Below are 57,671 nucleotides of genomic sequence, written 5' to 3' on the forward strand. Positions count from 1 at the left end.
TTGAGATTTCATTACTCAAAATCGCACCTACAGAACGGTCTGTATTTTTAATTTTAAAGGTTACTCTTGTTTTTTCTTTTCTGTAAATAGACGGAATCGCTTCTTTGATGATGTCAAAATCCAATACGTTTTCAAGTTGGTGATCTTGTGTAGTTGTATTGTGATTTGGCTCTGTTTTCGCTTTTTCCGGTTTGTATAGAATTGGTGATAAGTCTAAACCATTTGCTTTGTAATGTTTGATGGCTTTGTTCACATTTAATTTTTGTGACTGACCCACCATTTCTTTTAAGGTTCTGAAACCTAACTGCGCCATGATTTCTCTTAACTCCTCAGCAATAAAATACATGAAGTTGATTACGTGCTCCGGAGTTCCTTTGAAATTTTTTCTCAATTCAGGATCCTGAGTTGCAATACCAACAGGACAAGTATTTAAGTGACAAGCTCTCATCATGATACATCCGGAAGCTACAAGCGGAGCCGTTGCAAAACCAAATTCTTCAGCTCCTAATAAAGCAGCGATGGCAACGTCACGACCTGTTTTTAACTGTCCGTCACACTCTAAAACTACACGGCTTCTTAAATCGTTTAAGATCAAAGTTTGCTGCGCTTCAGCTAAACCAAGTTCCCACGGAATACCTGTGTGTTGTAAAGAAGTTAATGGTGCAGCTCCTGTTCCTCCGTCGTAACCAGAAATTAGGATCACGTCAGCTTTTGCTTTGGCAACACCGGCAGCGATGGTTCCAACTCCAACTTCAGAAACTAATTTTACGTTAACACGTGCTTCACGGTTTGCATTTTTCAAATCGTAAATCAACTGAGATAAATCTTCAATTGAGTAAATATCGTGGTGAGGAGGAGGCGAAATCAAACCTACATAAGGAGTAGAGTTTCTGGTTTCGGCAATCCAAGGCACCACTTTTTCTCCAGGTAATTGTCCACCTTCACCAGGTTTTGCTCCCTGAGCCATTTTAATCTGGATTTCTTTAGCGTTTGTCAAATAGTTGATCGAAACACCAAAACGTCCTGAGGCTACTTGTTTAATTGCACTGTTTCTGGAATCTCCGTTGATTTCTTTCTGGAAACGTCTTGGATCTTCTCCACCTTCTCCAGAATTACTTTTTCCGCCAATTCTGTTCATGGCAATCGCTAGGTTCTCGTGCGCTTCCTGACTGATAGAACCGTAAGACATAGCTCCGGTTTTGAATTTCTTTACAATTTCTGTCCAAGGTTCTACTTCATCAATAGAAATAGGGTCAAGATTGTTGAATTCAAATAAACCTCTAATGGTCATTAAGTTTGAGCTTTGCTCATTAACGGCATTTGAGTATTCTTTATAACTTTCAGGGCTGTTTAAACGAACTGCCTGTTGTAATTTAGAAATAGTGGTTGGGTTAAACATGTGTTTTTCACCGCCACGTCTCCATCTGTAAATACCTCCAATTTCAAGAGAAAGCAAACTTGCTACTTTTGAATTTGGGAAAGCTTTTTGGAAACGTTTTTTAACCTCTTTTTCAACTTCCATTAAACCAATTCCTTCGATTCTCGATGGTGTGTAAGGGAAATATTTAGAGGTAAATGTTTTGTTTAAACCTAAAATCTCGAAAATCTGGGCAGCTCTGTAAGAATGTAATGTAGAGATACCAATTTTGTTCATGATTTTAACGATACCTTTTGCAATCGCTTTGTTGTAATTTACAACGGCATAATCTGCTTTTACTCCGGTAATGAAACCTTGCGCTACCTGATCGTGAATGATTTCATTTACCATGTATGGATTGATAGCACTTGCACCGTATCCAAACAATAAAGCAAAATGATGCGGTTCACGTGGTTCAGCCGATTCGATTATGATTCCGAATTTAGAACGAACCTGTAAAATATTCAAAGAATGGTGAATATAAGAACAAGCCAATAACATTGGGATTGGAGCTAATTGTTCGCTAACCCCTCTGTCTGATAAGATGATAATATTGCATCCCTCAGAAACAGCTTTGTAAGTTGCCTGAACGCATTTTTCAAGCGCACGCTCTAAACCGTTAACTCCTTTTTCTATTTTATATAAAGTAGAAATTGTAGCTGATTTGAAATCGGCGTGATCAATGTTTCTGATTTTATCCAAATCCTCATTAGAAATAACCGGATTTTGGATTTTTAATTTTTTACATTGCTTAGATTCAATTTCAAAAATATTGAAATCGCCTCCAATAGCTAAACTGATATCAGTAATAATTTCTTCACGAATACCATCCAAAGGCGGGTTGGTAACCTGAGCAAACAATTGTTTGAAATAGTTGTACAATAACTGAGGCTGATCTGATAACACTGCCAATGGTGTATCGTTACCCATAGAACTAATGGCTTCAGCTCCCTGACCTCCCATTGGGTTGATGATTGTTTTTAAATCTTCAATCGTATAACCAAATAACTTTTGTCTGGTTACGAAATCTAATTTTTCAACCGGAGTAGGGTTATTAGTGTATGGAACTTTCGCTAATGGTAATAAGTTTTCGTCAATCCATTGCTGGTAAGGACGTTTTGTAACGATTGCTTTTTTAACTTCTTCGTCTTCAATAATACGACCTTCGTTCATATCAACCAGAAACATTTTTCCTGGCTCTAAACGACCGTGCTGAATTACATCTTCCGGATCGATATCTAATACACCAATCTCAGATGACATGATTACGAATCCGCTTTTCGTTAAAGTATAACGAGAAGGACGCAATCCGTTTCTGTCCAGTAAAGCTCCAATTACGTTACCATCTGTAAACGGAATAGAAGCCGGACCGTCCCAAGGCTCCATGATACAAGCGTTGAATTCGTAGAAGGCTCTTTTTTCAGGAGACATGGTCTGGTGTTTTTCCCAGGCTTCAGGAACAACCATCATCATTGCTTCCGGTAATGAACGACCTGTCATTAATAAAAGTTCTACTACCATATCCATAGAAGCAGAATCTGATTTTCCTTCTAAGATAATTGGGAATAGTTTTTTGATATCATCGCCAAAAACTTTGCTTTGCATAAGTTCTTCACGAGCACGCATACGGCTTACGTTTCCACGAAGTGTGTTGATCTCACCATTATGACACATGTATCTAAACGGTTGAGCTAAATCCCATGACGGGAATGTATTGGTAGAGAAACGCTGGTGCACTAACGCCAGACGAGTCACTAAATCGGGATCTTTTAAATCAATATAATAGCGGCTGATGTCTTCCGGCATCAACAGACCTTTATATATTATAGTAGTAGTCGATAAACTAGTAAAATAAAACATATGACTTTCTGAGGTTTTAGATCCTCTTACGGCATGTTCTGCAATTTTTCTAGCTGCAAAAAGTTTTGCATTAAATTCTTGTTCAGTTAAATCCTGACCGTTTTTGCTAACAAAAACCTGTTTAACTGTTGGTTCTTTTTCTGCGGCAATTTGCCCTAAATTTTCCACTTCAACAGGCACATCTCTCCAACCCAGGATCTTTAAATTTTGATCTTTAATGGTTGCTTCAAATGCATTCATACAAAAAGATACCTGGTTTTTGCTTTTTGGTAAAAAAACCATTCCTACTGCATACTCACGCGTTTCAGGGATTTCAAAGTCACATACTTTCTTAAAGAAATCATGAGGGATGTCAAACAAAATCCCTGCTCCGTCTCCAGTTCTTCCATCAGAACTAACGGCACCACGATGTTCCAATTTAATTAAGATGTCTAATGCTTTGTGAATAATATCATTTGACTTAATACCATTCAAATTACAAATAAATCCTGCACCACAATTGTCGTGTTCAAATTCAGGCAAATAAAGCCCTTGTTCTTTAACTTTCATTCTTGATATTTTTTCTACAAAAATAAAGATTTCGTTAAACATAATGTAGCGAAATTATATATTCGCTTTCATTTTTGTAGTAATATTAGAAAAAGGGTTCTTAATTGATAATAATATTATATTAACCATTGCGAATTGATAAATTGACAATCCGAACTAAAATATATTAAGAAAAATCGTCGAATGACTAGGAAAACCAGTGAATTTTTTGTTAAATATCAAACGTTTTAGTGGTTTTCAGTTAATATTAACAAATTGTTTAGTTAACTATTTCTTTGCATTGAAAAAGAATAAACGTTTTGGAGATATCTCAATCGTTTTTTAATTGAAAAAGATTTTACTATTAAGTTGAATTTTGCTACTTTTGTCGCACTTTTATTCTGAAATAAATTCAGAACCAGACAAATTCTATATTATGAACATACACGAATATCAAGGAAAAGAAATTTTAGCAAGTTACGGAGTACGCATTCAACGCGGAATTGTGGCTAACAATGCGGTTGAAGCTGTAGCTGCTGCAAAACAATTAACTGCCGAAACTGGTACAGGATGGCATGTAATAAAAGCACAAATTCACGCAGGTGGACGCGGAAAAGGTGGTGGAGTTAAGTTAGCGAAAAACTTGCAACAAGTTGAAGAAATTGCAGAACAAATTATCGGAATGCAATTGATTACTCCTCAGACTCCGGCTGAAGGTAAAAAAGTAAACAAAGTATTAGTAGCAGAAGATGTATACTATCCTGGTGAAAGTGAAACTTCTGAATTTTATGTTTCTGTTTTATTGAATAGAGCTACAGGACGCAATATGATTATGTATTCTACTGAAGGTGGAATGGATATTGAAGAAGTTGCTGAGCACACTCCACACTTAATCTTTACTGAAGAAGTTGATCCGTCTGTTGGATTACAAGGTTTCCAGGCTAGAAGAATTGCTTTCAATTTAGGTCTTTCTGGAAATGCTTTCAAAGAAATGGTTAAATTCATCGATTCATTATACAATGCTTACATTGGTTCTGATGCTTCTATGTTTGAAATCAACCCGGTTTTAAAAACTTCTGATAACAAAATCTTAGCTGTTGATGCTAAAGTTAACATCGACGATAACGCTTTATACAGACAACCTAAATATGCTGAAATGAGAGATATCCGTGAGGAGAATCCAATCGAAGTTGAAGCTAAAGAAGTTGGTCTAAACTATGTTGACCTTGACGGTACTGTAGGATGTATGGTAAACGGAGCTGGTCTTGCAATGGCAACTATGGACTTAATTAAATATGCTGGTTTTGAGCCTGCAAACTTCCTTGACGTAGGAGGAACTGCTGATGCAAAACGTGTTGAAACAGCTTTTAGAATTATCTTAAAAGATCCAAACGTAAAAGCTATCTTAATTAATATCTTTGGTGGTATCGTTCGTTGTGACCGTGTTGCTCAGGGTGTTGTTGATGCTTACAAAAACATGGGTGATGCTATCAATGTGCCAATTATCGTTCGTTTGCAAGGAACAAATGCTGAAATTGCAAAAGAATTAATTGACAATTCAGGTATGCCAATTTTATCAGCTGTTCAATTTCAAGAAGCTGCTGATCAAGTTAAAGCTGCATTATCTTAATAAATAATATTGTAGAGATGCACAGCAGTGCATCTTCTCTTTAATATATAAAAATCCCTTCGATTATTCGGAGGGATTTTTTTTGTGGTCAATTTAATAGTAGGAAGATTTAACCGCAAAGCACGCAAAGTTTTTTTACTCACAAGATTTTATATAAACGCAAAGTTCGCAAAGCTATTTGTTTAAAATAGCCACGAATTAACGAATTTTTATTCTCAAAGATTATAAAAAAATAATTCGTGAATTCGTGGCTAAAAAAACTTTGCGAACTTTGCGGTAAAAATTCGTGCAGTTTGAATCTTTTATTTCAAAACCGTCGCCAGTTCTACAATTTCAAAATCAGGGTTGTGTTCAACAAATTCTCTAATCATTGCGGTATGTCCGGCACCCAATAAAACCATTATTTTATTGTCTTTGCTTTCAGTTAATTTCTGAATTAAAGCATACATATAGAGATTTCTTCTGTACCATTCAGAAACTAAATAAGCGCCCACAAAATCGTTTGTTTTGCCACCTTTAGTAGCTGTTTGAAGATACCAGCCAAGATTCTCCTCATTAGATTTTTGGGTATTGATATCCAAAAGCAATTCTGTTAAAGAATATTTTGCAATTTTTTGATTCTGATCGTTTTCATATTTCTTCATAGTCTCTTCGTTTATTTTGATCAGGTCAAATTGATTGGCTGCTTTCATTCCGTTTACCAAACTGTCATAAGGAAAGTCAGCATGTTGATAGTCAATTCCGTATAATTTTTTATGACCTAATTTTTTAGCAGATCTTAAGGCTACTTGCACTATTTCATCAGCTTTTACACGAAATAAGCTGTCTGAATTTCTAGCATAGAATTTATCAAGTTTATCTTGTTTCTCATAATTCCATTCAACGAAAATTTTATCAGGACCGAACTTTTTAATTTTATTGGTAATGTTTTCCAACTCTTTCTGACTCTTATCAGACATAACATTAAATGTATTTGTTTTGGCTACATCCAGTCCCGGATTTTCAAAATGGAAAGTTCCAAGTAATAATATTTGTTTCTTTTTTGATTGTGCAGAAACAGTATTAAATGCGATTGCAAAAACTAATAATAAGGCGATTTTTTTCATGATGATTTGTTTTAAATTCAGGACAAATGTATCATGCTTTTCAGGGGAAATTTTAGTTTTTTGATGAACACCAAATTTCAAATCACTAACCACATGAAATTACTGTTGAAAAAATTCGTGTATCATTTTAGATCGTTCATCACAGAAAATAGCAGTTTTATATAAATATGGCATTGATATAAACACATAGTTGTATTTTTGAAATAACAACAACATTATTATGAAACCAAAAATTCCTTTTTACTATCATATTCTTCTTTTTCTGGGCTTATCAATTACCTTTTATTTGTGGGATATTGCAGTTAATAATAAAGGACTTAAATTCGTTTTTAGTAGCCTTTATTTTATGTTTAACACTAGTTTTGTGCTTTCTATTTTTGTTGTTTATCTTTTAAATTTTTATATTTTTTGTTACTGGTTTTTAAACAAAAAAAAAATTGTATTATACGTCTTAAGTATTCCGGTGTCTTTATTGATTTTTGCAGGAGTTCGCTATTTTTTTCAGGAAATAGTTATTTTCGAAATTACCGGAATTCATAATTATGCCGAGAAAAGTCGCGAAGTTGCATATTATATTCAGGATAACTTTTTCTTCGGATTGCCATCTATAGCTTTAAGTGTTATGAGTTATTTGTTTTGGCAATTTCAGGAATCCTACAAGCAAAATCAGGAATTGCTTTTAGAAAACAAAAAAGCCGAATTTCAAATGCTGAAAGCACAGGTAAGCCCGCATTTTTTATTTAATACACTGAATTCTTTTTACAGTCAGTTGATTTTAAAAGACGACGAAATGGCTTCAGATGTTTTGGTTCTTTCTGATTTGCTTCGTTATGTCATTACAGAAACAGATAAAGACGAAGCGATTCTTTCTAAAGAAATTCAGTTTATCCAAAACTATATTCATTTACAGAAAAAACGCTTTGAAGATCAGTTGTATCTTGATTTTTCTATTGAAGGAAATTATGATGATGGAAAAATTCTGTCTTCGGCATTGATTCATTTTGTTGAAAATGTATTTAAACACGGAAAACTAAATGATCCTGAAAAGATGGCTAAAATTTTAATTAGAATAAAAGATGATTTTCTGGAAATTTCAACATTCAATCATGTTGTTGAAGGCGAACATTATTCATCGACCGGGATTGGTTTTGACAACCTGACCAAAAGGCTGCAATATACCTATAAAGAGAAATTTGTACTCGAAAAAACAGCAGAAAACAATATCTTTAAAACCTATTTAAAAATACCACTAAAAAAATAACCAATGAGTTTTAAATGTATCATAGTTGATGACGAACCGCCAGCAACACGAATTTTAGAAAACTATATAGGAAAAGTTCATTTTCTTGAAAAAGTGGGCGTTTTTAATGATTCCTTAAAAGCTTTAGAATTTCTGAATACACAAACAGTTGATGTTATCTTTTTGGATATTCAGATGCCGCAGTTAACCGGTTTGCAGATTTCAAGGATTATTTCTAAAGATATAAAGGTAATTTTTACAACGGCTTATCCTGATTTTGCCCTGGAAGGATTTGAGTTAAATGCTATTGATTATTTGTTAAAACCAATTGCTTTTGAACGTTTTTATCAGGCGGTTTCTAAGCTGAATTCTGAGCCAAAAGCGGTTGTTTCAAATCAGAATAATGCACCCGACTTTTTGTTTATTAAAACGGATGGAAAGAATAAATTTCAGAAGATTTTTTTGAGTGATATTCTTTATGTCGAAAGTCTTCAGAACTATGTTTGTATTCATACTTCAAAACAACAAATCATCACACATTCTTCATTAAAAAGTATAAAAGAATCGCTGTCCGAAAATGAGTTTATTCAGATCCATAAATCGTATGTTGTTTCTCTAAAACATATCGAATCGACAGATAATTTTTCTGTTTTTACAAGTGGAAAAGAACTCCCGATTGGTGCAACTTTTAAAGATGCTTTCTTTGAAAAAATAGAAGAGAACAAAATTTAACTGCAAATTTATCTGTTCAAAATAATAGCCACGAATTCACGAATTTTTATTCTCAAAGATTATGAGAAATGATTCGTGAATTCGTGGCTAATAAAAACTTTATGAACTCTGTATAAATCTTTGCGGTTAAATCATTTCTTATTTTTCCCGTTTTTGAAAACTACTTTTTCTACAATAACTGGTTTTCCATTTCCTTTTGGAAATGATTTCTTTTTAGGTTTTCCAGCTGATGAACCTGACTTTGATGGACTTTGATCACCTCTTGCTTTTTCTGAATCCTTTGGACTTGCTTTAAATTCAGGTCTTTCTTTAGTATTTTCTTTCTTTGGAATCTCTGCTTTATGCTTGGCTAAAACATCGGTTGGATTTTTTGGATTTTCTTTTGTTCCTCTTAAATGAATCACTAATCCGTTTAGGAAGTTACGCAAAACCTGATCGCCACATTCCATATAATTTGGATGATCTTCGGCTCTGAAAAAAGCACCCAATTCTGATTTTGAAATTCTGAAATCTACCAATTCTAAAATTTCAACTATTTGGTCGTCACGCAACATCAAAGCCACGCGAAGTTTTTTAAGTATATCGTTATTTGTCATCGTTTATTTTTTACAAAGGTACGGTTTATTTTTTAGCCACGAATTCACGAATTATTTCTCATAATCTTTGAGAATAAAAATAATTTGTGAATTGCTTCGCCTGTTCGCTATCGCTCGGATTATGACTAATTTTTATTTAAAACGTCAACTAATTTATCCAAATCTTCTTTTAAATGATTGGCAGTAACCACAATTCGATTTAAAGGTTCGGCATCTTTGGTGTATTTGAAACTCGCAATAATAATCTTTTCCTGTTTTAGTTTTTCAACTAATTCATTGGATAATAAATAAATCAGAGGATAGCTTTTGTCAAATTTGACATTCCCATTTTTAATTAAAACCGAATCGATATAGCTCAAATTATCCAGTAATTTTTGATGTTGTGCTTTATAAATTGCTGCGGCATCAGAAAGCGTTTGTACAAAAGCCGGATTCATTCCTGCTGCACTGGTAAAAGTTTCAAGTTCTTTTATTGCTGCAATGAATTGAGAATCTGCAGCAATAACACCACCTGTTAATCCAAAAGCTTTGCCAAGAGACGAAACTAAAATTTTTCTTTTGATCGGAAATGAAATAGAAGAATAAATTCCAGAACCGTTTTTGCCTGTAATTCCTAACGAATGCGATTCATCAATCACTAATGTGATTTCTTTGCTCTTTGAAATTTTTTCTAAAAACGATAAATCGGCAGGTTTTGTTTCAAATGAAGGAACACCATCTGTAAGGATTGTTATTTTTTCAGTTTCAGAATTTAATAGGCGACTGTTTAAATTTCCGTTTAAGAATATTGGAAAACTATTTTCAGTTTGAATAGCATTATGCGTATCATTCAAATGAAAAAAACAATCAGTCTGTTTTTTCATTAAATCAATAACCAGTTTTCCAGCCAGCATTCCGGAGGAAACCGTAACGGTACTTTCTGAACCTATATGAGACGCTAAAAACTTTTCGCCCGCATCATAAGCCGTTAATTGAATATTAGCTGTTCTGGAACTACCATACGTTGTTCCCCAATTTAAAATGTTTTTTATAACCAATTCCTGAAAAACCTTATGGGTTGGTAAGCCTAAATAGGCAGTTCCGCCAAAATACAAATATTGTTCTTGGTCAATTTCAACAATGCGATCAGGGAATTTTTCTACTTTCATTTTATAGAAGTGTAACTCCGGTTCCGTTAAGTTCAGAATAGTTTACCACGCCGTTTTTTATAGTTACTCCGGTTGCAATATCTTCTGCCAGAAGCAATGCGCCATCCATATCTACATAATCAAGCTGAGGCAGTAAATGTGCTATTGCCGAGATGCCCACAGTCGATTCGGTCATACAGCCAACCATTGTTTTTAAACCTAATTTTTTAGCTTCTTCGATCATGCGTTTACCAGCAGTTAGACCGCCACATTTTACCAGCTTTACATTTACGCCATGAAAATGATTAAAACATCTGGCAACATCTTCTTCAACAATACAGCTTTCGTCTGCAATTACCGGAAGAACAGAATGTTTGAAGACTTCCTTATGTCCTTCCCAATTGTCTGCTTTCATAGGCTGTTCTAAAAATTCGACGCCCAGCTTTTTCAATTCAACTGCATTGTTGATCGTTTCGTCAACTCCCCAGCCACAATTAGCATCGATTCTAAAAACAGCATCGGTATGTTTTCTAAGTTCTTTTACAATGGCAATATCTTCTTTGGTTCCTAATTTAATCTTGTAAATAGGCCAGGGAAGTTCCTGCATTTTTGAAACCATTTTTTCTATAGAAGCAATTCCAATGGTATAATCGGTTAAAGGATTTTTCTCGGTTGTATAGTCCCACAATTCGTATAATTTTTTGCCTTTTTTGCGGGCATACAAATCATTATAAGCCAGATCTAAAGCACATAAAGCAAACATATCATCTTTTAGAAAGGGATGGATTTTTGCCCAGAAAACATCCGGAGTTTCATTGTCTGTTGCTTCGATGATTAGTCTTATTTTTTCCAAATCCTGCATCATCATTGGAACTGTTGTTTTGTAATACGGATTTGAAGTCGCTTCTCCATAACCCGAAAAACCATCACTTTGTAATTCGACAATCAAAGAAGGCTGAAAATCAATTGATTCTCTCGAAATGGTAAAAGTATGTTTTAGTTTTAGATTGTATTCTCTTAAAATTAGTTTCATTTTGTATTATTTTTGCTACATTTTTTATCAATAACCAAGCCAAAGAACTGCTTTTACAAAGCCGTCCCGCCATAATTTTTCGTTATGTTCTCCGTTTTTTACTATTTTAGATTTGGTAAGATGCAAACAATAACAGCGTTTTGTGTCTAGTAAACGTTCCATTTTGGTCATGTCTTTTACCATGTCATCACTTTCTTTATCTCCACATAAAAAGTAAATTTTGGTTTTGATTTTAGAAGTTTCTTCTGTTTTGGCGTAAATAGAATTGGAAAACCAAAAAGAAGGGGAAAAAACACCCGCTTTTCCAAAAACCTGAGGATATTTCAGGATGGCATAATAAGAAACCAATCCGCCAAGAGAACTTCCCATGATAATGGTATTTTTGGGTTTTGATTTGATTCTGTAATTTTTATCGATATACGGCTTTAAGGTATTTACAATAAAATCTAAGTAGTTATCAGCATTTCCGCCGCCATATTTTTCATTTTTATAAGGCGTTAATTCGTCTATACGTTTTTCGTTTCCGTGTTCGATTCCCACAACTATTACGGGCGCGCTTAAACTGTCCAGTTTTTCATCGACATTCCATTCTCCTGAATATGAGGTTTTGGCATCGAATAAATTCTGGGCATCGTGCATATAAATAACACTATATTTTTTGGCTGATGCCGAATAGTTTTTAGGAAGATAAATCCAGATTTTCTTAGTGGTTTTTAGTTGAGGTGCTTCAATCATAAATGTCGATACATTTTTTGAAGCTGTACTCTCCTGTGCATTTCCGGCAGAGCTGATTAATAGTATAAGAAAAAAGAAGAATCTCCTAATCATGAGTTCTTTTGTGTTTTAGATTTAAAAACAATATTTTAGCTAAAAATAATAAATTGATGAATACCGAAACAGAAAAGAGAAGTTTACTTTTAGAAATGATTGCTTTTTCTACTGTTGATGGGCATCTGCACAAAAGAGAATATGAGTTTTTGTGGCTGGTGGCTCAGGAACTCCGTATAGAATATGCCGTTTTTAAAGATTTATTTCATCAGGAAAGCATGCCTGTCAGGATAAAATCTGAATTTCAGCGTATTCAGCAATTTTACAGGCTGGCTTTGATTATGTATTGTGATGGTATTTTGCATGAAAAAGAAGCAAAAGCCATCCAGCAAATTGCAATAGAAATGGGATTAAATCCAAATGCGACTAAACGTGTTTTGGATTTAATGAAAAAAGCACCAAATGCTATTATTGACCCAAAAGTTTTATTGGGAGTTTTTCAGGAACAACACAATTAAGCTAATTGTTCCTGTAATTTTTTAATCTCATCACGCAATTTAGCAGCCTGGATAAAGTCTAATTCTTTTGCTGCTTTTTCCATCGATTTTCGTTTTTCACGAATCATTTTTTCTAAATCTGTTTTAGATAAATAAGCCGTTTCCGGTTCAGCAGCGACAGCTAATGTATGACCTAATTCATATTCGACCAATGGATTTTTAGTAAATGCACTGTCTATTTTTTTGTTTAAGGCCTGTGGTGTGAGTCCGTTTTCAGTATTAAAGTTGATTTGTTTTGTTCTTCGGTATGTGGTTTCGTCTATGGTTCTTTGCATACTTGCCGTAATTTTATCGGCATACATAATCGCTTTACCATTTAAATTTCTCGCAGCACGCCCAATAGTTTGTGTTAAAGATCTGTGGTTACGAAGAAAACCTTCTTTGTCAGCATCGAGAATTGCCACAAGCGATACTTCTGGTAAATCAAGTCCTTCACGAAGTAAGTTTACTCCAATAAGTACATCAAAAATACCTTTTCGCAAATCCTGCATAATTTCGATACGTTCTAAAGTATCTACTTCAGAATGTATGTAACGGCATCGAATGTTGACTTTTGTCAGATATTTTGCCAGTTCTTCGGCCATTCTTTTGGTTAAAGTAGTGACCAAAACTCTTTCGTCTAACTCGCAACGCACCTGAATTTCTTCAATTAAATCATCAATCTGATTTAAACTTGGACGTACTTCTATAACAGGATCCAGTAATCCGGTTGGACGAATAATCTGTTCTACATAAATACCATCTGATTTTTGTAATTCATAATCTGCCGGTGTTGCCGATACGTAAATAACCTGATTTTGCAAGGCTTCAAATTCTTCAAATTTCAAAGGTCGGTTGTCCATTGCAGCAGGTAAACGGAAACCGTATTCAACCAGATTTTCTTTACGGCTACGGTCGCCTCCATACATGGCATGAACCTGAGAAACGGTTACGTGACTTTCGTCTACAACCATCAAATAATCATTTGGAAAATAGTCTAATAAACAGAATGGTCTTGTCCCGGCTTCTCTGCCATCCAGATAACGGGAATAATTCTCAATTCCGGAACAGTAACCCAATTCGCGAATCATTTCTAAATCGAAATTGGTTCTTTCTTCCAGACGTTTGGCTTCTAAATGTTTGCCTATTTCTTTAAAATAATCGACTTGTTTGACTAAATCCTGCTGAATTTGCCAGATGGCACCTTGCAGAACTTCGGGCGAAGTCACAAACATATTAGCCGGATAAATAGTCAGTCTTTTAAATTTTTCAATGACTTGTGAGGTCTTAACATCAAATGATTCTATTTCTTCTATCTCATCACCAAAAAAGTGTATTCTGTAAGCATCATCGGCATAACTTGGATAGACTTCGACTGTGTCGCCTTTGATCCTGAAAGTTCCCGGATTAAAATCGGCTTCGGTTCTGGCGTATAAACTTTGTACCAGACTATGTAATAATTTAGTTCTCGAAATAACCTGATCCCGGGTAATTTCGATTACATTTTTTTGAAATTCAACAGGGTTTCCAATACCATATAAACAAGAAACAGAAGCAACAACCAATACATCACGACGTCCCGAAAGCAGGGAAGAAGTAGTGCTCAAACGCATTTTTTCAAGCTCTTCATTGATAGATAAATCTTTTTCGATGAAAACCCCTGTTACAGGCATAAAAGCTTCCGGCTGGTAATAATCGTAGTACGAAACGAAATATTCAACTGCATTATTAGGGAAAAACTGTTTGAACTCAGAATATAACTGGGCTGCCAGCGTTTTGTTATGTGCCAGAACCAAAGTAGGTCTTTGAACTTCCTGAATCACATTGGCAACAGTAAATGTTTTTCCGGATCCTGTTACTCCTAATAATGTCTGATATTTTTCTCCATCGACAATACCTTGTGAAAGTTTTTCGATTGCTTGTGGCTGATCACCTTTTGGACTATACTCTGAGGATACTTGAAAGTTCATTTTTGGACGATGAAAAAATTAGTTTTGTAAAGATACAAAGTTTGGATTCTATAAAAAAGCTAAAAAAAATAGCTACAAATTTGCGATGACTATTCTAAAAAGTAAATCATAGCTTCATTGACCGTTTTTGCCTGATCTATTGATAAAAAATGTCCTGCATCCTTTATCGTCTGGGTTTTGCTATTGATTAAATACTTTTGTGCCCTTTCTAAACTTTCATCAGAATTGATAACATCATGATCTCCTATTAAAACCAAAACAGGATTGGTAATAGTTTTTAATTCAGCATCTGAAAACGGATGCATTTTGAGCATGCTTGAATTCGATTTTGCATATTTATTGGCAAGGTAAAACTGCTTTTTGTAAACAGGACTGATTTTCTCCGGATGTGTAGAAAACGTTTTTAATGTTTTACCAAATTTTTTCTCACTTGGAAATAATTTCAGCATTAAGGCCGAAGTCGTTTTGCCCACTTTATCTATAAATTTGAAGGTTTGGGCAGGACTTAATAAAACTATTTTATCAATTGAATTTTGTTTTTGTGTGGCTAATAAAGTAGCAATCCATCCGCCGCGTGAAGCTCCTACAATATCAAACTTCTTTAATTTATAATGATCAAAAATTTCGTTGTATAAGATTACGATTTCGTCTGATGAAAGTGGTTTTGAAGTCAATGTTGATTTACTGGGTTCCATCATGAAATCTATGGCATAGATATGGTGATTTTTTGCCAGTGTTTTAATGTTTGGATACCACATGGTAGAGCTGGCATCCATTCCGTGAAGTAAAACCAGATCTTTTGCATTTTTTTGGCCTGCGATAACAACATGAGCGGTACCGTAGGTTGTTTTTATATTTTCTTCGGTATAGGGAATATCCCAAAGTTTTAAAGCCTGATCATAGGAATTAAGGTAGGTTTGTTTTTCGCTTTTGGTTTTGAAGATATAATCGTCAAATTTTTCTTTTTTGACAGAAGAGCAGCTTACAAATAAAAAAACAAGTGCTAATTTGAAAGGTAATTTTTTGATACTCATAAAATTCAATTTACTTTTAAAGGTACAGAAATTGGGTGCCGAAAATGTATTAGAATTTTATTTTAAAGTTTTCAGGGAAAAGCTGTATCGGTTGAATACTAAGCTTTTATAGAGATAATCAAAGAAGTCAGGTAACGATTTGGTAACGGTGCTTATTGCTTTGCTTTTCAACGTGTTTCCGTTAGCTCATAACAAATATACAAAAATTCACACATTGTTCATCACTCTATTATTTTTCCTGAAAATGTAAAAGAACTCATTGATATAAGTACTTTTACATTCTGCCTATATTTTAATATACTTTACAAATCTTCAATTATATCTGCTTTGTCTTCCTTGTTAACAGCTTGAACTAAATCTAAAACCATATCTAAAAAACCAGTACTCTTATAGAAATAATTAGGGTTTTCTTTTAATTTCTCTTCTACTTTATGAAAGCCATAATTAGCGTATTGTTCCATTGTGTCGATTAAATAATCTACAGCTTTTCGCTCCGTTATTTCTTCTTTTTCAAGGGCGATTAAATCCAAATCATCTGATTTTGCTAATAATGCTGTAAAAATATATTCTCTTAGTTTTGGATATGCTTTTCGGAATTTCTTAGAGTCTAAATTCCCCCAAAACTGAATAGGCTGTCCAAGTGTCTTTGTGTCGTCACTTAACTCTTTTCGTATGTTTGCATACAGCCCGATAAAAAAAGCATAAATATAAAGTTCATAACCTGCACCAAATATCTTTCCTTTACTTGACATTGACTCTACCGAACCTCCACCATATTCGGTAAATTGTCGTAAAAGTGTTTCTTCAAAACGAGTTTCAAACCGTGGGTTTCTTCTTGCCCACACATCATATAAACTATCTTTTGCCATAACTATTCTTTTATCAAAGTTATTTTAGTTTGAATTGTTGATAAATCTAAATTATTGAAAGGTCGTTGTTTTTCCATTCGATAAATCGTACAATTCTGAGCATCTATTTTGCTATTATCTAAAACTCCATTTTCTGTTAAAAAGCTTTTCGTGAATATTATACACTGTTTACTGATATTTGCAATAACTCCGAAAAAGTCACTTTCTTTTTGTGTGGAAAAGGAACTTGTAGGAGCATCAAAAATCAGAGGATAATCATTTTCTCTTTTTAATGCTGTTAAATCTGATACTGCAAATAAAACAGACATATACATTGTGGTTTTTAGAGCCTGATTTGGACTTGATATGAATGTATCATTTCTATCTTGCAAAGCTATTCTTGCAGTACCGTCGGGTGTTTTGATTATTCTGATTATTCCGTAAAAACCGTCAATGTTCAATCTTTCAAGATATTGATTAGCCTTATCTTCTAATAGCGTTAGAAAATCACGAGTATTTTTTTCTTTTGCGTTTTTAAAAGCATTTTTGACTTTATCTAACGCATTATGAATCTTACTATATGTAGCCGCTACAGAGTCTTTCGCTAAATTCTCATACTGTTCTTGATACTTTTCTAACTCTTTCTCCAATTCAACTTCTTCTTTTTCAAGAACTACAATTTGCTTTTCTGCTTGATTTTTATAATCCCACCAATTCTTGATGTTCTCATAAGCATTCTGTAATTGTTCTTCTGTCAATCCATCATTTTGAGCCAATAATTTCTTTTTGTTTTCTTCTTCTATATCAATGCTTTCTTGTATTTTATTTGCTTCAGACTTACGACCTTCATTAAATTCAATGTCATCCCTTATGGTGTTAATCAAACTATTTATATCCGATTGATTATATTCTAAATTATTACTTTTTTGTTCTAATTCCTTTAAAAAGTTGTTTGGAAAAAGAGGTTTTTCATCTTCTTTTTCTTGTGGTTGCTGACTTTTGATTAAATCATTCAATTTGTTGACCATAAAATCATAAGCATCAGTTCCTTCCTTTGCATCACGCCCACAAACCTTACAAAACTCATCCTTAATCATCTCTTGCATAGATATTTTGTCGGGAATGTTAGGAGATAAAGGAATAATCCCTTCGGCTATTTCTTTGGCTAACTCCTGTTTGCCTTTGAACTTATCTTCTTCACGCTCAAGCTTTCTCTTAACTTTGCTGAATGCGGAAACTTTTTGTTGGAATTCTTCAAAAATTGATGAATACCCACACAAAATCCACATATCGTCAAGGAGTCTTATCGAATAGTCTTCATTGATACGGTTTTCGATGTTATTTTTTTTATCTCTCAACGATTTTAACCGCTCATTTATAGCTTTTAATAGTTCGCTCGCTTCTTTACTGTTTTCAATTTCATTGAGCTTGGTTGAATAGTTTGTTGCGTTTTCTCTATTGCTTCTTAATCTCTGCCGTACATCACTTAAATTCTTTCTTGACAAATCTAATTTTGAACTTAATTCCCTTTCTTGCTGCGAATTCTGTTTATCTGATTTCATCGCTTTTTCAAACGCTTTTCGGGATTGATATTCAGCATAATCCGTAAAACCCTGATTATCATCTTCGCCTGTATAATATGGCTCGAATTGTCTGATATTTGAAAAAGTTTCTATTAAATAGTTCAAAGCATCCGGATTGTTGAAAACGTTCAAGTTTTCTTCTCCTTTGAAAAGGCAGTATTTACGGATAGCCACTTCAAAACAACGGTCTAACAATACACCTCCCTGAATTGGAGTACGTTCAGAACCTTCATTTTGATAACCTTTAAATTGAAAATCACTTGTTTTTATTTCATTATCAGCATTTTTGGTAAACACAAATGACTTTTCTACGATTTTTTCTCCATCGTGGTCAAAAGTCATAGAAACACGTAAGGTGTCATTTTCAAATTCCGGTAATTCAGCTATTTTCTTTTCTGAAATAAGACGTGAATCCAAGTTTTGTTTTGAAGTATCAAATAACCATTCCAATGCCTCGAAGAAAGTTGTTTTTCCATCTCCATTATCTCCGATGAAAATCATTAGTCCATCGTTGAATTTAATGGTATTTACTCCGTAATAACTTCTAAAATTTTCTATTGTGATTTCTTTGATAATCATAATATATTTTGATTTAGATAGTTAACAACTTCATTATAAGTTTCCTTAAAAACTCCTTTATCCGAATTTCCTCCTACTCCTAAAATAATTTTAGCAACTGCTGCAACTATGGGGTTTTCAGCATTTAAAGCATCTTGAATAGTTGGAAATTCATCTGGATTATATTCATAAAATGAACTTAATTTGTCGTCAGAAAGCACTAACTGCAACATTTTATCTTTATTATTCATTTTGATATAGGTTTAAATTATAGTAATTCATTGTGTCCAAAAGCACATTAATCGTATGAGAACTGTTTTCGGAAAGTAGAGCAAAATTGTTGACACGTTCTAATTCCTTTTTTAGCATACTTCTTTCCATTTTATAGCTTTCACTATTTGGATTTATTTCAGGAATAACAACCAAATCGTGGATATAGGCAAACTGTTTTTCCTGATGATTACGAAGTATTCTACCACGACGTTGTACAAACTGTCGGGGATTGCCGGTACTCGCACAGAAAATCGCTAATTCAGCACGTGGCACATCGACACCTTCGTCTAAACATTTCATTGAAGTAAGTACGTCAATTTCTCCATTAGCAAATTGTTCCAAAACGCACTCCTTATCATTTGTTCCTGAAATAAACTGCTTAATCGTTGTCCGTTTATCAATATCCCTTACTGTTTCTGTAAAAATATCAATTAAATGTACTGCATCATTATCATTTTCCGTTTCATCGTTTTCCGAAAAATTGTCTGTTTCAAAGTAATCATTGGGGTCATTACCTTCAGGAACATACACCAATGTATATTTTAAGTTGCCTTTCTTCTTGTATTGCTCTTTTAAAATATAGTAAAAAACAGATATTTTGTTAGATGCTTTATGTATAATCCGTTTCCTTGCTAATAATAAAGCGGTTAAAATCGGATTGTTACTAAAACTGTCGGATTCACTTTTATAGAATTTTGAAATTTTGAGTGATAATTCCATATAATCTCTCATTTCTGATTCTGTAAGAGAAACTAAATGTGGATAATAATAGTAACGACATAGTACACCATTATTTATAGCCTCCTCCATTGAATACTCGTAGGTGAATTCTTTTTCACTATTAAAAAATGAAAACAGCTTTTTGTTTCCTTCTTCATCAAATTGCCGTTCGGGTGTTGCTGAAAGACCAATTCTTCGCTTACAATTAACTTTAGGCAAGAGTTTTAGTAAAGAACCTGACCCCATATTATGGCATTCGTCCGCAATAAGTAAGGTCTTGGCAGGCAATTGATTTAGTTCAGAAAAAATGTTTTCTCTTGCAAAAGAAGCATACGTTGAAATCACAATATACGAAACTTGTTCAGTCGGAGAAAGTCGTTCTCGGGTCAAGATAGACGCAAAATCATTTTTCCAACGACTTTTTGAACAAACCTTTACAATGTTCGTAAAATTGAATTTTTTACATTCGTTTTCCCATTGATTAACCAATGTGATTGTGGGTACAAGAATCAATGCTTTATAATAACCTGTCTTTTTATAAACTTCGAGCAAGCAGTTCAATGAAGTAATAGTTTTCCCTGTACCTGTTGCCATTGCAAACAATCCTTGCTGGTTGTTGTTCTTCCAATTCCCAAATGCAATTTTCTGATACTCTCTCGGACCTTCAGCATACGGAAATTTTGGATTCTTTAGGTTTTTATCAATATCATCATAAAGCTTAACAATAGTTTGTTTTAGCTTGTTGTTTTTAATGAGGCTTCTTTTCTTTTCAAATAGCTGTTCTTCTTGGATAATTAACTCATCTATGTTTTTATTGCCAAATTTATCTTTGATTGCAACTTCTATTTCATTAGCTGACAAATAATGAACATCCTCATCTTGTTCAGAAAAGTAGCTATCAATGATTTTTAATTGTTTCTTGATGAGTTTATTTGACCGCTCATCTTCCCAATCTAAAAATGCTTCTAATTCTTCCAAATTTTCAGATAAACCGAATAAGGTAAAATTACAAGAAGCCTTATATCCCACTGAATTTTTTCCATCACTGAAAACTCCTGACTTATAATGAGCAATCCCTCTGTTGTTTTTTGGTTTGATTACTTTGATTTCAATTCGTTTTTCAGCAATTAAATATGCCAAACATTCAAAAAAGTGTGTATCGTATTCATCAAGTACTTTGCCAAGAGAAACTACATCTGATAAATCAAAAACCTTGTTCAGATTATCGGAACTTTGCCCTTTTTCAAAAGCTTCTTTGTCTTTTTCGGAAAGTAGATGATTGATGACCATTCGCATTTTTCCACCTTTACTGATGAATGTAGCAAAGCCAACAGAAAGCAAATTAATAGCTGCTGAACTAAAATAGCCCAACAACAAATGAAATTCAGAACTATTCGCTAAACCATCTAAATAAAATTGCAGAGGCTCGTTTTCCGTTCCGGTTTTATAATCCCTATCTATCGACCAATCACAATCTTTAAGCATATCCAAGCATCGTTTTAGTTAATTCAGAAATTGTTTTAACCACAGTTTTTATTTCTTCCGCTGTATTAAACTTTCCTAACGAAAAACGAATGGAAGCGAAAGCATCATCATCGCTAAATCCCATTGCTCTCAAAACGTGTGAGGGTTCAACAATTGCAGCCGTACAAGCCGAACCATTTGAAACGGCAATGTTTTTCATTCTACCTATCATTACATTGGCATCAAATCCCCTGAAACAAATATTGCTGACGTTATAAATTCTATTTTCTGTACTTCCATTCACGAATGTGTCAGGAATTTTGAGCAATTCGTTTTCTAACTCGTTTCGCAATGATACAATTCTTCCAACATCTTGTTTCATTTCTTGTTCTGCAATTTCACAAGCCTTGCCAAGTGCCACAATGCTCGGAACATTTAATGTCCCGCTTCGTAAACCGTTTTCGTGTCCACCTCCGTGTGTGTATGCAGGTAATTTAATCCCTTTTCTCACATACAAAGCCCCAATTCCTTTAGGTGCGTACATTTTATGTCCGCTTAGACATAGTATATCTATTCCCAAAGTATCTACATTAATCTCAATTTTCCCAACCGCTTGCGTTGCATCAGTCATAAACAAAGCATCAACTTCGTGGACAAGAGAAGCAATTTCTTTTATTGGTTGAATTACGCCTGTTTCGTTGTTTACAAACATTACGCAAACCAATATTGTATCTGAACGCAAAGATTTCTTTAATTCGTTCAAGTCAATCAAGCCGTTTTGTTGAACAGACAAATAGGTTACTTCGTAACCTCTTGTTTCAAGATATTTACAAGTATCAAGAACGGCTTTGTGTTCTGTTGAAACGGTAATAATGTGTTTACCTTCTTCGGAATAATTTTCAACAATACCTTTTAAAGCGATGTTGATTGCTTCTGTTGAACCGCTTGTAAAAATGATTTCTTTGTCGTCTGCACCGATTAAATCTGTAACTTGTGTTCTTGCAGATTTTACAGATTCATTTATGATTGTACCAAAATAATGGGTACTGCTTGGGTTGGCAAAGTTTTCTTTTAGAAATGGAAGCATCGCATCCAACACTCTTGGGTCTATTGGAGTGGTGGCGTTGTAATCGAGGTATGATATGTTATTCGCATTTAACATTATGCTGATATTCCATTGTGAACGAGATTCTTAATTGCTTAATAAATCGTTCCATTTGTAAATTTTATTTTCCTTTATAGCCTTTCGTGTGTTTGAAATTTTTTCAAGCAACGTCTCTGTATTTGATTTTTTCTCTAATTCAAAGACGGGATTAAAATTTTTCAGAATATTGTAGATGTCTTTGGTGGCTTTATTCGTTTCAAAAAATGAATACAATATCCCTACTCCTTCAAATTCAAGTTTGTCAAGACACTCAATTAATGTATTTAGTCTTTCAACAATTTCTCTTTTAGTTTTTCTAAAAGTTGCATTAACTTTATTCGTGAAAAACTCTTGGAGTTCTTTTTTTAATATGACGACTTCTGTTGCATATTGTGAATACAAACTACTTAAAGCTTTATCTAATTGTTTTTCATTAAAACTATCATCTAACCAATAGAGTAAAATGAGCAAATCAACAGAATCCTTTATTTGACCAATTTGTTGATAATCAAAAAATGCCGAAAATTGTTCTTTGGCAGGATAATCATCTGTATAAAAGAAAATCTTTTCAGAATTTATTCTACTTAAATACAGAGCATAGGCGGAAGAGTACAACTCGCCATTTAGTTTTTTAGTATGTTTAGTAGCGTTTTTAATCCTTTCAAAATAATCTGCACCTAAATCTTTTAGCAGGCTTTCATTGTCATTTTTTTTACCCTGAAAAACAGGCAATACTTGATTAATAGATTTTCGTTTTTCTTCTATCGTGTTTTTATCAGAATATTTTTGTTGATTCCCTTTGTCTAAAGGTAAAAACACATTCTTTTTCACTTCATCAAATACAACCGAATTCAATGTGAAATTTACTTTTTCTAATTTTTTTAGCAAAAAATCGCCTTCATCAATATGAATTAGGTTAATTATAGTACAAGCATCTAATAAACAACAAATATTACTCATACTACATTAATCTTTATGCCAAATAATATCTTGTTTATATTCCTCAAATGCTTGTTTGTTTATAGGGCACTTGTTGTCCATATCTGAAAATTCAAGCAATAGTGATAAAGATTCGTTGAATTGTCGAAGAGAAACGCTGCCTTGTTCTTGAATTAAACTATCTATAACATTTTCTTCAAATGGAAAATATGGATTGTCGTCACTTCCTTCTCTGAAAGCACTTATCAACTCTCGTAAATATTCCTTAAATATATCAGCATTTGGAAAGTCAAAACTAATTCTCTCTTTTATTCTTGACCTAACACTTTCATAAACATACTGTCCTAAATCTTCTACGGATATTAATGCTGATTGTGTCAAATTCAAAAACAACAATAAATTGTTTGGAACATTATCTAAAATTTCCCTAATGAAATTATTTGTTTTATCAATATTTGAATTGTTTAATACTGCAATATCTTCAAACTCATCAATCCAAATTATTACGCAGGAATACTTTTGTTTATCATATGTCAAACACGAAAACAATCCTGCTAAAATTGAGGTGTAATCTGTATCGTCTTTTAATGAACGTAAAATTCCATACGCATTTAGTGATTTTAAATCTGTGGCATTCATATTTCCATACAGATATTTTTTTATATCTAAATGCTGTATGTCAGAATTGAAAACAGCCTTTAAAACACTTTGGATATGAAGGTTTGAACCAATTGAATCAATATATGTATTTACATCTGCAACAATATCTGAAAAAGTATTTCTTAATTCTTCAATATTGAGTTTGTCAATTATAGAAATGTAAATGCTGTAAATTGGCTCTTTACCTTTTGGTAATGATATAACCGTTGAATAAGGAATAGCCTTACCTGCTTTATCTGCAAGCCCTTGCAAAATATCTTTCTTATTGAAAAATCTTGCAGCGTGGGTTTTACCACTTCCGTATTCCCCCCAATTCAAAACCAAGGTAGAATTAGGAATACGAATGCTCCTTTCAATTCGTTTCTCAAATTTTTCTTTTACTTCTTTAAAACCTGCCCAAACCAATTCAGCAGGATTGGTTGCAGGTGTTAAACGAAATGGGTTCGTTTTTAACTTGTATGTTTCCTTAAAATCTGCCATTTTATTTCTTATTTTGAATATAACCGTCTTGATATTGTTCTTGATATTTAAAGATGAACTTATCTTGTTCTTTTTCAGATAATTTACCTAAAATATACTGATACCCGACTTTTATACTGTCATTAAAGTATAATTGATATTTTGTATAATTTGCTGCTTGCGATGCTGTTACTCTATTCGGAGCTAAGGTCTTAAATAAATCAAAGCTATTCTCAATATGCCTATACATTTTTTTCAAAATTAAATTCTCATCTTTGGGATTTACCACCTCACTGTTATTGTAACAGTCGTCATATAAATGAACCATAAATCGGTCAAGAAAAGCATCTGATGAAATTATTTTATCAGTATTTATATCATTCCAAATACATAGATGTTGAAATAGTTTCAATCCAATTTCTGTAATTTTAAATTCATTATTTATCCCTGTGATAATCCTAAAATCCAACATCCAATTTAATCGAGGCATTATTATATGTTCTAAATATACCTCTGGTTTTTCCCATTTTTTTATTCTATTTAATACGGTTTCTATACCATTTAAAATCTTTCTATCTTCGTGAGAGTTTTCTTTTTTATAATTTTCTAAACGAGCTATCAGTTGATTTTTAAATACGTGAACCAAATGAGAATATGTTGTTTTTTCTTCGATATAAAGTAATTCTAAAAGATTGCTAAAATAGAAGTAGTCATTTCTTAAAATACATTCTAAAAAGAATATTCTGTCGAAGCCATTTAACTCAAAAACATTGCTTGAATCTGAAAATTCACTTTTTAAAACTTGATAAATCTTAAATGGTTTTCCAGAATAGTAAATGTTGTTTATTTTGTTTAAAAACTCTAAATCATTTGCTGTATCAATATATGGCTTGGCAGATATTCCCGTTTTTGTCTCGTTAATCAATCCTTTCTTAAACTGATTTTCTTCTAATAACTCTTTATACTTTAAACAATAATTCTCAAACTTTTTGTCAATTGACGTTGCAGGGACTTTCTTATTCTCGTTAAGGAATAGTGATAAAATTTTAAAATATCCCAAACGTCTAACTTTAGTGTTAGTAGATAGTACTGGAACTATCTTATTGTCTTTTATCAATTTGTTTTTACGAAAAAAGACGGTATAAAAATTTGGAACAGAAACTGTACTTATACTATTCTCAATAAGATGTTTTGCAAATTTAATATCCCACCAAAGTTCTTCAATAATCTGAATATTAAATAAATAACTCCCATACTTATCACACATTGCATCTCCAAAATCTATACTCGTATAATAGTCAAGTACAGCATCTTGCTGATGCGCCGTTATTATTTTAATGAACGAAAACATTTCATTGGTAATAGACCTGCCTTCTGTCAAATCTTCTCTCCATCCTAAATATTCGTGCCCTTTTATGGTAAGAGATGTAAACTCGTCTATCCTCCTTAAAAATTCGTCAATATCAGAAAAGTCACTTATAGTGTTGTAAGAATAATATTCATCATCAAGAGCATCATTATCTATGTCGTCATTTATGTCAAAAGAAAATGCAATGACGTAGTCACCGCCAAACTCGAATGATAATTCGTTTTGGTGAATCATTGCTTGCTGGCAATCATTTAAATAATATTCAAGTACCTCTCTCATTTATATAAAACAACTCGCACATCCAATTCCTTCTTCCTCGCCTAAAATATCAATAAGGTAAGGAGATTGGTTTTTAGATGCTTTTCGTTCCATTCTTTTTACATACTCTTCTTTAATTTGAGCCATCCTTTTGGGCTGAATTAACTCTGCTAAACTTTCGCCTTGTGCCCAAGTGTAACCGTCTTTTTCATATTCCATTGCTTTTTTGTAAAGCTCTGGATGTTGCTCGTACAACCAAACCCATTCTATTTTTTGTTGGTAAAAACAGAAATAACATCCGGAACGGCTTCTGGCATATTGTCCATTTTTACCATTTATTTCAAAATCAATCTTATTATAATAAGCAGGAACGCCTACACCGCTTTCCTTTAAAATTCTGAAAATATCATCTCGCACCAAAACATCATCGTTTTCGAGTAATGGAAATGTACTTTCGCTTGCCAGAGGATATTCGGTTGTTTTTAAAAACTCAAAAACCAAATGATTAAATCCTTTTATGTCAGTATCAAGTAAAGCATTTAACTTTTGTGCTTGAGTAAACGAAGTATTTATTTCCTTTGTAATGATTTGCAATGCTTTTTCCTGAAACCTTCCAAAATCTATGTTATTGGCATAAGTTTCAATCTTTTCTATATTTTGGTTAGACAAGGCTTTGGCAATCACGTCTTCACTCCATATATTTTTTCGGAATGGGAAAATAGATTGTATGTTTTTCTTGGTAGAAATATAACCCTCTCTCTCTTCATCTCCTCTAATACCTACATAAGAAACTACGGGGTCGGTTCCTACATATTTTTCAAACGGGTCAAGTTTCAGTTTTTTAGTACACCAACGAGAGTTTGAAGAAGGTAAGTAGCCTCCGTACATTTTTAAAAAATGGTCAAAAGGGTCTTCAGAACTGTTCTCTGCACCTTTCAAAATATTTATTTTGACCCCAAGATATACTTCAAGATTTCTGATGAGTTGATAGGTTTCCTCCAATTCTTTCCCTGTATCACTCGAATAAAACTCCAAATCCAACTCCGGATATTTAGTTTTGACATAAATAGCTAAAGCCGCACTATCCTTACCTCCCGAAATTCCTAAAACGTGTCTTATTTTACTCATTGCATAAGTTCTTTTAATAAGTTCAACACTGCCGCAATATTTGAAGTGTTATCTTTTCCAAGTTTAGTTTTCAATGCGATTTTTAACTCTTCTATTTCTTTGCTCTTACTTTTTGGTATTCTTACAACTTTAGGGTCTATCTTGCTAAAGAAAGAATCAATTTTAACCCCTATGACTTCTTCATTAGCCTCATCAATATCTGCTTTGGAGATATTGGTTAAGCTATCAAGTTCCAATATCATCGCTTTGAACTTCTCGTATAACAAAATCTCATCTTCATCGGTAAAGACTTCAAGTGTTCTTCCTGTAATTGCTTGTGCAATGGAATTGAGCCACGCTGTTTTATCTTCTAAAGCTGAATCAATACGTTGTACAAATGTCTTTTGATTAGCCAGTAACAAATGTTTTTTTAGCTTTTTAAAACGCTTTTGCAAATGTTCTTTATACTCTTCAAACTCTACGGGCTTTCCAACAATCTCATCGCAAATAAAATCTTCAAATCGTTTTACCAATTCATCGTAAGAAGTTCGCAATTCCCGAACTGCATTTTGAAGGTTTGTAGTATAGCTTTGTAATTTCGACTTATCTTGTTGCAAAGTAGTAAGCGATAATCCTAACGCACTCGGAAAAGCTTCAAAAAATGTTTCTTCAGGGTCTTTGCTCGTTGCTATTGCTTGACGGATTTTTAATGCAGACGGAGAAAGTCTTTTTGTTTGTTTGGAATATTCCTTTAGTTGTTTGTAAAAAACAATAAAAGGTTTTATAGTCTCTATAAAAGAACCATTATCAATTTTTTGTTCTACAGATTGATTTAAAAAAGTTCGGTAACTGTTAAAAATATCCAATTTTACACCCTCAATATCAAATGCTTTAATCGTATATTTTTCTGGGTATTTAGAGATTAGTTCAAGATTTTCATTGGACAAATAAGGAATATAACCTTCTTCATTGAAAACTGCAAAATCATCACGTTTCAAAAACAAAAAAGTTGGTATCCAAAAATCAATCAGACCTTGTTTTAATTTAAGCGGTCGTTTGCTTAATATTTCAACAAAATCAGAAACCTTTTTAGATTCAAATTTGGCATCTTCTATAAAGTCTTCAGAGACTTTCCACAGTTCATAAAATGATGAGGTTCTATCAATCGAAATAATATCCATAACGTTTTCCCGAATAGGAGAAATGCCGTTTTCTTTCAAAAGTGATAAATAGATGGTTTTTTCAGGCGGAAATTTAGCGTCCTCAAAACCTAAATTTTCCTTATCCCAATTAGTTGATAATGCTTTGAAATAATTCTTTTTAGCAGTATGAATTGAAGAAGAGATTTTATGTCTGTTTACCAATTCATTTTTAAAAATTGGCGTTGCACTATACACAATACTACAAACTTGTGAAAGCAGTTTGATGAAATCTTTTTTATTGGAAATTGTTTTTTCTTCTCCTTTGAAAAACCATTTTACATCTTTACTTCCTGTATAAATACTGTCTGTAATATAATGATTAAGTAGTCGGATTTGTGCATCAACAATATTTTCTAACTCTCTTTTAGCTACTTTATCGTCTTTATTTTCGTCAATTACCTTTTGAATTTTCTCAATTTCAAACAGCAGATTTTTTATTTCGGCTGAATTTTGGAAGAAACAATAGATAATAGCTTCTTTTTGATTTTTTGAAGCGTCCTGAATATCTGAATGTCTGATTTTACTATTGAAAATAAGATTTACAAAACCATCTATCTCCCCAACAGGAGTTTTCTTGATAGGATAGTCAGATATGACAAAATCAAAAAATCTTGGTGTTCCTGTTTCATAGGAATATAATTTGGCAGATACAGGAGAAAATTTAAAATATTTACCGAGTAAGGTGGTTATATCACTAACTTCTGAAATTCTATTTCCAGCCTCAATAATTGCTGTTTGAATATCTAAGTCCGTTCCTTCAAAAAGGATATAACGTTTACTATGAGAACGGAAACGGATAATGTTTTTTGCATCAAGATTTTTGATAAGTGTTTCACTATCCACAACACCACAGGCAATTTCAAGATAATTGCTCAAAAATTTCCCGTCTAAAATTGCTCCATTTGCCGAAAAAACATTCAGTATTCCGATTGTTTTTACGACTTTGATATAATCGTTAATAGATGTATCGAATGTTCGTTCTACATTTTCTATTGCGGAACGGATTGAACTCCAAGCCGAAAAATCAGGGTTGTATCTTGATGTAAGAAATGAATAAAAATTGAAATTCAGATAATCATAAACGCAACTTAAATTGTAAAATGGATTTTCCTGTTTATTGAATTTTGTCAACCCTGTGTTGTCGGTTGATTCAAGAAATGTGAATAAAGACCTTTCATTCTGTCCATAACGTTGCAATGCAAGCGTAAGCGTATTTGCTGCAAGAATATCAAGAGGATAAAGTTTTGTAACAATTTCATTCAGAAAATCTTGGTTGAAATCAAAAGCTTTTGTTTCAACAGCTAATTTCAAACATTTCTCAACTGCTGATTTATTAGGTTTAGCTGCAATGTTCTCTGCAACGTATTCCGAAGCCAAATACAAAAGCTGTTCTACAGGTTCGTTAAAAGTAATTTCTCTAAAACGACCTTTGACTTTTGTCCACTCTTGTTTTTGAGTACTATTCAACGAATAAGCATACGATTCAAAGCTTTGATGAACCGTAGTTATCAGTACGATATTATACTTCGGATTATTACAAAATTCAGCCAACTGTTGAATAAAATACAATTCATCTTCAGGATTGTGTTTGCTTGCATATTCCAAAAACTTTCCAAACTCATCTAAGAGTAAAAACAACATACCGTTGTCTTTTCCAAGTGAATGATAACGATTGAAAATTTCAGAAAGAATATTTTCGTGTTTATTTTTGTTTATGCTTACTTCAAAAATATCGGCAAACTGTTCTACGATAGAGGTATATGACCCAACAATTTTTACAAAATCAACTTTTGGGTTGGCAATGAAATTAGGTTCAAAATAACGTTTCTTGCCTTTGATACTTTGCTCAAGAGCTAAAAGAAATGAGGATTTTCCTGTTCCATATGTCCCGATAATATTAAACGAACGAATTCCTTTTTTAAAATCATTCACGATTTGACATACAACTTGCCCTGCATTGGGAGTTGGGATATAATTGAAATCCCTTTCTGTATCTCTAAGGATATTTACCGATGTAGTGAAATTATTTGCCATAATACTTGTCTAAAATTGAGTAAGCGTTAGGTTTATTTTTGAACTGCAATTCTTTGATTCCTGCGTGGTCTGTAAAAGTTATATCTTTATTTTCCTTCAAAATTCCAGAAATTTTATTGACTAATCCCGAACGGTTCAACGCAAAAACCGAACTCGGACTATTCGTGTCAAATTCCAAAGAATTTAAACTGATAGAGTTTCCGTAGTTTAGATTATCCAATATAGAGTACAGAACAATTGCTTCTGGTAAACTATCCCTTTCGTTGTTTTCGATTTGGTACTGTTCATCTTTTCCTTTTCCCACCTGGGTCAGCAAGCCTATCTCCGAAAGAATTCCTGAAAAACTATCTTCTATATCGTTACTGTCGTTGTCATTTTTATACATATTCACAAAAACTGAAAAATCTTTTGCTACTGTATTTTCATTAAAACTTAATTCAGAATTTGCTTCTTGAATTCGCTTTAAATAATTTAAAAAAGTTTCTTTGGTAAAAAAGAGTTTCTCCTTTCTAAACTCATTGAAAATAACACTGTAGATAGAGGCTAAACCTGTTTTTACAAGCTGATAATGTAATAACCATAAACTTGCTTCATCTTCTAAATAAGGGTCATAGCCTATTTCTTCATCAAATAACTTTGTCCCAAAGTCTGTTGGATTATCTTTATTGTCAATAATATTAAATGCTTTCATCCAATAACGGATAGCAGAAACCATATTTTTTCCGACACCAAGTTTTACAACTGCATCCTCGCTGTTGAATGATTGTCCTTCTTGAACAAAGTCATATCCCTTTTTTAGCCAAAGTTGACGGCACTGAAAAGAATCGTGACCGGAAAATGTAAACTTCAATATTTCTGAATTTGCTGCTATCATTATTGTTTAGAAAATAACATTTTATATGCTGTAAAAGTAATCAAAAATAATGTTAGAGACAATGTTAATGATCAAAATCAATTGTTTAAAATAGGTGTTTTTAAACACTTTTACAGATACATTTAAATAATAGAATGAAACGTTTGTTTGTAAGTTTAAAAGACTACATTTGTCTTGCTCAAAAATCTATAACACAATGGATTGAATATTTTTATATTTAATTAAGCCCAAAAACTTGTCTGAGCTTAGAGATTCTTTTCACAATCTCCGCCCTTTCTTCTTTTTCTTCATCCGATTAGCAAACTGTTCTTCTTCGTAATCCTCGCCCTGTGCTTGGGGCAAGAGGCTGAACAATCCCAAATCGGAACTCTGCGAATGCTCCTGTGAGATGAATTCAAAGAGGTTTTTTGTTGGCAAATTATCCAACGTATCTGTTTTGGAAACAGGATTGTTCTGTGTTTTCAGTTCGGGTTTGTTGCCGTTGTTCCACCAATCATTGAATACATTTGCAGACAGGTCTCTGTCTAACTGTGAGCCGTTCCAAATGCTTCGGCTTTCGTGGTCGATGAACGTGATACCGTAAATTCGTCCACTGTCGTTCCTGCGAATAATCGTATTGATACCTTGCTCTACAAGTTGCTTTTTAAAATCTGTTTCGCTGTTTGTGGTATGTATCGCCAATTCAATGGTATTCTTTAGGACAGACCTCGCAGGGTTGTTTTTCATTTTTTCTTTGGACAGCTCAAAATGTTTTTGAAGCTGTATTACTCCTGCATCTTTTCCGAAAAGTGATGCTTTGAACGGATTGCTTGTCTTATTGCCGTTTTCATCCAACGCTACATAGACTAATCCATTTACAGTTTGACCGTTCCGCTCTCCTTTGACTTCTTCCGCTGTGATATTGAAAAGGGAAAGTAACGCATTATAGCTTCCCATAGTAGAATAGCTATAATACTTTCGTAGATGCCGTACTACCGAAGCAATCTGACTTTTGATGTCGCCATTTTTATGATTTACAGGCTTAAAAATCTTATCGGCTTGTTTCTGTTCCTGTTCGGTGGCTTTGTTCAGGTTATATTTGCTTTCCAAATCCCGACAAATAGCCATTGAGCGAGGGTGGTCGTAATCATCGGGGATTTTCTTGCCGTCAATTCCCACGCAGGTCGAAACGATATGGATATGCGTTCGGTCAATATCCGTATGCTTGAAAACAATATAGGGCTGATTACCATACCCCATACGTTCCATATATTCCTGAGCCATATCCGTAAACTGCTCATCGCTGACCTTATCCGCAGGATCTGGGTTCAGCGATATATGCCGTACCGTTTTTTCTGTTTTGATATTGGCAGACAGATATGGTTCAAAGCATTTATTGAGATATTGGGTGGAGTACCTGCCGTCTATTGTATCGGGTATCTTGTTCAAGAGCAGAACGGTTCCGTTTTCCTTTTCCACTTTCTGCTGATTGTACAGAATCGCTCCATATATATTGCTTCCCTTTCCTATTTTTGCAATCATTTTTCTACTCTTTGTTTAGGTGTTTTTTCTCAAATTCTTCGGTAAGAATTAAAACCTTTAGCAATAATTCTTTCATTTCTTTGGTCTCCTTTTCCAATTTAAAGAGGTATGCAGATGCTTTTTGCTCCGAAAAATTGCGGTACAATATCTTCACAATCTGATTATAATTTGTTCCGATTGCTCGGAACTGACTAAAAAATCGGGTCAACTTTTCGTGATATTGTATTGCATCCATATCAATTTTAACGGTCTTTACTGTCTTCTGAAAGATGCAAGCCGTAATGAAATGTGCTTTTATGTTCATTCCCGATTGGTCAAAAAGGGCAAGAAACTTGGCATTTTCCTCTGCATTCAAGTTAATGGAATACCGATGTACGGCAGGGTCAATCTTCGGTTTTCTACCTGTTTTCCTAATTTGTTTACTGTTCTTTTCTTCCATAATAATCCATTTTTAATTTTAAACAAACGTGCGACTTCGGAGCCGTTTCCAGCCCCCTGCAAGGGCAAGTGCTTTTGAGGTGCCGAAATTCATTTCGAGTACCTCAAAAGATAACTTGCTCTGAACAGGGGTTCAGAAAAATCCGTTCTGCAAACGGATTGGAGTTAGCAGGGAAAACCCATAGCTTCCATTACAAATTTCGGTAAGACTATTTGAATAACAGCTATTTACAACAATGACAATGAACGCCAAATGATGCCACTGAATACCACCTTAAAGCAGATTGGGACTGCTTTTATTTCCTTTGTATATGGCTAGCTAGCTGATTGGTTATATCCTTAATGAAGTAACTAAACAGCATAAATCCCGACAGCAAATCTGCGTGATAGAATGCAGACGAATTGCAGATTTTTGAGTTAATGAACTAACCAATTAAGGATCTGCAGGTGCTTAGGTAGATAGGTAGTTACATAGATACAACAGTATATACAGCTGATTGCTTAGTTAACCACACAGCTAATTGGATATAATATTAAAAATGATAGATATGATACACGAAGAAAACAAAAATCAGCAACCCGAAAAAGAGGATTTCTCTATTGAAAATTTCATAACTGATGAAAATAAACAATCTTTCACGGAACAACAGGTAGTAACACATCGGGAAGATTTTGTCAAACCCAAAGTAGATGAGGAAGCTATTATGCGTGTAATGGCAGGCGAAGAACCTTCGGAAACTGAAACGGAAAACACAAAAACACCTGCGAGTAATACAAGAAGGATGATTTACAAGCCAAAGAAGCTGACCAAAGAGGACTACTGCGGACGGTTCTTCAAAATTCCCACGACAACGGCAAGCAGGGGGAAATCAGTGTATGTACGGCAGGAACACCACGAAACATTTAACAGGCTTACAAATATTATGGGAATCGACAAACTGACGATTTATGCGTATCTGGACAACATTATCGAATACCACTTTCAGGAGTTCGAGGAATTGATTAGGGAAATCTATAACGAGAAACACAAACCGTTGTTTTGATAACTATACGTGGTGGGTGGTACGTTTCTACCTCTTAAAATTATTTTCCAAAAGAAAAAAACAGAAAAAAAAGAAAGCCATTTTAACAAGGGGGACAGGCGGAAAAAAACCAAAAGGAAACGGAATAAGTCCCGAAGGGTGGCAGGGCACACAACAAACTCGGCGAAGCCACCATATTTGCCCTGCCATTATGCCGTAGTCTTTTGGTTGGGTGGTGCGGAGGCTGTCCGCCTTATCTTTGCTCCCTTTTTTATTCTTTTTTTAATCAATTCCAATCAAAGAAAGGGTACAAAAAACACGTAAGGGCTAAGGATAGGGTGTTTTTGGTATGCTTTCCTTTATCCGTACAAAACTCTTTAAATGTATAAGAGCTTTGCGAGGAAAATTTAAAGTGTTTTAAGGATTACTTTCTATTCATATCGTGCCAACATAAGCCAAATACTGCCACGTAATGCCAAATGAAAACAATACATTCCCTTGTGTTCTATATTGGGTACAAATTTTGAACCTATGGCACAAAAAGTAATACCTGACAAAGAGCAGAAAGAGAAAGAACAAATCAGAAAAAAAGAACATAGTCCTTTGATACAGGTTGATAAGCAGAGCGACCCGATTTCCAATTTCATCGCTAATTTAAAACGTCAGTTCAGGGAAGCAAAAGGCTTAATAGATTGGAACAGGCTGTTCGGGGGCAAGCGTGTTGAACAAAAAAACAACCTGCCGAACCTGAAAGTATAATAGGTGCGACAAAAATGGTGATGCATTCGGATTTCAAAAACGATGAAAAAAGTCAGAATGTACAAACTGATAAAAAGCCAGCTTTGAGAATGGATAATACTATAAAAAAGCAACAAGCTCTTCCGAAAAAGAACAACCCAAAATTGGGATTATAGTCGAGTATTTGGCAACTGCACGCCAAATACCGCCATTGACTACAACATTAGAATAACCTATGTCAATAGCTTTTATTTTCGAGGTTTAAATGATGCAGATATGGAAATAACAGTTTTAGACATTCAGATTTTAAAAGCATTGCATGGGGAAGTTAAGGAAGTTTCCAATTTGATAGCGGAAATGACTGCACCATACAAAGCATTGCAACAGGCAACGAAATGGCTCGACCAACAGGAAGTCTGCCAACTGCTCAATATCAGCAAAAGAACATTGCAGACGTACAGGGTTAAAGGCATTCTTGGGGCAACGCAAATCAATCGGAAGACGTATTTCAGGTTATCCGAAGTGGAATTACTTATGCAGGGAGAGCGACCATCAAAAAAGCAAAAGAAATGAAACAGATTGTAAATTCAAACGAGGATATGCTTGTTCTGCTCGAAGCTGTGGTAGGCATCAAAAATGAACTGCTGTATATCAGGGAATATTTCCACCCACTCTTAAAAGGGGAAATCTACCTTTCAGGCGAACAGGTTTGCGAGATGCTACACATTAGCAAACGGACGTTGCAACAGTACAGAGATGACGGACTGATACCTTTTATCAAACTCGAACGGAAAATCCTTTTCCGTGAAAGCGATATTGTAAAAGTATTGGAAGATAATTATCAGCGTTAGCCTATTGTTTGAAACTGTAACCGTATCGGTCAATTAAAGAAACAGCCCACTGACTTAAAGCGGTGGGCTGTGTTGTTTTATAAACGTGTAGATTAAATTCCAAGTTTGTCATGCATTGCTCGCCATTCTTTTCCAAATTCAATCATTTCTAATGCAGCTTTTCGTCTGTCTTCGGGCAGGCATTGTATGCAAGTTGGATACTGAATGCCTTTGTAATGTACTTTACAATTAGGGCATAACTCCATATTTTTTAAATCATAATTAGAAGCACATCTTCTACATGCGGTTATCGTGTCTTCAAATGAAAGATATTTTATGTCGTCAGTTAAGTAGAGTAAAAATGCTTCTTTTCCAATGATTTCTTCATTTTTGGTTTTAGCGTCTTCTCTTTGAAACCAATATTTTATATTTGATAAATTGTGGTTGTTTTTCCATTTGTCTTTTGATACAAAACATTTGTCTCGAACATCAAGAGCTTCTTCATCCGTATAAAAAATTGTGATTAGTTCTTCTAACGATTTATAAATTGGTTCATCAAACTCGTGTTTGCATACCGAACAACGATATTGCGGTAGTTTTCTCACTCTCTTGTTAGGACGGTTGTCTCCACAATTTAGGCATAAAGGAACAGCTATGTAATCATAGTTGTTTACAATATGTTTCTTAAATTCCGATTTATCAATGTCAGAATTAGTTTCTTTAAAAATTTGAGTGTATTTTATTGTTATCTCTCTTTCGTAGTCGGAATATTTCTTTGGATGAGAAAGATGCTGAATAGTTAAAGTGTCTACACTATCACATATTTCGCATTTTTCTTTAAGAATTTTAGCTCGTCTTTCCTTCCAGTCTTTTGTGTGCCAAGACCGTTGTCCTTCTTTGTAATCTTTCCAATACAGTTCCTTGGCAAGTTTTAATGAAATTTCTCCATTACTCAACTTTTCCCTTAATTCGATACGTTCGTTATATGTCAACATACTTTAACCATATTGATTTAATATATTCGAGTTACCATTCTTTTTTCTGCGTCAAAGTTCCATTGTACCTGCCACGCTCTACCGTCTATTTGGTCAAGCAAAATGAAGTTATATGTGTTTGTTGTTGGATAAAGAAAAAATCTACCATTCTTCTCTTCATCTTTAGTTACCCGTGAAATGTCAGATAGCGTAGTCTCAAATTGATTGTCTTTTAGGCTCCATTGGACTTGCCACATTTGTCCATTTCTCGTATTTAATTTGATAAAATTATACGTATTATTTGTAGCAAAGAGCCGATAGACAACAGTGCTATCCGTAGAAATATTTTGAGTAGGAGGTTGGGATGTGCTTTGAGCAAAAGTTAGCATTGTCGTTAATGCAAAAATCGATGTTAAAAAAAATATCTTCATTAATCTGTTGTTATCCGTGTTTATTTTGAATGTGTCGTTTATTATGTTGACCCGAAATTTGTTTATACCTCTCACAATATCTCGCCAATAGAACTAAATAGGTTGGTTTTACTCAACTAATGTGAGAGTTTAATTTTTATAAATAGCTAAAATACAAAAAAAGCCAATATCTAAATATTGACTTTTTTTAAATCGCTGTAAGTATTGATTTTAGAGTTGTGAAACAAAAGACTGTTCCAAACCTTTAAATTTATGTGATACTTTTTGCATATCTTTTCCAACTTTCTCGTTGAGTATCTTAGCGTAAATCTGTGTGGTAGCAATATTTTTATGCCCTAACATCTTGCTCAAACTTTCGAGCGGAACACCTTCGCTCAAAAACAGCGTGGCAAACGTATGACGTGCCAAGTGAAAGGTTACTTTCTTTTCTTTCAGGCAGTCAATCAGTTGTGATATTCTCTTTAGGCTGTCATTACAGACTGTATTTGAGGGTACAGGAAATACCTTTCCATCTTTTGAAAATCCTGCATATTTCTCGATAATCATTTTGGGAATGTCCAACAGCATCACATTTGAAGATGTAGCCGTTTTCTTTCTACGTACAATAATCCATTGATTGCCGTCAAAGAAATCTTGGATATTGCTGTTTTTAAGTCCTTTCATATCTGAATAAGAAAGTCCTGTAAAGCAACTGAAAACAAACAAATCTTTCACCAATTCATCTTTTTTTTTCTCGCAGTTGAATGTTACGAGCTGTTCCAATTCGTTCCGTAGCAGATAACCACGGTCTTTGTCCTTTTTGGTGTTCTTGTACTCGCTGAACGGGTTAAAGGCAAGATGTTTTCTGCTCATTGCCAATCGGCAAAGCGTGGTAAAGCCAATCATATACAGCCAGATGGTATTGTGTGTCAAACTTTGGTCATCACGCAGGTAGTAATCAAAATCCTGTACAAAATCAGGAGTAAGGTCGTTAAAAGACACATCGGAGTAACCGTATTTTGTAAGTGCAAAATTGCGAAGATGTCTTAATAGTGTTTTATACTTACTTCGTGTTCCATTTACCCGAAGTCCGCTATTGACCTTTTTCTCATAGTCGGATAAAAACTGTTCATAAAACTTGAAAAAGGTCATTTCTCCGCTTTCCATACCGAGGAAGGCATTTTTAAGTTTAGCACTGTTTACAGCCCCCTCGTTCTTCAGAATTTTGGAATAGCATTCCTCAATACCTGAACGGATTTTGTCAAGTTTGCTGTTTGTTTCTTGGGCTTCTCGGCTTTTACCTAAAACCCTGCCGTACTTCAAATCCCAATTTGTTGCGGAAATATCCAACTTGGCACTGAATGCAGATTGTTTGCCGTTTACGGTAATCCTGCACATAACCGTAACTTTCCCGTTCTTCTTCGGGGCGGTCTTTTTAAGGTAGAAAAGCACCTTAAACGTTGATTTTTTTGTCGTTTCCATACTCACAATTCTTAATGATAAAATTAAACCTATGTGAGCTACGGAACAATATGAAAAACTGTGCAGAAAGCTGAAATACAGTATTTTAAAACGATTGTTTCTAATATTTAAAAGTAACGTTTTAGTAACCTTACTTTTGCCAAACCTTGCTTTTTCCTGCTTTTTACCTCATTACCAAAAAATCACAAAACGGCTGTAAAGCCTTTATTTACAACCGTTTTGCCTGTTATTAATCTTTAATGTATTTTTACTGAAACTTTATTTTAAAGTATCATAATTATAATGTTTTACTTCTTTTTGCGGTTAAATGATATACTTGTACCAATGCTAAAATGGCGTTTGGAATAATAACGGGTAACAGCCATTGATGTACATCTTTATAATCTTTTAAGAAGATACCGTAAACTACAAAACAAATGCATCCAAACATATTAATAAACCGGATTGTTCGGAGATCTTTCAGTAAAAATCCGCCTACGATAAAAAATGATGCGAGATAACCAATATATTCTGCCATGACCTGATATTAAGTGCTTTAGGTAAATTTACCAAAAACAAATAATAAAATCAAGTTCAGCTTTGAAAATCAGTTATATGGATGTAAGATATGTTTTCTTGAAAAATCTAATCATAGATTTCTAGGGTTTCGACTTGTATGCCTAATTCTTAGAATGTGAATTTCTTTTGAAGTAACTTTATAAGTTATCCTGTAGCTATAAATTTCATAAGCACGATAATTTCCGTTATTAGAAATTTTCATTTCATCCAATTCGTAAATCTCCCAACTAGTACTTAGAATAGTAACAGAATTATAAATGTTGTCAATTACTTTGTTTGGAATGTTTTTGCTTTTTGTTTCTTTATATAAATAGAAGTAAATTTTTTCAAGCTGATTTTGAGCAGTTTTTGACCAAATTATTTCTTTTTCCATTGCTCAATTTTATCCTTAACTTGATTATGAGTATAAAAATTGTCGCTTTGAATATCCTCTTCGGCAACTTTTAAATCTTCATTATATTGTTCTAAATAATTTTTAGGAGAAGGTTTGCGACTATCTAAAATAGTTTTTAATGCTGATAAAAATGCATCATCATCAATTTTTTCAATTTCAGAAATTAAGCTATTTTTTAGTTCCAGAGTGTTCATAACATATAATTTAGTCTAAGTTACAAAACAAAAATTAATATTTAATATTTATTATTCTTAAAATCTCCAAGCTTTTTGTTGTGCTTCACTTAAAAAAGTCCAGGCTACAATTCTGCTGGTTTTCTGGCCTTGTGCCATATCAATTGTTCTGATGGAAGAGGCATTTACTTTATTCAGCGTTTTGTAAATGTTCGAAAGGTTTTCTTTTTTTGAAACCAGTGTAGTAAACCATAAACATTGCATAGCAAATTTTGCACTTTCGTAAATCATTTGGGTAACAAAACCAATTTCACCGCCATTACACCATAATTCGGCATTGTGTCCTCCAAAATTTAAGACAGGATTTAAGTTTTTCTTTTCCTTTGGATTGAGATTCGAAACTTTTCTGGAAGTGCTTTTGTTGGCTTCTTCTTCTGAAGCGTGAAAAGGCGGATTACACATGGTAAAGGTAAAACGATCCTCTGGTGTGATGATGTTTTTAAAAATAAAGCGGGATTCAGTTTGTTGCTGTAAACTTACAGCATCAATTAGTCCTGGATTTGCTTCAATAATTCTGCTGCAATTTTCTATTGCTTTTTGGTCGATATCAGTTCCTACGAAACTCCAGTCGTAAATTGCATGCCCTAAAATAGGATAGATGCAATTGGCACCTGTTCCGATATCTAATCCTAAAACTGAAGATCCTTGCGGAATAATTCCGTTGTTGGTTTCTGCCAGTAAATCGGCTAGATAATGAATATAATCTGTTCTTCCGGGAATGGGAGGACAAAGGTAATTTTTAGGAATATCCCAGTTTTGAATATCGTAATAGGTTTGTAATAGTGCTTTATTAAGCGCTTTTACTGCTAAAGGATTACTAAAGTCGATTGTTTCGATTCCGTGTACATTGATGGCAACATGTGCTTTTAGTTCAGGACAATTCGCAATAAGGAGATCGAAATCATAACGTGAACGGTGAAGGTTTCGAGGGTGTAAATTGTTTTTTTCGGAATTGTCTGTTGCTTTCATCTTGTAAATTTCCGTGCAAAGATAGTCATTCCTTTTGGAGGAAAAGGTAATTATGAAAACGATTGCCATAGCCCTGATGGAAGCGGCATCCTTTTTCCGGCTTATTTAGCCGGGAAAAGATATAGCGAACAGCAGGAAACAGCTCCTAATCCATACATTCCATGAGTAATAAATCGCCATCGGTATGGGTTATGGTCACAAGACCATCTTGCAGAACGGCATTGCTGCTGCCAGTTCGGTAACCAATGGTTAAGGTATCATTTTGCAACGGATATTGTAAGTTGGCAGACGAAATGCCATTAACGACACCAATTGGGATTAAGGAAATTGGTGTTCTTGCGGTATACCATTTCTCGAATTTATGAGGCAATAGGAATATTTTAGAATGATCGTCGAGAATGACAATTTTAAGCAAATTACGGTAACGAACGATATTGGTAAGGTTCGTTATGGTATGATCTGCACGTTTTCCTGTCGCCCAGACTACGTTTACAGCAGGAATTTTTCTGTCGATTAAATAATCAAAAGCTTTCTCTAAATCGGTTTTATCCTGATCCGGTGTGTGTACAATTTCGATTGGATATTGTGAAGTTTTGTAGATTTCAGGATCAAAACCACGGTCGAAATCACCTAAAAGAACATCGACTTTTATGCCTAATTCAATAACTCGTTCGATGGCAGAATCTAACACGATAACGAGTGGCGACCATTCGAGTAATTGCCCTAATAATTCGGGATTGCATGCTGCTCCGTTGGCAATAATTAAAGCGGGTTCCTGGTCGTCGCGTACAATATGGTGTGAAGACATTTAGTTTTTTGATTTGAAATGTGCTGCAAATGTACGAAAGGATACGATTTTAGAGGGTAGATTTTTTTTACCATTAAGATATTAAGTTTCATTTAGCAGGAAAACCTAACTTTCTTACGGTCTTAATGGTAAAAATAAAATTACTTTGTTTTGAAAGCGATGGCATCGACTTCGATTAGCATTCCGTTTATAGCTAATTTAGGTACTGGAATTAAGGTGCTTGCGGGGAATGGTTTGTTTTGCCATATTTTTCTAATTTCTTCATTCCATATTGTTAGTTTTTCGGGTGAATGATCTACAATCAGAATGGTTATTTTCATGATGTTTTCCGGTTTTAGATGGTAACTGTCCAGAACAGTAACAATGTTTTGTAAGGCAACCTGGGTCTGTTCTCTAAAACTGTTGCTTAAAGTATGATTTTTTCCTGAACCACCACTTTGTCCGGAGATATAGACTAATTCTCCTGGTGTAGAAACTGATGATGCATGACTAAAACCATATGGAGTTGGATCGAATAACGAGTCGGGATTTTTAAAGGTTTGTGCTTTTGAAGTAAAGGCGCAAAATGAAAAGAGAGTAAGCAGAAACTGTTTCATGTTGTAGAAATTTTGAATTAATTATCTGCAAAGTTTGCTTAATTCTAATTGCTGTGCCTTTACATATGTTGAGGGTTTAAAAAAGTTTAAGTCACAGTTTTTCAATTGGATTTATTGAAAAACTGTGACTTAAATTTAAAAATGGGAATATAAGATCGTATATCAGGATGCGATATCCAATAATCTTCGATGGTAATTAATTTGTCCTAAATGATAGGCCAAATGTGTCGAAAGATGTACTAAAAAGAAACCTGTTGTCATTTCTTTTTCGAATACAATTTGCGGATAAATAGCTTCTAAATCAGCATGGGTTAAACGATCAAGTGTGTCATTTACGATTATGATGGTTTCATCAATTTTAGACAGCAGTTCTGATTTTGGAATATTTTTTAATGAAAATTCTAAAGGACGATCCCTTATATAACCTGTTTTTCCAAGTTCGGCACCAATATAGGTGTTTATGTTTCCCATGAGATGAAGACAAAGATTTCCGCCGGAATTAGAGATGTTTTTATCAATTGCCCAAATCTGGTTCTCGTTTTGATAAGATTCGATTTCGACTTTTAACTTATTGAGATCCCGGTTGAAAAGCGATTTTAAGGTTTCGATTAGCATGATTCTAGATTTTATTTTTGATTGGAATCCAGATTTCTTCTTCAGAATCGGGATCTTCTTTTTTGTACTGATCACCCATTACAGCAAAATGTGGTCTTTCGTCTACTGTATATTGTGAATTGGGAAGCCATTCTACAAAAATAGAATGATAGGTTTTATGTCCTTCGCTTTGTGGTCCTTTGTGAACAAAAACCGCATATAATCCGGTTGGAATGATTAAAGTTTCCATTCCGGAAGGAATTTCATCAAAATGATAAACTTCGACTGCTGCCCATTTTTGAAAGATATTATTGGCATCAAAATTGTCGAAATAGTTAGCAGGAAAAACTTCAAGCGAGTATAAGTTAGAATCTACTACATTCTTGATTTCTTTGTGTTTTGGCATAAAGCCATTCCATAATTGAAATGTTTTATTTTCGATAAACGACATATCAATATGCTTTCCAATAAGCTTTTTCTCTGTCAAAGTCTCAATTCTCGCTTCCATCTTACTGATTATTGAATTTTATATTTTTTATAGTCTGTTTCGCTTAGTGAAAAATAACCTAAGGGGTAATTTGCCTTGTCATTTATATTAATGATGTTTCCTTTTACAGTTGCAGGCGGCGATTGAAAAGGCCCTCCAACATTGCTTCCGGCAATACTAACCAAAATACTCATGTAGTTGTAGTATTGTTTTGAAATTCCGTAATGTGTCATTTCGACCTCATCCCCAATTTTTAAATCGTCATCGTCTGATGAACTGAAATATTCGTTGCCCTGGAAGAATTTATCTTCGGTAACATAATAGGTTGAGGTAACTTTATTCGAATATACATATTTAAACAAATAAAAATTATCTGCATCAGCAGGATCATTAAAAAAAGCTTTGGTTTCAATATCTTTTCCTGTAAAACCTCCCTGATTATTTTGTTCAACACGTGTTATTGGCGCGACAGATTTCATTGTTTCGGTAGCATTGTAAGTGATTCCGTTGTTAATTACAGTCAGCGTGTAAACTTCGTTAATTACAGGTTTGAAGTTGTTGCAAACATATCGTCCGGTTTTTTGAACTTCGGTAAAATTGAATTGCTCATTTTGACTGTTTTTGATAAAAACAGTTGCTCCTGAAACAGTAGGAATTACATTTTGAAAATAACCGGTTGTGGTAGTTAATTTTATGGTTTGCTGTTTTCCTGTAGTTCCTTTTTGCCAGTTTATAGCGGCCTCTATGACTAATTTTGGAGGTGCGGTATCGAGATCTACATTTACAACTTCCTCACAACCTGTGAAGAAAATGGATGTAAAAAGTAGGATAAGTAAGCTTGCTTTTTTCATGATATATCTTTTGTTTTCTTTTACAGAAAGTGATTTAAAATTTAAAATTATAAGTTACAGCAGGCACAACTCCGAAAATTGAAGTTTGAACGGCTTCATTTGCGCCACTATCTACATTCTGACGGAAATTGATTGAGGCAGCATTTTGGCGATTGTACAAATTGTAAATGCTAAAAACCCATTCGGCTTTCCATTTTCTGTCCTTATTTTTTTTAGGAGTCAAAGTTGCCGAAACATCCAGGTGATGGTACGCAGGTAAACGGTTTTCATTTCGTAATCCGTAACTCGGAACGGTGATGCCTAAATATTCGTATTGCCCGTTTGGATAAGTAACCGGCTGACCTGATTGTAAAACAAAGTTGGCTCCAAAAGACCATTTATCATTTAAAGTATAGGCTGATGTTACCGCTAAATTATGTGTTTTGTCATAGGCAGAATTGTACCACTGACCATTATTAATTCCTATTTCGTCAGGAGTTCGTCCGGGAGTCTGCTGCTCAGATTTTGATAAAGTATAGGATATCCAGCCGTTAAATTTACCTTCGTTTTTCTTTAGCAGAAATTCGACACCATAAGATCGCATGCGTCCGTTTAAGATTACCTGCTCGATGGCATCATTGGCAATTAAATCAGCACCATCGATATAATCCAGTCTGTTTTTAATTTTTTTGTAATAGGTTTCAACTTCTACAGAATAAGCACCGTTTTGTATGTTTCTAAAATAACCTAAAGCTACCTGATCTGCAATTTGTGGTTTGATGTAATTGTCACTTGGCATCCAGACATCCAGCGGAGTAGGCGATGAGGTATTTGAAATCAATTGAAGATATTGTGCCATTCGGTTATAACTTGCTTTAATAGATTCATCATCATTTAATTGATAAGAAGCTGAAAATCGTGGTTCTAAATTGTTATAACTCTGTATTTCTTTGTTTTTGCCGAAATATTTAGTCGAAGTGGGAGTTGCTTTTTCATAAATCTGCATATCGGTATTAAAGATTACGGGATTGTTATTATCGTAATAATTAATAGTAGAAGCTCCTAAACGGTAAAATAAGCTGTAACGTAATCCGTAAGAAACAGTGAATTTTTTCGAAAGCTGATTTTCTGCTTCTACATAAACAGAAGGTTCAAAAGCGTATTTTTTGTCTAACTGATCGGGATTAATTCCTGACGATTCATTACTTGGTTTGATGGTTCCGGGATTAAACTCATAATAAATTCCGTTTAAGCCATAGTTTAATTTGAATTTATCTGAGATGTAATTTTTGAAATCGTATTTGATATTGTAATTTTTAATTCCTGAATCCCATTTGAAGCCTACAAAATCCAAGTCGAGACCATAGTAGTAATCACTGTAAATCAAAGATAAATTCGAAAATAACTTATCAGAATACAAGTGATTCCAACGCAGGTTTAAAGTAGAATTGCCATAAATATTCGAAAAACTTTTGTTTAACCTGAAAACATCACGACCAAAATAACCGGACATATACAGGCTGTTATTGTCATTTAGTTTATAACTTAATTTTGTGTTTAAATCATAAAAATAAGCTGAGTTGTTTTTTTGCTCTTCTGACAATTTTAAAAATAAATGAGCATAGGAAGCTCTTCCGCCAATTAAGAACGAGCCTTTGTCTTTTACCAAAGGACCTTCGAGAAGAATTCTGCTTGTAATAGATCCGATTCCGCCACTGGCGTGAAATTCTTTACTGTTTCCGTCTTTTTGATAGATGTCAAGAACAGAAGAAGCTCTTCCGCCATAACGTGCCGGAATTCCGCCTTTATACAATTTCAGGTCTTTTATGGCATCGGGATTAAAAACAGAAAAGAATCCAAATACGTGAGAAGAGTTAAATATAGTAGCTTCATCCAGCAAAATCAGGTTTTGATCGGCACCGCCACCACGTACATTGAATCCCGAAGCGCCTTCGCCTGCATTGGTAACGCCGGGAAGTAACAAGATTGATTTTAAAACATCGACTTCTCCCATTACAACAGGCATTTTTTTAATGGTGGCAATAGAAAGTTTATTGGCACTCATTTCAGGCGATTTAATATTTATTTTGCCTTTGTTGTCTGTAATTACAACTTCCTGAAGTTCTTCGCCACTTTCATTAATAGCAAAATTACTTTTGGTATTTTGTTTTAAAACGATTGTTTTTTGAAGGGTTTGATAACCAAGATAACTAATTTCTATTTGATGTTCACCTTTAGGAACTGTAATAGAATAAAAACCGTATTCGTTGGTAGTTGTTCCAATTTTCAGAGCCGGAATGTAAACATTTACCCCAATTAAGGTCTCATTGTTTTTAAAATCACTAATGGTGCCGCTGAGGGTAAATTTTTCCTGAGAAAAGGTATTTAATGCTGTTAAAAGGAGTATAAAAAAGAAGCCCGTTTTTTTTGTAATCATTGTCTTGATTTTGAAACACATAGTTAATAATTCTTACTAAATATTTTCGCAGAACGTTTGTTAAACATTAGTTAAGAAAAGCCTGATTTTGTTACAGGTTTACATGCTTGTTTTTTAATCTAAGTTTGATTTTTATTTTAAGATTATAAAAGGGATTTATTTTATGAACTAAATAGCACTAAATAGGCAGAGCCAGCTCCAGTGTATAGAAAGATTATTATAAATCTAAAAAAAGATATTCTTGATTTAATATAAAGGATTTTGTTTTATTGTTTTGAAATTCAATTAGTTATTATTGAAAAAGGGAAGGTTTGAAAATCCGGGATTTCAAATCCTAAAATTATTTTTTCTAACTAACGATGCTTTTTAAAAAGTTGTGGATTACTTGATGAGTCCAAAATTTTTACAATTGCTTTAAAAATACAGTAGGAGATACTCCAAAATACTCTTTGAATTTTGTTGAAAAATAGGATTGATTTTTAAAACTAAGCTGATCTGAAATCTGTGAAACGGTAAGTTGTTTTTTTTCAAGCATTTCTTTTGCCAATAATAATTTATTACTCATAAAAAATACATTTGGTGTTTCTCCTGTGATTTTTTTAAATAAAGTTTTGAATTTTGACTCAGACATATTTGCTTTTTTTGCCATATTTTGAATGTGAGGAAATTGTTCTTTAATATGTTCAATTAAAAACATTTGTATGTTAATTATACTTTCTAAGTCTGAATCGTTAACTGTTTGTAATATAATTCGTTTTGATGCTATTTTTTTTAAATAGTTTGACATCAAAAGGTGAGCAGTTCCAATCAGATTTAAGTTAAAAATCTCGTTACCTACAGTTAATTTTTTCAAATCCTCCAATAGATGAAAACTCTCGTTGCTCATTCTGTCAAACCGAATGATTGTATTTTTTGCAGGGTCAACTATTTTGTCAAGATTAGTGAATACAATATTATTATTTTTAGCATATTTTTCAATATTGCTCTTCTTTATAAATATACAAAGCGCAAATGTTTTACTGCCGGCTTTTACTTTATAATGTGATTCTAAACTTCCATCTATTGCGGCCAGGTTATATTGCCATCTGCCCATATCGAAAAAATAATCGTCTCCGGAAATCATAGCTTCGCCCTCAGTAAGATTGTAATATAAACCAACAAAATCTTTATTTATATTTTTTTGTATGAAATGCACATCTTTTTTATATTCAACATCAATGTATAATACAGTTATGCCCCTTTCATCGTTGTAAAAATATCTTGTTCCAGAGAGTATATCGTCTGGTCCAATAATGAAATTTCCTTCAACCTTACCTCCATATTGTTGTGCAAAATGTTCTACCCAACTTAAATCTGCACCATAAAAATGTTCAATCTTTTTCATGTAAGAAATATTTGTCATTAATAAAACCAGTAATAATTTTGAAAATAAAGGATAATAAAAATTTGTAGTAAAATTACGTCAAACTTAAAAATAACCTCTCTTTATTACTGAAAATAACTACAAATTTAATGCAATTACTACATAATTAATTCTTAAAAAAGCAAAAAAAATGTTATATGTTTTGGTTCTGTTTTAACTTATTATGCTTTGTGCTGTTGGAAAATAAAATGTATGTATTGTATGATCTAATAAAAATAGTATATGCTGCTGTTATAGGTTTCATGAAGGAGAAATATTCTGTAGAACATCTCTAATATAGTAGCTTACATTAAAGAGGGGGAAACATGTTGGTCGTAAGCTTCTAAAAAACAAAAAAAGGACAATTGTTTAAATTGTCCTTTTTTTTATTGAATGCAGTTTTGTAAAAAAGTTTTTTACTATTTTATTTTAGCAATAATAGTATTGAATGTTTCGCTTGGGCGCATTGCTTTACTTACTAACTCCGGAGTTGGCTGGTAATAACCGCCAAGAGTTTGAGGTTTTCCTTGTGCACCAATTAATTCAGCATCGATTTTAGCTTCGTTAGCTTCGAGTTCAGCAGCAATTGGAGTAAAGATCGCTTTTAATTCAGCATCTTTATTTTGAGCTGCCAAAGCCTGAGCCCAATAGAAAGCAAGGTAAAAATGAGAACCACGGTTATCAATTTGTCCTACTTTACGAGCCGGAGATTTATCGTTTGCAAGGAATTTATCATTAGCTTCATCTAAAGTTTCAGATAAAACAATTGCTTTAGAGTTGTTTAAAGTTTGTCCTAAATGTTCTAATGAAGCACCAAGAGCTAAAAACTCTCCTAATGAATCCCAACGTAAATATCCTTCTTCAGTAAATTGTTCAACGTGTTTAGGAGCAGAACCTCCTGCACCGGTTTCGAACAATCCGCCACCATTCATTAATGGAACGATAGATAACATTTTTGCTGATGTTCCTAATTCTAAAATAGGGAATAGATCTGTCAGGTAATCACGTAAAACGTTTCCTGTTACAGAAATAGTGTCTAAACCTTTGATGATTCTGTCTAAAGTAAATTCTGTAGCAGCAACCGGGTTTAAGATGCGAATATCTAAGTTTGTAGTATCGTAATCTTTAAGGTATTTTTGAACTTTTACAATTAGTTCTCTGTCATGCGCTCTGTTTTCGTCTAACCAGAAAACTGCTGGAGTGCTTGATAAACGAGCTCTGTTTACAGCTAGTTTAACCCAGTCCTGAATAGGAGCGTCTTTTGCCTGACACATTCTGAAAATGTCATTTGCTTCAACGTTTTGCTCCATTAAAACATTTCCGTTTGTATCTACAACACGAACAACACCGTCAGCTTTCATTTGGAAAGTTTTGTCGTGAGAACCGTATTCTTCTGCTTTTTGAGCCATTAATCCAACGTTTGGAACACTTCCCATTGTTTTTGGATCAAAAGCACCGTGTTTTTTACAGAAATCAATTGTTGCAGTATAAACTCCGGCATAAGAACGATCCGGAATAACTGCAATTGTATCTTGCGCTTTGCCTTCTTTGTTCCACATCTGACCAGAAGTACGGATCATTGCCGGCATAGAAGCATCAACAATAACATCTGAAGGAACGTGTAAGTTTGTAATTCCTTTATCAGAATTAACCATTGCAAGAGCCGGACCGTTTTCGATTGCTTTTGTAATGTCAGCTTCAACTTCAGCCTGCTCAGGTCTTCCTGCAATTTTTGCATAGATATCACCTAAACCGTTTCTGGTATCAATGTTTAATTCAGTAAATAAAGTTTCATATTTTTTGAAAAGATCTGCAAAATATACTTCAACGATAGCGCCAAAGATAATTGGATCTGAAACTTTCATCATAGTGGCTTTTAAGTGCACAGAAAGTAAAACTCCTTCTTTTTTGGCATCAGCAATAGCTTCAGCAACAAAACTTTTTAAAGCTTTTAAATGCATTACAGAGCTGTCGATTATTTCTCCGGCTTTTAGGGGAGTACTTGCTTTAAGAACAGTTGTTGTACCGTCTTTTGCAACGAATTCAATCTTTACATCATTAGCTTCTGCTACAGTAAGTGATTTTTCACTTCCGTAGAAATCACCGTTTGGCATTGAAGCTACCTTAGTTTTTGAGTCAGCAGACCATGCACCCATTGAGTGTGGATTTGCTTTTGCAAAGTTTTTAACTGCTCTTGGTGCTCTACGGTCAGAGTTACCTTCACGTAAAACAGGATTTACTGCAGAACCTAAAACTTTAGCGTATTTTGCTTTAATTTCTTTTTCAGCATCATTTTGAGGATCTTCCGGGTAATTCGGAATATTGTATCCGTGAGACTGCAATTCAGCAATTGCCGCTTTTAATTGCGGTACAGATGCTGAAATGTTTGGTAACTTGATGATGTTCGCTTCAGGCTGTGTTGCTAACTGACCTAATTCAGCCAAAGCATCTCCTGTTTTTTGAGCATCTGTAAGAACCTCAGGGAAATTTGATAAAATTCTGCCAGCCAAAGAGATATCTCTTGTTTCAATAGCAATACCAGCTGTAGAAGTAAAGGCCTGAACAATAGGTAAAAAAGAGTAAGTCGCTAACAATGGCGCCTCATCAGTTAAGGTGTAATAGATTTTTGAATTCTTTGTCATTTTTTTTTTTTTTTATAATCGTATCGTCAGGGAATGGCGATGTAAAAGATATAGTCGGCTCAGAATGAGCGGAGCAAATATAATAAAAACAGTCCGAAATCGGTGTAGTTTTATGGAGAAATACCGGAATTATCAGATTCTTATTTCGAAGTTATTTAATTGCTAAATCGATGATTTTGATATTAAAAAATTACAGTTTTGATATTGGCTAAAAATAAGGCATAAAAAAACTCGTTTCCAAATAAATGAAAACGAGTTTTTTTATTTACTAACGATTTGGTGTATTTGTTTTCTAAAAGTAGTTGTTTATCAACATGAGTTCTGACTTTTTTATCCAGAATGAATGTTCACGGCTAATTACGGTATTAGAATCTTGAAATAGTTTGCCATTTATCATTTCCTGAATTTATAATCCTGTAGGTTACTTTGTTACCAACACTAATAAAAGTATCTGTTTCGTCAACAGTACCACTTGCTCCTCCAAATGCGATCGTAACATCATTTGTTGAAGTGTCTACACGTTTAATAGTAAATTCTCTTCCGGTAACTACACCAGAAGGAACTGTAATGATTACATTATTTGAGGCTGCATCAACTAATATTACGTTATCTGTTGCAGGAGTTATAGTGTAGTTGCTTGTTTTTCGTATAATATTTCGCATTCCTGTAACACTCGAGTTAGATGTTGTTCTTAAAACACCTGTTGTCGGGTCAGCAACGATTAAATTATCTGCTTCAGAAACACTGGATTGAAGGCCTGAAAGGGCTAATGTATTGGTAGTACTTGTAGCTAATGTGGTTGGTTGTACCAAAGACCCGCCTAGTTGTACATTGCCGTTAGTAGCCGTTAATCCGTTATTGGCGGTAGCAAGTGAATTTGGATTAATTTGTACTTTTTCTCCATACATTGTTACCATTGTTTTTGTTTGTGCTGTCATAAATCCGCATTGAATTAATACAATTATGCACGCTAACTTTTTCATTTTTTTCATTTTTTTTATTTTTTGCACATGAAATGAATTACACTAGTTTTTATTTTTAATAAACGGTATAAGATATTTCGTTTTATTTCTCTGTATTTCTTTTGTGTTTTGAAATGGTTAAAAAAGAAACGGGGCAAAGGTATATTTGTTAACCAGGAAGGTTTGTCGGGAAACGACATAATTGTTTTGAATTAGGACATATTTAAATAATTGTACCTAAAATTAAAATTAAGTAGTTTTTTTAATGACTGATTTTCTTTTGAGTAAGAAATAATATGATATAAAAACCTGAATATTATTTTAGATTCTATTTTTAGAACCTGAGAGCGTTTTTATGAGATATAAAAAAATATAGCTTTTCCAGATTTAAATGGGAAAGAGCAAAAAAAAACTCGTTTCAAATGATATGAAACGAGTTTTTTATGACAAAAAGATAAATGATTATCTTCTTTTATCTTTAATCTTAGCTTTTTTACCAGTAAGTTCTCTGAAGTAGAAAATTCTAGCTCTACGAACTGCACCTTTTTTGTTCACTTCGATTTTTTGTAAAGCTGGTAAGTTTACCGGGAAGATACGCTCAACTCCAATAGCTCCAGACATTTTACGAATCGTGAAAGTTTCTGTGTTACCAGAACCTCTTCTTTGAATAACAACTCCTTTAAAGAACTGAGTTCTTGTTTTTTCACCCTCTTTAATTTCGTAGAAAACTGTGATAGTATCTCCAGCTCCAAATTCAGGGAAATCTTTTTTAGCAACGAATTCGTTTTGAACGAACTTTAATAAATCTGCCATGATAATTTTATATTATTGTTTATTTAGAGCAACATTCACGGATTTCGCCAGAGGTTGGTCTAATTCGGGTGCAAATGTAGAAAATAATTATGAATTATAAATTGTAAATTATAAAATATTTTAAGTTGTTGATAAATTGGTTGTTAAGCTGTTTTTTTTGTTTCAAGTTGCGGGTTTCAGGTTTTGTATTTAGCTGATAAAGATAAAATAGTATTATATTAGTTTTATTGTAGATACAAAAGAGAAGTTAATGGAGCGAAATTATTTAAAAGAATATATTGAATTTTCGAATGAATTTAGAAAATCAAATCATTCAAAAGATAGTACAGAAAAGATTTATAATCTGCTTTATGAATTAGAAAATGCCACTAGAGAAAAAGAAGATAATTTGGTGCTTTCAAACGTATATACCCTCTTAGGTTTTTACAGATCTGCTTATGAAGTTTTTAAAGAAATTGCTGATTTGAATAATAAAAAAGAGGTTTCTAAATTATATGTAATGGAGCAAAAGGCAAAATCGCATGAAAACAATTTTATTATTAAGGATATTAGAAAATACAGGGCAAAGAAAGAACAATTAAAACTGACTTTAAATGATTTCACTATCTCAGAAGAAGATCAGAACAAATTTGAAATTCCTCAAACCGACATCATAATATTCAATAAAGTTGTAAAAGACAGAATCTCTATTTATCTTTCAAATGCTGATATTGAAAAATATTCAGATACTGTTATCTCGCACATTAACTGGCTTTCAGATTGCAAAAATGAATTAATCGGGTTTTACAATCAAAACAATGAATTTACAGACGAAAAAGCCAATAACGACTGGTATGATACTTTAGAGGTTTACAGCATTAAAATAACAATCACCAATTCAGGGAACATTGATACTTTAGTTTCTGCAGGAGATGATTTTTTTCAGGATCATATTTTAGATGTTGAAATGACAAACAGAACGATTACTTCGATGAATTATGACGGGTAAGGTTTTAGTCTCAATTTACAGTGTTTACTTTTTATTGAATAGATTTATAACTGTAAACTGAGACTATAAATACCAAAACCTATTTTACTTAGGTTGTTGTTGGGTGACACAATGAATCATTCCTCCATTTGCATATAAATTGCGAACATCAATACCAATTACTTTTCTGGAAGGGTATAAACGCTGAATCAGTTGATTGGCTACATTATCATTAGGATCATTATAATTAGGAACCAAAACAACGGTATTTCCAATATAATAATTCACATAAGAACCTTTGTAACCCAGTTTTTTGCCATAAGTTGTTACAACATTATTTTTAGATAAAGGCAGTTTTAGAAAAGTATAAGCTTTAGCATTTTTGTCTTTTGCATGATACAATGTTGTAATGTCATTTTGCGGAACTTCCCAATACAATAAGTCATCTTCATTCATAGTCACAATTGTAGTTGGATTACCAAAACGGGCAAAACCATCGATATGCATATCTGTAATTTCTCGTCCTGCTTTACCATCAAGCCAGATAAAATGAGTTGTTCCTAAATACTTTTTAAAAATTGTCTCGGCTTGCGATTGCGTTATCGAAGGATTACGATTCGAATTTAGAATTGCACTTTTGGTTGCCATCAAAGTACCGTTTCCGTCTATTTCTACAGCGCCTCCCTCATTAATCATGACTGAATTTAAATCTATTTTATTTATTTTTTGATCTGCAGCAATTTGCGAAGGGATGGTATTACAGTTTATAAAATCGGCTTTTTTGCCCCAGCCATTAAAACCCCAATCCTGAATTACCAGTTGATTGTTTTTGTCTTTTGTATAAATAGGACCATTATCTCTTACCCAGACATCATCAGTTTTAAATATTTTAAAATCTATAGCAGACAGAGAAACTCCTGCAGTTTTTAATAAAGCTGTAATTCTGCTTTTTTCAGTATTATCATAAGCAATGATGTGCACTTTTTCACTTTCGATTAATGATTTGGTCATGGCAATCCAGGTCGCATCTAAATCATTTCTATAGTCAATACCGTATTGGTATTGATGAGGCCATTGCAGCCACGTTCCTTCATGTGGAGCAGACTCTTCGGGCATGGTATACATAATTTCAGCATTTTTTGATTCATCGGGTTTTGCTGTTGCTTCGTCTTGCTGACAAGAAGAAAATAAAGGAAATAGAAATAGGGGTAGAAATAACTTTTTCATCTTAGTTGTATATTAAGTTTAGCGTCATTTTACCGGTAGTCTGACAAGGCAAAGGTATTTCTAAACTGTAATTGCAAAGTTGTCCAAAAAGGACAATTTATATAAGAGGAATAAAAATTGCCGTTAGATAATTAGACTGATCACGACAGTTTTCATTATTTTTAATGTATTGTTCAATAACTGGCAAATGAGAGAACTCAATATCATGACTCAGAAACCATCCTCCAAAAATTTGCTGATAAGTATTTTCTAAAGTTTCATAACTTCCCTGATGAAAGAAACGGGCATACTTGCCGCCAAAAATCTTTTTCAGGGGAAGATTCTTAATGATGCCTTTAGTATATATACAAGCTTCATAAGTACATTTGGATTTTTCGGTAATCAAAATATCATCTGTTATAATACCAAAAAAATCAGTAATAGGTTCAGAAGATTCATTTTGTAATATGGTATCCCAAAGTTCTTCTATTTCCGGATTGATATAAGAGGTTTTGCAACTTGCATAATAAACTGCTATTTCCGGAATAAAAGCAATTTCAGGTTTTAAAACGCACGAAATAGTTTGTTGGGGAATATCATTCAATAAAAGTTCTTTTTGATTTCGGGCAACCGAAGGAGAACAATTAAAATGCTTTTTGAAGGTTTTCGAAAAAGACTGTACATCGGCAAAGCCTACTTCCAGAGCAATATCTGAAATTTGTTTGTTTGAATATAGTAGTTTTTTATAGCCGTTTTCTATTTTCAGACGCGTTTGATAAGCGCCAATAGTTTCGTTAAATAAAGAATAAAAAACACGTTGTAGATTTCTATACGAATAACTGGAAATATCTTCAAGAGAACCAATTGAAATAACCTGATTATAATGTTTCTCAATATGGTTCCGTGTATTGTAGATACGTTTTAAGTTAAAGTCATTCATTGCCATAGTTTTCAGAAAGCGGTAATGAGAAAATAATACCTTAAGAATTAATACTTACAACTACAGATCATGTAAAATGATTACTGATAAATGACTGTCAAACGTTTTTATTTTTCTTCCAGCAAATCAGGTCTTCGGTTTTTAGTATGTTCATACGCCATATCTTCACGCCATTTGTCAATTTTGGCAAAATGACCACTGGTTAAAACCTCCGGAACTTTCCATCCTTTATAATCGGCTGGTCTGGTATAGATAGGTCCGGAAAGTAAATTATCCTGAAAACTATCGGTCAAAGCTGATGTTTCGTCACTTAAAACCCCTGGAATTAATCGAATTAAAGCATCAGATAAAACCAAAGCACCTAATTCTCCTCCGGATAAAACATAATCACCAATCGAAATTTCTTTAGTAATAAAGTGATCTCGAACACGCTGATCTACACCCTTATAATGTCCGCATAAAATGATAATGTTTTCATACATCGACATCGTATTGGCCATTTTTTGATTTAGCGTTTCACCATCTGGCGACATATAAATAATTTCATCATATTCACGTTCGCTTTTCAAATGCGTAATGCAGGCATCAATGGGCTGTACAGTCATCACCATGCCGGCACCTCCGCCAAACGGATAGTCGTCGACACTTTTTTGTTTGTTGGTAGTATAATCACGCAAATTATGAAAATGTACTTCGACCAAACCTTTGTCTATGGCACGTTTCATAATCGAAGCCTCAAACGGACTCCTTAATAATTCAGGCAAAATCGTTATAATGTCAATTCGCATTTCTTTTCTTCAATAGTTCTAAGTGGCAAAGATACAAAGTTAATTTTTGAGAAGTTTACAGATTTAAAAAATGAAAACTTCAAATCGCAATGAAGATTTCTTTAATCGTTTAATATCATTTAGTTATGCTGAATTTGAATGAATTTTAAATTTACAATTTCTTAAAGAATTGAATACGTGGATATAAGATAAATGATAATTTATTTATTTAAATTTATAAGATTAATTTTATAATAATTATTTTTTTTATTCGGGATAATAATTTAAAATTGTAAGAATAATCTATAATTGAAATCATTATGAAAAAGAGAATACTTTTAGTAGTTGCCATTGTGGCTTTACAGGCGTGTTCAGGGACAAGGAATGTAAACGACAAATGGATTGGCGAATCAAAAAAAAATCTGATTAAGAGTTGGGGATCTCCGGTGCGTATCATAAAAAATAATGACGAAGAGGAAATTCTTGTTTACGCTGAACAAGTATATAAGAATACGGATAATAATAATAAAGATGCCGGAATGGCGGGATCAAGTTATTGGAATTATACCTACGTATACACAAATAAAGAGGGGAAAATTTATTCCTGTAAAACAGACAGACAACAGCGTACTCCGCAGGAAATTGTTGTAAAATAGATCGTTATCTTATTTTTTTATCTGGAGACTTATAAATTATTTATGGTAGTCTCTTGTCATTTTATTATATTTAGGTCATTTAAATCGATTTTAAATAACCTAAAAAGACTATGTATGAAAAAAAATATAGTAATTCTGATATTAGCTTTTTTAATCATTTCCTGTAACAATCAAAACCAATCAACATCTATGAATGCAACAAACAATGAAAAAGTAGTACAACAGTATTTTGAGCATTTTAATAAACACGATTGGAAAAAGATGTCGGAAATGTATACTGAAACAGCTGATTTTAAAGACCCATCTTTAGGAGCAGGTATTGTAATTCAAACGCGCAGGCAGATTGAAGAGAAGTATGCAGAACTCAATAAAACTTTTCCGGATTTGCATGATAAAGTTGTTCAAATCTATCCTTCTGGAGAAAAACATATTGTTGTAGAGTTTATATCAACCGGAACAGCTCCGGACAACTCAAAATTTGAATTGCCTATTTGTACCATTTTTACGATCGAGAATGGATTAATTACTAAAGATTTTACCTATTTCGATAATTTTGAGGAAGAAAAATAAAGGGTAAAACAACAAGAGAAAAAACGGTGATAAAAGAAATCACAAAAAAGTAAGTCAGGCAATTATAAAATTTTAAACCGAAGTTTTTTTTGAATATATTTATCAAAAAGTATATGAGAAAAATAACCGTCTTACTATTAGTATTATTTTGTTCCTGTAACAAAGAAAAAGCAAAAGAAACTACAAAAGAATCGTCAAAAGAGATTCCTATAGAAACGCCGTATTTTAAAGAAATTAAAAATAATGACGTTAAATTAGACGAACCGGTTTATGGAGAGTGGTTATTTTCTCATAAAGAAAAAGGACAAACTTTTGAACAATACTTTCTCTCTAAACATATTGTTCCAACCAAAGAG

At 33.5% G+C, this 57,671-nt stretch carries 53 protein-coding genes (2 of these 53 only partly in view); 12 read left to right on the top strand and 41 right to left on the bottom strand.

Features of this window, described 5'->3' with window-relative positions; all coding sequences use genetic code 11:
• Window positions 1-3,826: the 5' portion of a glutamate synthase large subunit gene (gene gltB, locus A4F88_RS15425; protein ID WP_068843537.1), read on the bottom strand. The gene continues 692 nt to the left of window position 1, outside the view; only the first 3,826 of its 4,518 coding nucleotides appear in the window; the start codon lies at window positions 3,824-3,826; its stop codon lies beyond the left edge, outside the window.
• 415 nt (window positions 3,827-4,241) lie between these two features.
• On the opposite strand from gltB, the gene sucC reads away from it, so the two are divergent.
• A complete protein-coding gene (gene sucC / locus A4F88_RS15430) occupies window positions 4,242-5,435 on the top strand; it encodes an ADP-forming succinate--CoA ligase subunit beta (RefSeq protein ID WP_068843538.1) in 1,194 nt (397 codons plus the stop codon).
• A gap of 302 nt (window positions 5,436-5,737) precedes the next feature.
• Here the strand turns inward: sucC and A4F88_RS15435 are convergent, their stop codons facing one another.
• Window positions 5,738-6,541, bottom strand: coding sequence for a DUF5694 domain-containing protein (locus A4F88_RS15435; protein ID WP_068843698.1), 804 nt, complete (start codon window positions 6,539-6,541; stop codon window positions 5,738-5,740).
• A 220-nt stretch (window positions 6,542-6,761) separates the two neighbouring features.
• Between A4F88_RS15435 and A4F88_RS15440 the strand changes: the two genes are divergently transcribed.
• Together A4F88_RS15440 and A4F88_RS15445 are read left to right on the top strand one after the other, a co-directional pair.
• Complete coding sequence (locus A4F88_RS15440; protein ID WP_068843539.1) at window positions 6,762-7,802, top strand: sensor histidine kinase; 1,041 nt, start codon at window positions 6,762-6,764, stop codon at window positions 7,800-7,802.
• A gap of 3 nt (window positions 7,803-7,805) precedes the next feature.
• The gene (locus A4F88_RS15445; protein ID WP_068843540.1) at window positions 7,806-8,513 is read left to right on the top strand and encodes a LytR/AlgR family response regulator transcription factor; all 708 of its coding nucleotides are present in this window, start codon (window positions 7,806-7,808) and stop codon (window positions 8,511-8,513) included.
• A gap of 131 nt (window positions 8,514-8,644) precedes the next feature.
• On the opposite strand, the gene A4F88_RS15450 is transcribed toward A4F88_RS15445, so the two are convergent.
• The 4 genes from A4F88_RS15450 to A4F88_RS15465 all read right to left on the bottom strand — a co-directional run bounded on the left by A4F88_RS15450 (window position 8,645) and on the right by A4F88_RS15465 (window position 12,097).
• Complete coding sequence (locus tag A4F88_RS15450) at window positions 8,645-9,109, bottom strand: DUF1456 family protein (protein WP_068843541.1); 465 nt, start codon at window positions 9,107-9,109, stop codon at window positions 8,645-8,647.
• Between the two features lie 125 nt (window positions 9,110-9,234).
• Window positions 9,235-10,257 (bottom strand): aminotransferase class I/II-fold pyridoxal phosphate-dependent enzyme, encoded by a 1,023-nt coding sequence (locus A4F88_RS15455; protein ID WP_068843542.1) that lies wholly within the window; start codon window positions 10,255-10,257, stop codon window positions 9,235-9,237.
• Window position 10,258: 1 nt separating this feature from the next.
• Window positions 10,259-11,269 carry a dipeptide epimerase gene (locus tag A4F88_RS15460; protein WP_068843543.1) on the bottom strand — a complete coding sequence of 337 codons (1,011 nt, stop codon included), beginning with the start codon at window positions 11,267-11,269 and terminating at the stop codon, window positions 10,259-10,261.
• 27 nt (window positions 11,270-11,296) lie between these two features.
• Complete coding sequence (locus A4F88_RS15465) at window positions 11,297-12,097, bottom strand: alpha/beta hydrolase (RefSeq protein WP_068843544.1); 801 nt, start codon at window positions 12,095-12,097, stop codon at window positions 11,297-11,299.
• 56 nt (window positions 12,098-12,153) lie between these two features.
• Between A4F88_RS15465 and A4F88_RS15470 the strand changes: the two genes are divergently transcribed.
• Window positions 12,154-12,555, top strand: a complete 402-nt coding sequence (locus A4F88_RS15470; RefSeq protein WP_068843545.1) for an excinuclease ABC subunit B — start codon at window positions 12,154-12,156, stop codon at window positions 12,553-12,555.
• Here A4F88_RS15470 and uvrB read toward each other — a convergent pair.
• The 15 genes from uvrB to mobA form a co-directional block, all read right to left on the bottom strand.
• Window positions 12,552-14,543, bottom strand: coding sequence for an excinuclease ABC subunit UvrB (gene uvrB / locus A4F88_RS15475; protein WP_068843546.1), 1,992 nt, complete (start codon window positions 14,541-14,543; stop codon window positions 12,552-12,554). The two genes, A4F88_RS15470 and uvrB, sit on opposite strands and share 4 nt — an antisense overlap.
• 89 nt (window positions 14,544-14,632) lie before the next feature.
• Window positions 14,633-15,577, bottom strand: a complete 945-nt coding sequence (locus A4F88_RS15480; RefSeq protein WP_068843547.1) for an alpha/beta fold hydrolase — start codon at window positions 15,575-15,577, stop codon at window positions 14,633-14,635.
• A gap of 302 nt (window positions 15,578-15,879) precedes the next feature.
• Window positions 15,880-16,446 carry a glycoside hydrolase family 15 gene (locus A4F88_RS15485; protein ID WP_068843548.1) on the bottom strand — a complete coding sequence of 189 codons (567 nt, stop codon included), beginning with the start codon at window positions 16,444-16,446 and terminating at the stop codon, window positions 15,880-15,882.
• Window positions 16,447-16,448: 2 nt separating this feature from the next.
• Window positions 16,449-18,587, bottom strand: a complete 2,139-nt coding sequence (locus A4F88_RS15490) for an AAA family ATPase (protein ID WP_068843549.1) — start codon at window positions 18,585-18,587, stop codon at window positions 16,449-16,451.
• Window positions 18,584-18,817, bottom strand: coding sequence for a hypothetical protein (locus tag A4F88_RS15495; RefSeq protein ID WP_068843550.1), 234 nt, complete (start codon window positions 18,815-18,817; stop codon window positions 18,584-18,586). Before A4F88_RS15495 ends, A4F88_RS15490 begins: the two co-directional genes overlap by 4 nt.
• The gene (locus A4F88_RS15500; RefSeq protein WP_068843551.1) at window positions 18,810-21,044 is read right to left on the bottom strand and encodes a DEAD/DEAH box helicase family protein; all 2,235 of its coding nucleotides are present in this window, start codon (window positions 21,042-21,044) and stop codon (window positions 18,810-18,812) included. The genes A4F88_RS15495 and A4F88_RS15500 overlap by 8 nt, the downstream gene beginning before the upstream one ends.
• Window positions 21,037-22,185, bottom strand: a complete 1,149-nt coding sequence (locus tag A4F88_RS15505) for a cysteine desulfurase family protein (protein WP_068843552.1) — start codon at window positions 22,183-22,185, stop codon at window positions 21,037-21,039. The genes A4F88_RS15500 and A4F88_RS15505 overlap by 8 nt, the downstream gene beginning before the upstream one ends.
• Before the next feature lie 30 nt (window positions 22,186-22,215).
• Entirely contained in the window at window positions 22,216-23,127 is a 912-nt protein-coding gene (locus A4F88_RS15510) for a hypothetical protein (RefSeq protein ID WP_068843553.1), read from the bottom strand.
• Window positions 23,128-23,133: 6 nt separating this feature from the next.
• On the bottom strand, window positions 23,134-24,246 hold the full coding sequence (locus tag A4F88_RS15515; protein ID WP_068843554.1) for a hypothetical protein: 1,113 nt from the start codon (window positions 24,244-24,246) through the stop codon (window positions 23,134-23,136).
• A 1-nt stretch (window position 24,247) separates the two neighbouring features.
• On the bottom strand, window positions 24,248-25,873 hold the full coding sequence (locus A4F88_RS15520) for a hypothetical protein (protein WP_068843555.1): 1,626 nt from the start codon (window positions 25,871-25,873) through the stop codon (window positions 24,248-24,250).
• Entirely contained in the window at window positions 25,874-26,980 is a 1,107-nt protein-coding gene (locus A4F88_RS15525; RefSeq protein ID WP_068843556.1) for a phosphoadenosine phosphosulfate reductase family protein, read from the bottom strand.
• Complete coding sequence (locus A4F88_RS15530; RefSeq protein ID WP_068843557.1) at window positions 26,977-30,195, bottom strand: hypothetical protein; 3,219 nt, start codon at window positions 30,193-30,195, stop codon at window positions 26,977-26,979. Before A4F88_RS15530 ends, A4F88_RS15525 begins: the two co-directional genes overlap by 4 nt.
• Window positions 30,185-31,069, bottom strand: coding sequence for a DUF4007 family protein (locus tag A4F88_RS15535; RefSeq protein ID WP_082815784.1), 885 nt, complete (start codon window positions 31,067-31,069; stop codon window positions 30,185-30,187). Before A4F88_RS15535 ends, A4F88_RS15530 begins: the two co-directional genes overlap by 11 nt.
• A gap of 258 nt (window positions 31,070-31,327) precedes the next feature.
• Entirely contained in the window at window positions 31,328-32,590 is a 1,263-nt protein-coding gene (gene mobB / locus A4F88_RS15540) for a conjugal transfer protein MobB (protein ID WP_068843558.1), read from the bottom strand.
• A gap of 4 nt (window positions 32,591-32,594) precedes the next feature.
• A complete protein-coding gene (gene mobA / locus A4F88_RS15545; protein ID WP_068843559.1) occupies window positions 32,595-33,029 on the bottom strand; it encodes a conjugal transfer protein MobA in 435 nt (144 codons plus the stop codon).
• Between the two features lie 547 nt (window positions 33,030-33,576).
• Here mobA and A4F88_RS15550 point away from each other — a divergent pair.
• The 4 genes from A4F88_RS15550 (at window position 33,577) to A4F88_RS15570 (ending at window position 35,639) form a co-directional block, all read left to right on the top strand.
• Complete coding sequence (locus A4F88_RS15550) at window positions 33,577-34,071, top strand: DUF3408 domain-containing protein (protein WP_068843700.1); 495 nt, start codon at window positions 33,577-33,579, stop codon at window positions 34,069-34,071.
• 510 nt (window positions 34,072-34,581) lie between these two features.
• Complete coding sequence (locus A4F88_RS25770) at window positions 34,582-34,809, top strand: hypothetical protein (RefSeq protein WP_245179136.1); 228 nt, start codon at window positions 34,582-34,584, stop codon at window positions 34,807-34,809.
• A 255-nt stretch (window positions 34,810-35,064) separates the two neighbouring features.
• On the top strand, window positions 35,065-35,361 hold the full coding sequence (locus A4F88_RS15565) for a helix-turn-helix domain-containing protein (protein ID WP_034868167.1): 297 nt from the start codon (window positions 35,065-35,067) through the stop codon (window positions 35,359-35,361).
• Complete coding sequence (locus A4F88_RS15570) at window positions 35,358-35,639, top strand: helix-turn-helix domain-containing protein (RefSeq protein ID WP_068843561.1); 282 nt, start codon at window positions 35,358-35,360, stop codon at window positions 35,637-35,639. The genes A4F88_RS15565 and A4F88_RS15570 overlap by 4 nt, the downstream gene beginning before the upstream one ends.
• Before the next feature lie 92 nt (window positions 35,640-35,731).
• Here A4F88_RS15570 and A4F88_RS15575 read toward each other — a convergent pair whose 3' ends face one another.
• The 17 genes from A4F88_RS15575 to rplS all read right to left on the bottom strand — a co-directional run bounded on the left by A4F88_RS15575 (window position 35,732) and on the right by rplS (window position 52,209).
• Window positions 35,732-36,613, bottom strand: a complete 882-nt coding sequence (locus A4F88_RS15575) for a hypothetical protein (protein WP_068843562.1) — start codon at window positions 36,611-36,613, stop codon at window positions 35,732-35,734.
• 17 nt (window positions 36,614-36,630) lie between these two features.
• The gene (locus A4F88_RS15580; RefSeq protein ID WP_068843563.1) at window positions 36,631-37,023 is read right to left on the bottom strand and encodes a hypothetical protein; all 393 of its coding nucleotides are present in this window, start codon (window positions 37,021-37,023) and stop codon (window positions 36,631-36,633) included.
• A gap of 210 nt (window positions 37,024-37,233) precedes the next feature.
• The gene (locus tag A4F88_RS15585) at window positions 37,234-38,484 is read right to left on the bottom strand and encodes a site-specific integrase (RefSeq protein ID WP_068843564.1); all 1,251 of its coding nucleotides are present in this window, start codon (window positions 38,482-38,484) and stop codon (window positions 37,234-37,236) included.
• A 277-nt stretch (window positions 38,485-38,761) separates the two neighbouring features.
• Window positions 38,762-39,001, bottom strand: coding sequence for a uroporphyrinogen decarboxylase (locus tag A4F88_RS15590; RefSeq protein ID WP_068843565.1), 240 nt, complete (start codon window positions 38,999-39,001; stop codon window positions 38,762-38,764).
• A gap of 111 nt (window positions 39,002-39,112) precedes the next feature.
• Window positions 39,113-39,415 (bottom strand): type II toxin-antitoxin system RelE/ParE family toxin, encoded by a 303-nt coding sequence (locus A4F88_RS15595; protein ID WP_068843566.1) that lies wholly within the window; start codon window positions 39,413-39,415, stop codon window positions 39,113-39,115.
• On the bottom strand, window positions 39,400-39,630 hold the full coding sequence (locus tag A4F88_RS15600; RefSeq protein ID WP_068843567.1) for a hypothetical protein: 231 nt from the start codon (window positions 39,628-39,630) through the stop codon (window positions 39,400-39,402). Before A4F88_RS15600 ends, A4F88_RS15595 begins: the two co-directional genes overlap by 16 nt.
• 57 nt (window positions 39,631-39,687) lie before the next feature.
• A complete protein-coding gene (gene rlmF / locus A4F88_RS15605; RefSeq protein WP_068843568.1) occupies window positions 39,688-40,638 on the bottom strand; it encodes a 23S rRNA (adenine(1618)-N(6))-methyltransferase RlmF in 951 nt (316 codons plus the stop codon).
• A 145-nt stretch (window positions 40,639-40,783) separates the two neighbouring features.
• A complete protein-coding gene (locus A4F88_RS15610; protein ID WP_068843569.1) occupies window positions 40,784-41,446 on the bottom strand; it encodes a thiamine diphosphokinase in 663 nt (220 codons plus the stop codon).
• A gap of 140 nt (window positions 41,447-41,586) precedes the next feature.
• Window positions 41,587-42,042: a RidA family protein gene (locus A4F88_RS15615; protein WP_068843570.1), complete on the bottom strand. Its 456-nt coding sequence runs from the start codon at window positions 42,040-42,042 to the stop codon at window positions 41,587-41,589.
• Window positions 42,043-42,204: 162 nt separating this feature from the next.
• Window positions 42,205-42,657: a DinB family protein gene (locus A4F88_RS15620; protein WP_068843571.1), complete on the bottom strand. Its 453-nt coding sequence runs from the start codon at window positions 42,655-42,657 to the stop codon at window positions 42,205-42,207.
• Between the two features lie 4 nt (window positions 42,658-42,661).
• Entirely contained in the window at window positions 42,662-43,144 is a 483-nt protein-coding gene (locus tag A4F88_RS15625) for a GyrI-like domain-containing protein (RefSeq protein ID WP_068843572.1), read from the bottom strand.
• An 8-nt stretch (window positions 43,145-43,152) separates the two neighbouring features.
• The gene (locus A4F88_RS15630) at window positions 43,153-43,974 is read right to left on the bottom strand and encodes a DUF4249 domain-containing protein (RefSeq protein WP_068843573.1); all 822 of its coding nucleotides are present in this window, start codon (window positions 43,972-43,974) and stop codon (window positions 43,153-43,155) included.
• 34 nt (window positions 43,975-44,008) lie between these two features.
• Window positions 44,009-46,390, bottom strand: coding sequence for a TonB-dependent receptor (locus tag A4F88_RS15635; protein ID WP_068843574.1), 2,382 nt, complete (start codon window positions 46,388-46,390; stop codon window positions 44,009-44,011).
• A 403-nt stretch (window positions 46,391-46,793) separates the two neighbouring features.
• Window positions 46,794-47,774: a helix-turn-helix domain-containing protein gene (locus tag A4F88_RS15640; protein ID WP_162268799.1), complete on the bottom strand. Its 981-nt coding sequence runs from the start codon at window positions 47,772-47,774 to the stop codon at window positions 46,794-46,796.
• Window positions 47,775-48,211: 437 nt separating this feature from the next.
• Window positions 48,212-50,434 (bottom strand): NADP-dependent isocitrate dehydrogenase, encoded by a 2,223-nt coding sequence (locus A4F88_RS15645; protein ID WP_068843576.1) that lies wholly within the window; start codon window positions 50,432-50,434, stop codon window positions 48,212-48,214.
• A gap of 365 nt (window positions 50,435-50,799) precedes the next feature.
• Window positions 50,800-51,417, bottom strand: coding sequence for a hypothetical protein (locus A4F88_RS15650; RefSeq protein WP_143154967.1), 618 nt, complete (start codon window positions 51,415-51,417; stop codon window positions 50,800-50,802).
• 441 nt (window positions 51,418-51,858) lie between these two features.
• On the bottom strand, window positions 51,859-52,209 hold the full coding sequence (gene rplS, locus A4F88_RS15655) for a 50S ribosomal protein L19 (RefSeq protein WP_068843578.1): 351 nt from the start codon (window positions 52,207-52,209) through the stop codon (window positions 51,859-51,861).
• Window positions 52,210-52,459: 250 nt separating this feature from the next.
• Here rplS and A4F88_RS15660 point away from each other — a divergent pair, with 250 nt between their 5' ends.
• Window positions 52,460-53,197 carry a hypothetical protein gene (locus A4F88_RS15660; RefSeq protein WP_068843579.1) on the top strand — a complete coding sequence of 246 codons (738 nt, stop codon included), beginning with the start codon at window positions 52,460-52,462 and terminating at the stop codon, window positions 53,195-53,197.
• Window positions 53,198-53,281: 84 nt separating this feature from the next.
• Here A4F88_RS15660 and A4F88_RS15665 read toward each other — a convergent pair whose 3' ends face one another.
• From A4F88_RS15665 to trmD, 3 genes are all read right to left on the bottom strand, one after another.
• Window positions 53,282-54,403, bottom strand: a complete 1,122-nt coding sequence (locus tag A4F88_RS15665) for an agmatine deiminase family protein (RefSeq protein ID WP_068843580.1) — start codon at window positions 54,401-54,403, stop codon at window positions 53,282-53,284.
• A 97-nt stretch (window positions 54,404-54,500) separates the two neighbouring features.
• Window positions 54,501-55,322, bottom strand: coding sequence for an AraC family transcriptional regulator (locus A4F88_RS15670; RefSeq protein ID WP_209442831.1), 822 nt, complete (start codon window positions 55,320-55,322; stop codon window positions 54,501-54,503).
• Window positions 55,323-55,429: 107 nt separating this feature from the next.
• A complete protein-coding gene (trmD, locus tag A4F88_RS15675; protein ID WP_068843582.1) occupies window positions 55,430-56,110 on the bottom strand; it encodes a tRNA (guanosine(37)-N1)-methyltransferase TrmD in 681 nt (226 codons plus the stop codon).
• A 299-nt stretch (window positions 56,111-56,409) separates the two neighbouring features.
• Between trmD and A4F88_RS15680 the strand changes: the two genes are divergently transcribed.
• The 3 genes from A4F88_RS15680 to A4F88_RS15690 form a co-directional block, all read left to right on the top strand.
• On the top strand, window positions 56,410-56,745 hold the full coding sequence (locus A4F88_RS15680) for a hypothetical protein (RefSeq protein WP_068843583.1): 336 nt from the start codon (window positions 56,410-56,412) through the stop codon (window positions 56,743-56,745).
• 114 nt (window positions 56,746-56,859) lie between these two features.
• Window positions 56,860-57,315, top strand: a complete 456-nt coding sequence (locus tag A4F88_RS15685) for a nuclear transport factor 2 family protein (protein WP_068843584.1) — start codon at window positions 56,860-56,862, stop codon at window positions 57,313-57,315.
• 113 nt (window positions 57,316-57,428) lie between these two features.
• A protein-coding gene (locus A4F88_RS15690; protein WP_068843585.1) for an archaemetzincin crosses the window boundary here: on the top strand, window positions 57,429-57,671 show its 5' end (the start). 663 nt of this gene lie beyond the right edge of the window; 243 of the gene's 906 nt are visible here — the first part of the coding sequence; the start codon lies at window positions 57,429-57,431; its stop codon lies off the right edge, out of view.

The sequence above is a fragment of the Flavobacterium chilense genome, assembly GCF_001602525.1.
GTDB lineage: Bacteria > Bacteroidota > Bacteroidia > Flavobacteriales > Flavobacteriaceae > Flavobacterium > Flavobacterium chilense.

Excerpts from the sequence above, each read along its gene's own strand:
- A4F88_RS15640 (WP_162268799.1), bottom strand. The coding sequence starts at position 47,774 with ATGAAAAAGATTGAACATTTTTATGGTGCAGATTTAAGTTGGGTAGAA.
- A4F88_RS15470 (WP_068843545.1), top strand. The coding sequence starts at position 12,154 with ATGAATACCGAAACAGAAAAGAGAAGTTTACTTTTAGAAATGATTGCT.
- A4F88_RS15590 (WP_068843565.1), bottom strand. The coding sequence starts at position 39,001 with ATGGCAGAATATATTGGTTATCTCGCATCATTTTTTATCGTAGGCGGA.
- A4F88_RS15665 (WP_068843580.1), bottom strand. The coding sequence starts at position 54,403 with ATGAAAAAGTTATTTCTACCCCTATTTCTATTTCCTTTATTTTCTTCT.
- A4F88_RS15595 (WP_068843566.1), bottom strand. The coding sequence starts at position 39,415 with ATGGAAAAAGAAATAATTTGGTCAAAAACTGCTCAAAATCAGCTTGAA.
- A4F88_RS15685 (WP_068843584.1), top strand. The coding sequence starts at position 56,860 with ATGAAAAAAAATATAGTAATTCTGATATTAGCTTTTTTAATCATTTCC.
- A4F88_RS15535 (WP_082815784.1), bottom strand. The coding sequence starts at position 31,069 with ATGATAGCAGCAAATTCAGAAATATTGAAGTTTACATTTTCCGGTCAC.
- A4F88_RS15585 (WP_068843564.1), bottom strand. The coding sequence starts at position 38,484 with ATGGAAACGACAAAAAAATCAACGTTTAAGGTGCTTTTCTACCTTAAA.
- A4F88_RS15620 (WP_068843571.1), bottom strand. The coding sequence starts at position 42,657 with ATGCTAATCGAAACCTTAAAATCGCTTTTCAACCGGGATCTCAATAAG.
- A4F88_RS15660 (WP_068843579.1), top strand. The coding sequence starts at position 52,460 with ATGGAGCGAAATTATTTAAAAGAATATATTGAATTTTCGAATGAATTT.
- A4F88_RS15500 (WP_068843551.1), bottom strand. The coding sequence starts at position 21,044 with ATGCTTAAAGATTGTGATTGGTCGATAGATAGGGATTATAAAACCGGA.
- uvrB (WP_068843546.1), bottom strand. The coding sequence starts at position 14,543 with ATGAACTTTCAAGTATCCTCAGAGTATAGTCCAAAAGGTGATCAGCCA.
- A4F88_RS15615 (WP_068843570.1), bottom strand. The coding sequence starts at position 42,042 with ATGAAACAGTTTCTGCTTACTCTCTTTTCATTTTGCGCCTTTACTTCA.
- A4F88_RS15575 (WP_068843562.1), bottom strand. The coding sequence starts at position 36,613 with ATGTTGACATATAACGAACGTATCGAATTAAGGGAAAAGTTGAGTAAT.
- A4F88_RS15600 (WP_068843567.1), bottom strand. The coding sequence starts at position 39,630 with ATGAACACTCTGGAACTAAAAAATAGCTTAATTTCTGAAATTGAAAAA.
- A4F88_RS15445 (WP_068843540.1), top strand. The coding sequence starts at position 7,806 with ATGAGTTTTAAATGTATCATAGTTGATGACGAACCGCCAGCAACACGA.
- A4F88_RS15455 (WP_068843542.1), bottom strand. The coding sequence starts at position 10,257 with ATGAAAGTAGAAAAATTCCCTGATCGCATTGTTGAAATTGACCAAGAA.
- A4F88_RS15460 (WP_068843543.1), bottom strand. The coding sequence starts at position 11,269 with ATGAAACTAATTTTAAGAGAATACAATCTAAAACTAAAACATACTTTT.
- mobA (WP_068843559.1), bottom strand. The coding sequence starts at position 33,029 with ATGGAAGAAAAGAACAGTAAACAAATTAGGAAAACAGGTAGAAAACCG.
- mobB (WP_068843558.1), bottom strand. The coding sequence starts at position 32,590 with ATGATTGCAAAAATAGGAAAGGGAAGCAATATATATGGAGCGATTCTG.
- A4F88_RS15625 (WP_068843572.1), bottom strand. The coding sequence starts at position 43,144 with ATGGAAGCGAGAATTGAGACTTTGACAGAGAAAAAGCTTATTGGAAAG.
- A4F88_RS15450 (WP_068843541.1), bottom strand. The coding sequence starts at position 9,109 with ATGACAAATAACGATATACTTAAAAAACTTCGCGTGGCTTTGATGTTG.
- A4F88_RS15670 (WP_209442831.1), bottom strand. The coding sequence starts at position 55,322 with ATGAATGACTTTAACTTAAAACGTATCTACAATACACGGAACCATATT.
- A4F88_RS15680 (WP_068843583.1), top strand. The coding sequence starts at position 56,410 with ATGAAAAAGAGAATACTTTTAGTAGTTGCCATTGTGGCTTTACAGGCG.
- A4F88_RS15530 (WP_068843557.1), bottom strand. The coding sequence starts at position 30,195 with ATGGCAAATAATTTCACTACATCGGTAAATATCCTTAGAGATACAGAA.
- trmD (WP_068843582.1), bottom strand. The coding sequence starts at position 56,110 with ATGCGAATTGACATTATAACGATTTTGCCTGAATTATTAAGGAGTCCG.
- A4F88_RS15480 (WP_068843547.1), bottom strand. The coding sequence starts at position 15,577 with ATGAGTATCAAAAAATTACCTTTCAAATTAGCACTTGTTTTTTTATTT.
- A4F88_RS15490 (WP_068843549.1), bottom strand. The coding sequence starts at position 18,587 with ATGATTATCAAAGAAATCACAATAGAAAATTTTAGAAGTTATTACGGA.
- A4F88_RS15515 (WP_068843554.1), bottom strand. The coding sequence starts at position 24,246 with ATGGCAGATTTTAAGGAAACATACAAGTTAAAAACGAACCCATTTCGT.
- A4F88_RS15565 (WP_034868167.1), top strand. The coding sequence starts at position 35,065 with ATGGAAATAACAGTTTTAGACATTCAGATTTTAAAAGCATTGCATGGG.
- A4F88_RS15510 (WP_068843553.1), bottom strand. The coding sequence starts at position 23,127 with ATGAGTAATATTTGTTGTTTATTAGATGCTTGTACTATAATTAACCTA.
- A4F88_RS15525 (WP_068843556.1), bottom strand. The coding sequence starts at position 26,980 with ATGAGTAAAATAAGACACGTTTTAGGAATTTCGGGAGGTAAGGATAGT.
- A4F88_RS15520 (WP_068843555.1), bottom strand. The coding sequence starts at position 25,873 with ATGAGAGAGGTACTTGAATATTATTTAAATGATTGCCAGCAAGCAATG.
- sucC (WP_068843538.1), top strand. The coding sequence starts at position 4,242 with ATGAACATACACGAATATCAAGGAAAAGAAATTTTAGCAAGTTACGGA.
- A4F88_RS15580 (WP_068843563.1), bottom strand. The coding sequence starts at position 37,023 with ATGAAGATATTTTTTTTAACATCGATTTTTGCATTAACGACAATGCTA.
- A4F88_RS15645 (WP_068843576.1), bottom strand. The coding sequence starts at position 50,434 with ATGACAAAGAATTCAAAAATCTATTACACCTTAACTGATGAGGCGCCA.
- A4F88_RS15650 (WP_143154967.1), bottom strand. The coding sequence starts at position 51,417 with ATGAAAAAGTTAGCGTGCATAATTGTATTAATTCAATGCGGATTTATG.
- A4F88_RS15505 (WP_068843552.1), bottom strand. The coding sequence starts at position 22,185 with ATGTTAAATGCGAATAACATATCATACCTCGATTACAACGCCACCACT.
- rlmF (WP_068843568.1), bottom strand. The coding sequence starts at position 40,638 with ATGAAAGCAACAGACAATTCCGAAAAAAACAATTTACACCCTCGAAAC.
- A4F88_RS15635 (WP_068843574.1), bottom strand. The coding sequence starts at position 46,390 with ATGATTACAAAAAAAACGGGCTTCTTTTTTATACTCCTTTTAACAGCA.
- A4F88_RS15440 (WP_068843539.1), top strand. The coding sequence starts at position 6,762 with ATGAAACCAAAAATTCCTTTTTACTATCATATTCTTCTTTTTCTGGGC.
- A4F88_RS15485 (WP_068843548.1), bottom strand. The coding sequence starts at position 16,446 with ATGGCAAAAGATAGTTTATATGATGTGTGGGCAAGAAGAAACCCACGG.
- A4F88_RS15495 (WP_068843550.1), bottom strand. The coding sequence starts at position 18,817 with ATGAATAATAAAGATAAAATGTTGCAGTTAGTGCTTTCTGACGACAAA.
- rplS (WP_068843578.1), bottom strand. The coding sequence starts at position 52,209 with ATGGCAGATTTATTAAAGTTCGTTCAAAACGAATTCGTTGCTAAAAAA.
- A4F88_RS25770 (WP_245179136.1), top strand. The coding sequence starts at position 34,582 with ATGGCACAAAAAGTAATACCTGACAAAGAGCAGAAAGAGAAAGAACAA.
- A4F88_RS15465 (WP_068843544.1), bottom strand. The coding sequence starts at position 12,097 with ATGATTAGGAGATTCTTCTTTTTTCTTATACTATTAATCAGCTCTGCC.
- A4F88_RS15570 (WP_068843561.1), top strand. The coding sequence starts at position 35,358 with ATGAAACAGATTGTAAATTCAAACGAGGATATGCTTGTTCTGCTCGAA.
- A4F88_RS15435 (WP_068843698.1), bottom strand. The coding sequence starts at position 6,541 with ATGAAAAAAATCGCCTTATTATTAGTTTTTGCAATCGCATTTAATACT.
- A4F88_RS15610 (WP_068843569.1), bottom strand. The coding sequence starts at position 41,446 with ATGTCTTCACACCATATTGTACGCGACGACCAGGAACCCGCTTTAATT.
- A4F88_RS15630 (WP_068843573.1), bottom strand. The coding sequence starts at position 43,974 with ATGAAAAAAGCAAGCTTACTTATCCTACTTTTTACATCCATTTTCTTC.
- A4F88_RS15550 (WP_068843700.1), top strand. The coding sequence starts at position 33,577 with ATGATACACGAAGAAAACAAAAATCAGCAACCCGAAAAAGAGGATTTC.